Source organism: Micromonospora sp. U21 (assembly GCF_018070045.1).
Lineage (GTDB): Bacteria > Actinomycetota > Actinomycetes > Mycobacteriales > Micromonosporaceae > Micromonospora.
This window is the reverse complement of record NZ_JAGPYK010000009.1, coordinates 115,344-171,473: the sequence shown is the minus strand read 5'-3', so window position 1 is coordinate 171,473 and position 56,130 is coordinate 115,344. Positions and strand designations below refer to the sequence as shown.

At 73.8% G+C, this 56,130-nt stretch carries 57 protein-coding genes and 1 pseudogene (2 of these 58 running past the window's edge); 11 read left to right on the top strand and 47 right to left on the bottom strand.

The features are described from left to right. Positions 1-564: the 3' portion of an NUDIX hydrolase gene (locus KBX63_RS15075; protein WP_210911700.1), read on the top strand. Its footprint begins 84 nt before the window's first position; only the last 564 of its 648 coding nucleotides appear in the window; its start codon lies off the left edge, out of view; it ends in the stop codon at positions 562-564. Between the two features lie 684 nt (positions 565-1,248). Here KBX63_RS15075 and trpA read toward each other — a convergent pair. Genes trpA through trpC form a run of 3 tightly spaced genes read right to left on the bottom strand, consistent with a single transcriptional unit; the run spans position 1,249 to position 4,134 of the window. Further along, complete coding sequence (trpA, locus tag KBX63_RS15070; protein WP_210911699.1) at positions 1,249-2,052, bottom strand: tryptophan synthase subunit alpha; 804 nt, start codon at positions 2,050-2,052, stop codon at positions 1,249-1,251. A 1-nt stretch (position 2,053) separates the two neighbouring features. Next, on the bottom strand, positions 2,054-3,292 hold the full coding sequence (gene trpB / locus KBX63_RS15065) for a tryptophan synthase subunit beta (protein ID WP_074312951.1): 1,239 nt from the start codon (positions 3,290-3,292) through the stop codon (positions 2,054-2,056). Between the two features lie 38 nt (positions 3,293-3,330). After that, entirely contained in the window at positions 3,331-4,134 is an 804-nt protein-coding gene (trpC, locus tag KBX63_RS15060; RefSeq protein ID WP_210911904.1) for an indole-3-glycerol phosphate synthase TrpC, read from the bottom strand. A gap of 474 nt (positions 4,135-4,608) precedes the next feature. Here trpC and KBX63_RS15055 point away from each other — a divergent pair, with 474 nt between their 5' ends. Then, the gene (locus tag KBX63_RS15055) at positions 4,609-4,878 is read left to right on the top strand and encodes a hypothetical protein (protein ID WP_210911902.1); all 270 of its coding nucleotides are present in this window, start codon (positions 4,609-4,611) and stop codon (positions 4,876-4,878) included. Between the two features lie 44 nt (positions 4,879-4,922). On the opposite strand, the gene KBX63_RS15050 is transcribed toward KBX63_RS15055, so the two are convergent. From KBX63_RS15050 to KBX63_RS36420, 4 genes and pseudogenes are all read right to left on the bottom strand, one after another. Further along, complete coding sequence (locus KBX63_RS15050; RefSeq protein WP_210911698.1) at positions 4,923-5,516, bottom strand: Trp biosynthesis-associated membrane protein; 594 nt, start codon at positions 5,514-5,516, stop codon at positions 4,923-4,925. Further along, the gene (locus KBX63_RS15045) at positions 5,513-7,066 is read right to left on the bottom strand and encodes an anthranilate synthase component I (RefSeq protein ID WP_210911696.1); all 1,554 of its coding nucleotides are present in this window, start codon (positions 7,064-7,066) and stop codon (positions 5,513-5,515) included. Before KBX63_RS15045 ends, KBX63_RS15050 begins: the two co-directional genes overlap by 4 nt. Further along, positions 7,063-7,497, bottom strand: a complete 435-nt coding sequence (gene hisI, locus KBX63_RS35205; RefSeq protein ID WP_307871726.1) for a phosphoribosyl-AMP cyclohydrolase — start codon at positions 7,495-7,497, stop codon at positions 7,063-7,065. Before hisI ends, KBX63_RS15045 begins: the two co-directional genes overlap by 4 nt. A 180-nt stretch (positions 7,498-7,677) precedes the next feature. Beyond that, positions 7,678-8,001 (bottom strand): annotated as a pseudogene (locus KBX63_RS36420) (phosphoribosyl-AMP cyclohydrolase); the annotation flags it as partial. A gap of 548 nt (positions 8,002-8,549) precedes the next feature. Here KBX63_RS36420 and KBX63_RS15035 point away from each other — a divergent pair. Genes KBX63_RS15035 through KBX63_RS15025 form a run of 3 tightly spaced genes read left to right on the top strand, consistent with a single transcriptional unit; the run spans position 8,550 to position 10,731 of the window. Then, on the top strand, positions 8,550-9,299 hold the full coding sequence (locus tag KBX63_RS15035; RefSeq protein ID WP_210911687.1) for an ABC transporter ATP-binding protein: 750 nt from the start codon (positions 8,550-8,552) through the stop codon (positions 9,297-9,299). 55 nt (positions 9,300-9,354) lie between these two features. Beyond that, the gene (locus KBX63_RS15030; RefSeq protein ID WP_121655987.1) at positions 9,355-10,110 is read left to right on the top strand and encodes an ABC transporter permease; all 756 of its coding nucleotides are present in this window, start codon (positions 9,355-9,357) and stop codon (positions 10,108-10,110) included. Between the two features lie 24 nt (positions 10,111-10,134). Further along, a complete protein-coding gene (locus KBX63_RS15025) occupies positions 10,135-10,731 on the top strand; it encodes a TetR family transcriptional regulator (RefSeq protein ID WP_210911685.1) in 597 nt (198 codons plus the stop codon). A gap of 30 nt (positions 10,732-10,761) precedes the next feature. On the opposite strand, the gene KBX63_RS15020 is transcribed toward KBX63_RS15025, so the two are convergent. The 3 genes from KBX63_RS15020 to KBX63_RS15010 all read right to left on the bottom strand — a co-directional run bounded on the left by KBX63_RS15020 (position 10,762) and on the right by KBX63_RS15010 (position 15,271). Next, complete coding sequence (locus KBX63_RS15020; protein WP_210911683.1) at positions 10,762-11,511, bottom strand: DUF2470 domain-containing protein; 750 nt, start codon at positions 11,509-11,511, stop codon at positions 10,762-10,764. A gap of 98 nt (positions 11,512-11,609) precedes the next feature. After that, complete coding sequence (locus KBX63_RS15015; protein ID WP_210911682.1) at positions 11,610-13,391, bottom strand: ABC transporter ATP-binding protein; 1,782 nt, start codon at positions 13,389-13,391, stop codon at positions 11,610-11,612. Further along, positions 13,388-15,271: an ABC transporter ATP-binding protein gene (locus KBX63_RS15010; RefSeq protein ID WP_210911680.1), complete on the bottom strand. Its 1,884-nt coding sequence runs from the start codon at positions 15,269-15,271 to the stop codon at positions 13,388-13,390. The genes KBX63_RS15015 and KBX63_RS15010 overlap by 4 nt, the downstream gene beginning before the upstream one ends. A gap of 174 nt (positions 15,272-15,445) precedes the next feature. On the opposite strand from KBX63_RS15010, the gene KBX63_RS15005 reads away from it, so the two are divergent. From KBX63_RS15005 to KBX63_RS14995, 3 genes are all read left to right on the top strand, one after another. After that, on the top strand, positions 15,446-16,075 hold the full coding sequence (locus KBX63_RS15005; protein ID WP_210911678.1) for a TIGR03085 family metal-binding protein: 630 nt from the start codon (positions 15,446-15,448) through the stop codon (positions 16,073-16,075). A gap of 200 nt (positions 16,076-16,275) precedes the next feature. Further along, on the top strand, positions 16,276-17,151 hold the full coding sequence (locus tag KBX63_RS15000) for a terpene synthase (protein ID WP_307871721.1): 876 nt from the start codon (positions 16,276-16,278) through the stop codon (positions 17,149-17,151). A 137-nt stretch (positions 17,152-17,288) separates the two neighbouring features. Then, positions 17,289-19,115 carry a long-chain fatty acid--CoA ligase gene (locus tag KBX63_RS14995; RefSeq protein WP_210911674.1) on the top strand — a complete coding sequence of 609 codons (1,827 nt, stop codon included), beginning with the start codon at positions 17,289-17,291 and terminating at the stop codon, positions 19,113-19,115. Positions 19,116-19,186: 71 nt separating this feature from the next. On the opposite strand, the gene KBX63_RS14990 is transcribed toward KBX63_RS14995, so the two are convergent. Continuing rightward, entirely contained in the window at positions 19,187-20,644 is a 1,458-nt protein-coding gene (locus KBX63_RS14990; RefSeq protein WP_210911672.1) for a PLP-dependent aminotransferase family protein, read from the bottom strand. 59 nt (positions 20,645-20,703) lie between these two features. On the opposite strand from KBX63_RS14990, the gene KBX63_RS14985 reads away from it, so the two are divergent. Then, positions 20,704-21,429 carry a YitT family protein gene (locus KBX63_RS14985; protein ID WP_247662366.1) on the top strand — a complete coding sequence of 242 codons (726 nt, stop codon included), beginning with the start codon at positions 20,704-20,706 and terminating at the stop codon, positions 21,427-21,429. Between the two features lie 101 nt (positions 21,430-21,530). Next, a complete protein-coding gene (locus KBX63_RS14980; RefSeq protein WP_210911670.1) occupies positions 21,531-21,992 on the top strand; it encodes a hypothetical protein in 462 nt (153 codons plus the stop codon). 33 nt (positions 21,993-22,025) lie between these two features. Here KBX63_RS14980 and hisF read toward each other — a convergent pair whose 3' ends face one another. The 12 genes from hisF to hisD all read right to left on the bottom strand — a co-directional run bounded on the left by hisF (position 22,026) and on the right by hisD (position 30,320). Beyond that, complete coding sequence (hisF, locus tag KBX63_RS14975; protein ID WP_210911668.1) at positions 22,026-22,793, bottom strand: imidazole glycerol phosphate synthase subunit HisF; 768 nt, start codon at positions 22,791-22,793, stop codon at positions 22,026-22,028. A 138-nt stretch (positions 22,794-22,931) separates the two neighbouring features. Next, complete coding sequence (locus KBX63_RS14970; protein ID WP_210911666.1) at positions 22,932-23,930, bottom strand: NADP-dependent oxidoreductase; 999 nt, start codon at positions 23,928-23,930, stop codon at positions 22,932-22,934. A 46-nt stretch (positions 23,931-23,976) separates the two neighbouring features. Further along, the gene (locus KBX63_RS14965) at positions 23,977-24,408 is read right to left on the bottom strand and encodes an organic hydroperoxide resistance protein (RefSeq protein ID WP_247662427.1); all 432 of its coding nucleotides are present in this window, start codon (positions 24,406-24,408) and stop codon (positions 23,977-23,979) included. A gap of 5 nt (positions 24,409-24,413) precedes the next feature. After that, positions 24,414-24,860, bottom strand: a complete 447-nt coding sequence (locus KBX63_RS14960) for a MarR family transcriptional regulator (protein ID WP_210911662.1) — start codon at positions 24,858-24,860, stop codon at positions 24,414-24,416. Positions 24,861-24,970: 110 nt separating this feature from the next. Beyond that, entirely contained in the window at positions 24,971-25,360 is a 390-nt protein-coding gene (locus KBX63_RS14955; RefSeq protein ID WP_210911654.1) for a RidA family protein, read from the bottom strand. Beyond that, positions 25,357-26,082, bottom strand: a complete 726-nt coding sequence (priA, locus tag KBX63_RS14950; protein WP_210911652.1) for a bifunctional 1-(5-phosphoribosyl)-5-((5-phosphoribosylamino)methylideneamino)imidazole-4-carboxamide isomerase/phosphoribosylanthranilate isomerase PriA — start codon at positions 26,080-26,082, stop codon at positions 25,357-25,359. The genes KBX63_RS14955 and priA overlap by 4 nt, the downstream gene beginning before the upstream one ends. Positions 26,083-26,095: 13 nt before the next feature. Next, entirely contained in the window at positions 26,096-26,419 is a 324-nt protein-coding gene (locus KBX63_RS14945; protein WP_210911651.1) for a hypothetical protein, read from the bottom strand. A 39-nt stretch (positions 26,420-26,458) separates the two neighbouring features. Next, positions 26,459-27,091, bottom strand: a complete 633-nt coding sequence (gene hisH, locus KBX63_RS14940) for an imidazole glycerol phosphate synthase subunit HisH (RefSeq protein ID WP_210911649.1) — start codon at positions 27,089-27,091, stop codon at positions 26,459-26,461. After that, a complete protein-coding gene (locus tag KBX63_RS14935) occupies positions 27,088-27,261 on the bottom strand; it encodes a hypothetical protein (protein WP_199723348.1) in 174 nt (57 codons plus the stop codon). The genes hisH and KBX63_RS14935 overlap by 4 nt, the downstream gene beginning before the upstream one ends. 58 nt (positions 27,262-27,319) lie before the next feature. Then, entirely contained in the window at positions 27,320-27,931 is a 612-nt protein-coding gene (hisB, locus tag KBX63_RS14930; RefSeq protein ID WP_210911647.1) for an imidazoleglycerol-phosphate dehydratase HisB, read from the bottom strand. Further along, positions 27,931-29,001: a histidinol-phosphate transaminase gene (locus KBX63_RS14925; protein WP_210911645.1), complete on the bottom strand. Its 1,071-nt coding sequence runs from the start codon at positions 28,999-29,001 to the stop codon at positions 27,931-27,933. Before KBX63_RS14925 ends, hisB begins: the two co-directional genes overlap by 1 nt. Next, positions 28,998-30,320 (bottom strand): histidinol dehydrogenase, encoded by a 1,323-nt coding sequence (gene hisD, locus KBX63_RS14920; RefSeq protein WP_210911638.1) that lies wholly within the window; start codon positions 30,318-30,320, stop codon positions 28,998-29,000. Before hisD ends, KBX63_RS14925 begins: the two co-directional genes overlap by 4 nt. Before the next feature lie 105 nt (positions 30,321-30,425). Here hisD and KBX63_RS14915 point away from each other — a divergent pair, with 105 nt between their 5' ends. Continuing rightward, positions 30,426-31,136, top strand: a complete 711-nt coding sequence (locus KBX63_RS14915) for an LON peptidase substrate-binding domain-containing protein (RefSeq protein WP_210911636.1) — start codon at positions 30,426-30,428, stop codon at positions 31,134-31,136. On the opposite strand, the gene KBX63_RS14910 is transcribed toward KBX63_RS14915, so the two are convergent. The 24 genes from KBX63_RS14910 to rsmH all read right to left on the bottom strand — a co-directional run. Continuing rightward, positions 31,051-31,842, bottom strand: a complete 792-nt coding sequence (locus tag KBX63_RS14910) for a DUF2567 domain-containing protein (protein WP_210911634.1) — start codon at positions 31,840-31,842, stop codon at positions 31,051-31,053. The two genes, KBX63_RS14915 and KBX63_RS14910, sit on opposite strands and share 86 nt — an antisense overlap. A gap of 82 nt (positions 31,843-31,924) precedes the next feature. Beyond that, positions 31,925-33,532, bottom strand: a complete 1,608-nt coding sequence (locus KBX63_RS14905) for an AAA family ATPase (protein WP_210911632.1) — start codon at positions 33,530-33,532, stop codon at positions 31,925-31,927. A gap of 74 nt (positions 33,533-33,606) precedes the next feature. Beyond that, on the bottom strand, positions 33,607-34,635 hold the full coding sequence (locus KBX63_RS14900) for a hypothetical protein (RefSeq protein ID WP_210911630.1): 1,029 nt from the start codon (positions 34,633-34,635) through the stop codon (positions 33,607-33,609). Positions 34,636-34,677: 42 nt separating this feature from the next. Beyond that, positions 34,678-35,622, bottom strand: coding sequence for an RluA family pseudouridine synthase (locus tag KBX63_RS14895; RefSeq protein WP_210911628.1), 945 nt, complete (start codon positions 35,620-35,622; stop codon positions 34,678-34,680). Beyond that, the gene (lspA, locus tag KBX63_RS14890) at positions 35,619-36,233 is read right to left on the bottom strand and encodes a signal peptidase II (protein ID WP_210911626.1); all 615 of its coding nucleotides are present in this window, start codon (positions 36,231-36,233) and stop codon (positions 35,619-35,621) included. Before lspA ends, KBX63_RS14895 begins: the two co-directional genes overlap by 4 nt. A gap of 64 nt (positions 36,234-36,297) precedes the next feature. Beyond that, a complete protein-coding gene (locus KBX63_RS14885) occupies positions 36,298-36,717 on the bottom strand; it encodes a TraR/DksA C4-type zinc finger protein (RefSeq protein WP_074313014.1) in 420 nt (139 codons plus the stop codon). 225 nt (positions 36,718-36,942) lie between these two features. After that, the gene (locus KBX63_RS14880; RefSeq protein WP_210911625.1) at positions 36,943-38,442 is read right to left on the bottom strand and encodes a potassium/proton antiporter; all 1,500 of its coding nucleotides are present in this window, start codon (positions 38,440-38,442) and stop codon (positions 36,943-36,945) included. Positions 38,443-38,527: 85 nt separating this feature from the next. Continuing rightward, the gene (locus tag KBX63_RS14875; RefSeq protein ID WP_210911623.1) at positions 38,528-38,833 is read right to left on the bottom strand and encodes a DUF167 domain-containing protein; all 306 of its coding nucleotides are present in this window, start codon (positions 38,831-38,833) and stop codon (positions 38,528-38,530) included. A gap of 10 nt (positions 38,834-38,843) precedes the next feature. Then, positions 38,844-39,587, bottom strand: coding sequence for a hypothetical protein (locus KBX63_RS14870; RefSeq protein WP_210911621.1), 744 nt, complete (start codon positions 39,585-39,587; stop codon positions 38,844-38,846). Positions 39,588-39,669: 82 nt separating this feature from the next. Next, positions 39,670-40,473, bottom strand: a complete 804-nt coding sequence (locus KBX63_RS14865) for a DivIVA domain-containing protein (RefSeq protein ID WP_210911619.1) — start codon at positions 40,471-40,473, stop codon at positions 39,670-39,672. Positions 40,474-40,517: 44 nt separating this feature from the next. Continuing rightward, positions 40,518-40,823, bottom strand: coding sequence for a YggT family protein (locus tag KBX63_RS14860; protein ID WP_030334503.1), 306 nt, complete (start codon positions 40,821-40,823; stop codon positions 40,518-40,520). 28 nt (positions 40,824-40,851) lie between these two features. Then, positions 40,852-41,544 (bottom strand): cell division protein SepF, encoded by a 693-nt coding sequence (locus KBX63_RS14855; RefSeq protein ID WP_210911618.1) that lies wholly within the window; start codon positions 41,542-41,544, stop codon positions 40,852-40,854. Positions 41,545-41,735: 191 nt separating this feature from the next. Then, positions 41,736-42,479 carry a YggS family pyridoxal phosphate-dependent enzyme gene (locus tag KBX63_RS14850; protein WP_210911616.1) on the bottom strand — a complete coding sequence of 248 codons (744 nt, stop codon included), beginning with the start codon at positions 42,477-42,479 and terminating at the stop codon, positions 41,736-41,738. A gap of 9 nt (positions 42,480-42,488) precedes the next feature. Continuing rightward, positions 42,489-43,604, bottom strand: a complete 1,116-nt coding sequence (gene ftsZ / locus KBX63_RS14845) for a cell division protein FtsZ (protein WP_210911608.1) — start codon at positions 43,602-43,604, stop codon at positions 42,489-42,491. A gap of 255 nt (positions 43,605-43,859) precedes the next feature. Further along, a complete protein-coding gene (locus KBX63_RS14840) occupies positions 43,860-44,678 on the bottom strand; it encodes a cell division protein FtsQ/DivIB (RefSeq protein ID WP_210911606.1) in 819 nt (272 codons plus the stop codon). Further along, positions 44,675-46,237: a UDP-N-acetylmuramate--L-alanine ligase gene (gene murC, locus KBX63_RS14835; protein WP_210911605.1), complete on the bottom strand. Its 1,563-nt coding sequence runs from the start codon at positions 46,235-46,237 to the stop codon at positions 44,675-44,677. Before murC ends, KBX63_RS14840 begins: the two co-directional genes overlap by 4 nt. After that, positions 46,234-47,340, bottom strand: a complete 1,107-nt coding sequence (gene murG, locus KBX63_RS14830) for an undecaprenyldiphospho-muramoylpentapeptide beta-N-acetylglucosaminyltransferase (RefSeq protein ID WP_210911603.1) — start codon at positions 47,338-47,340, stop codon at positions 46,234-46,236. The genes murC and murG overlap by 4 nt, the downstream gene beginning before the upstream one ends. Further along, a complete protein-coding gene (locus tag KBX63_RS14825; RefSeq protein ID WP_374102222.1) occupies positions 47,340-48,752 on the bottom strand; it encodes an FtsW/RodA/SpoVE family cell cycle protein in 1,413 nt (470 codons plus the stop codon). The genes murG and KBX63_RS14825 overlap by 1 nt, the downstream gene beginning before the upstream one ends. A 375-nt stretch (positions 48,753-49,127) precedes the next feature. Next, positions 49,128-50,252, bottom strand: a complete 1,125-nt coding sequence (gene mraY / locus KBX63_RS14820; protein ID WP_210911601.1) for a phospho-N-acetylmuramoyl-pentapeptide-transferase — start codon at positions 50,250-50,252, stop codon at positions 49,128-49,130. Further along, complete coding sequence (gene murF, locus KBX63_RS14815; RefSeq protein WP_210911599.1) at positions 50,249-51,652, bottom strand: UDP-N-acetylmuramoyl-tripeptide--D-alanyl-D-alanine ligase; 1,404 nt, start codon at positions 51,650-51,652, stop codon at positions 50,249-50,251. The genes mraY and murF overlap by 4 nt, the downstream gene beginning before the upstream one ends. After that, positions 51,649-53,211: a UDP-N-acetylmuramoyl-L-alanyl-D-glutamate--2,6-diaminopimelate ligase gene (locus KBX63_RS14810; RefSeq protein WP_210911597.1), complete on the bottom strand. Its 1,563-nt coding sequence runs from the start codon at positions 53,209-53,211 to the stop codon at positions 51,649-51,651. Before KBX63_RS14810 ends, murF begins: the two co-directional genes overlap by 4 nt. A 52-nt stretch (positions 53,212-53,263) precedes the next feature. Next, positions 53,264-55,471: a penicillin-binding protein 2 gene (locus KBX63_RS14805; protein WP_210911596.1), complete on the bottom strand. Its 2,208-nt coding sequence runs from the start codon at positions 55,469-55,471 to the stop codon at positions 53,264-53,266. A 3-nt stretch (positions 55,472-55,474) separates the two neighbouring features. Next, entirely contained in the window at positions 55,475-56,086 is a 612-nt protein-coding gene (locus KBX63_RS14800) for a hypothetical protein (protein WP_210911594.1), read from the bottom strand. Further along, positions 56,076-56,130, bottom strand: the 3' end of a protein-coding gene (rsmH, locus tag KBX63_RS14795) for a 16S rRNA (cytosine(1402)-N(4))-methyltransferase RsmH (protein WP_210911899.1). The gene runs 1,058 nt beyond the window's last position; the window shows 55 of its 1,113 coding nt (coding positions 1,059-1,113); its start codon lies beyond the right edge, outside the window; the stop codon is at positions 56,076-56,078. Before rsmH ends, KBX63_RS14800 begins: the two co-directional genes overlap by 11 nt.

The following is a 56,130-nucleotide window of genomic DNA, read 5'->3' as shown; positions in this document are numbered from 1 at the left end:
CGCCGGTACGCGCTGCCCGGTGGGCGGCTGCGCCCGGCGGAGAGCCCGGTTCGGGCGGCCCTGCGGGACATTCGCGCGGAGACCGGCTGGGAGATCGAGCTGGTCGACCTGGTGGGCGTCTACCACCTGACCAGCCCCTCGGCGAGCACGCCGGCCGGTCGCGCCGGGCCGCTGCCGGACGTCCTGGTGCACGTGTTCCGGGCCCGCGCGGCCGAGGTCCGACCGGTCGCCGACCCGCCGCCGGGTTGCCGACTGTCCTGGCACGCCCCTGCCGCGCTGCCTGAGGCGGTCACCCCACTCACCCGGGCCGCCGTCACCGACGCGGCCGCCGGCCGCTCCGGCGTGCTGCGCGACGCCCGGTGGGCGCCGGGCACCGTCGACCTCCCAGCATGGCCGGTAGCTGGTCACGCCGACGGGGACGGCCAGCGGGAAACTGGCCACGACGGGCAGCCGGCGCCCGGCCGCGGTGGCCAGTCAGAGCCCGGCCACGACGGGCGGCCGGGTGTGGGGCAGCCACCGGAGCAACGTGGCGAAGCGACGACGGACCCGTCACTCCGGCCCTGACCGCGCCGGAACCGCCTGGGGGGCGCCCTCTGGAACCGGCGGGCCTCGCAACCGGCGGGCGGCAGCCCCTGGAACCGGCGGGCATTGGAACCGGCACGCCCTGCAACGGCGGGTGGCGGCCCCCGGAACCGGTGGGCAGCCGTCTGGCAGGCGACCCCCTGGAACCGGCGGGCTTCGCAACCGGCGGGCGGCGGATCCGGGACCAGCAGGCCGGCCGGGTGGGCCGGGGGCCAAATGACGCAGCCTCGCGGGAGTAAACCGCCCGGCGAGCATTACCGGCCCGGCGAGCATCATCGGCGGGGCGGATCGGCCGGCGGGCATCACCGGTCCGGCAGGTCCGCCGGCGGGCATCGGCCGCCGGGCAGGCATCACTCGATTGAGCGTTATACCTGTGAGTCATAAATATGACTCACAGGTATAACGCTCAAAGTAGAAGGACGCCCGGCGCAGCTCCACGCCGAATCGCCGAACCACACGCGCAGCGCGATAACCGGCCGCCCGCCGGTGGAGCGGTGGACAGGTGGACCGGGCGACCGCCGGACCGCCGGACCGGGCGACCGCCGGACCGTCGGACCAGGCGATCCGGCCAGACCCGGGCAGCCACGGGGGCGCAGTGGCCGTGGCGGCTGCCCGGCCAGGGGGTGTGCGACCCGGCCAGAGATCAGCAGCCGATCGTGCCAGCAGTCAGCGGGTGGGCGTGCGGACGCCCTCGGCGAGTTCGGCGCTCAGGGTGCGAAGGGCGGTCAACCCGTCGGCCTCGGAGGGCGCGTCGAGCAGGCAGCGGACCAGCGCGCTGCCGACGATGACCCCGTCGGCGTACCCGGCGACGGTGCCGGCCTGCGCGCCGGTGCCCACGCCCAGACCGACACCGACCGGCAGGTCGGTGACCGGGCGAACCCGGGAGACGAGCGTCGGGGCGGCGTCGGAGGTACGCGCCCGGGCCCCGGTCACGCCCATCACAGCGGTGGCGTAGACAAAGCCCCGGCAGTGCCCCACGGTCATCGCCAGCCGAGCGTCGGTGGACGACGGCGAGACCAGGAAGGTGCGGTCCAACCCGTGTGCGTCCGAGGCGGCCAGCCACTCTCCCGCCTCGTCGGGGATGAGGTCCGGGGTGATCAGGCCGGTCCCGCCGGCAGCGGCGAGATCGCGGGCGAACGCGTCCACGCCGTAGCGCTCGATCGGGTTCCAGTAGGTCATCGTGACCACCGGAGCGCCGGTTGCCGCGACCGCCTCGACGATGCGCAGCGTGTCCGCGGTGCGTACCCCGCCGGCCAGCGCGATGTCACTGGCCTTCTGGATGACCGGCCCGTCCATCACCGGGTCGGAGTACGGGATCTCCACCTCGATGACGTCGACGCCGGCCTCGACCATCGCGGTCATCGCCGCGATGCTGCCCTCGACGGACGGAAACCCGGCCGGCATGCAGCCGACCAGCAGCGCCCGCCCATCGGCTCGCGCCTTGTCGAAGGCCACACCGATCCGGCTCATCTCACCGCTCCTTGTCGAGGATGCCGAAGTAGTCGCCGGCGGTGTGCACGTCCTTGTCGCCCCGCCCGGAGAGGTTGACCACGATGGTGGGCTCCCGGCCCAGCTCGGCGGCGAGCTTCGGGGCCAGCGCGACGGTGCCGGCGAGGGCGTGTGCGCTCTCGATCGCCGGGATGATCCCCTCGGTGCGGCAGAGCAGCTCGAACGCGGCCATCGCCTCGTCGTCCGTGACCGGCTGGTAGCTGGCCCGGCCGGTGTCGTGCAACCAGGCGTGCTCGGGCCCGACGCCCGGGTAGTCCAGCCCGGCGGAGATCGAGTGCGACTCCAGCGTCTGCCCGTCGGCGTCCTGCAACACGTACGTGCGGGTGCCGTGCAGCACGCCGGCCGAGCCGCCGGTGATGCTGGCCGCGTGGCGACCGGTGGCCACGCCGTCGCCACCGGCCTCGAAGCCGTACAGCCGCACGTCCGGGTCGCCCACGAAGGCGTGGAAGATGCCCAGGGCGTTGGAGCCGCCGCCGACGCAGGCGGTGACCGCGTCCGGCAGCGCACCGGTGAGGTCCAGGCACTGCTGGCGGGCCTCGTCGCCGATGCCGCGGACGAAGTCACGGACCATCGCCGGGAACGGGTGCGGCCCGGCGGCGGTGCCGATCAGGTAGTGCGTCTCGTCGACGTTGGCCACCCAGTCGCGCATCGCCTCGTTCATCGCGTCCTTGAGGGTGCGCGAGCCGGTGGTGACCGGGACGACGGTGGCGCCGAGCATCCGCATCCGGGCCACGTTGAGCGCCTGCCGCTCGGTGTCGACCTGGCCCATGTAGACCACGCACTCCAGGTCGAAGAGGGCGGCGGCGGTCGCGGTGGCCACGCCGTGCTGGCCCGCGCCGGTCTCCGCGATCACCCGGGTCTTGCCCATCCGCTTGGTGAGCAGCGCCTGGCCGAGCACGTTGCGCACCTTGTGCGCCCCGGTGTGGTTGAGGTCCTCGCGCTTGAGCAGCACCCGCGCGCCGACCTTCGCGGAGAATCGCCGGGCCTCGTAGAGCAGCGACGGGGTACCGGCGTAGTCGCGCAGCAGCGCGCCGAACTCGGCCCGGAAGGACTCGTCCGCCATTGCCGTGCGCCACGCCCCGTCGAGCTCGTCCAGCGCGGCCACCAGGGCCTCGGGCACGAATCGACCGCCGAAGCGGCCGAAGTGGCCGGCGGAGTCGGGCTGCGTACCGGCCACCGGGGCCAGCGCGTCGGCGCTCATCGGAAATCCTCTCGGTGGGGCGTCGGACCGGCGCGAGGTCAGCGCACCGGCCGGGGCGTCGCCGGGTGGTTACCGGCGTTGACCAGCTCGGCCACCGCCTCCCGGGGGCTCTTCTGCGTGACCAGGCCCTCGCCGACGAGGACCGCGTCGGCCCCCGCGGAGGCGTACCGGATCAGGTCGTGCGGGCCGCGGACGCCAGATTCGGCGATCTTGACGACGCTGCTGGGCAGACCGGGCGCGATCCGCTCGAACACCGACCGGTCAACCTCCAGGGTACGCAGGTCACGGGCGTTGACCCCGATCACCTGCGCGCCGGCCTCCATGGCCCGGTCGGCCTCCTCCTCGTCGTGCACCTCGACCAGCGCCGTCATGCCCAGCGACTCGATCCGCTCCAGCAGGCCCATCAGCACGTTCTGCTCGAGCGCGGCGACGATCAGCAGGACCAGGTCGGCGCCGTGCGCACGCGCCTCGTGCACCTGGTAGCTGGAAACCACGAAGTCCTTGCGCAGCACCGGAACGGTGACCGCGGCCCGGACGGCCGCCAGGTCGTCCAGCGAACCGCCGAACCAGCGCCCCTCGGTGAGCACGCTGATCGCCCGCGCCCCGCCGGAGGCGTAGTCGACGGCGAGGTCGGCCGGATCGGCGATCTCGGCCAGGCGGCCCTTGGACGGCGAGGAGCGCTTGACCTCGGCGATCACCGCGACGCCGGGCTTGCGCAGCGCCGCGTACGCGTCCAGCGGCGGCGGCGCCGCCACTGCCAGTTCACGGATCCGCTCCAGCGGAACCTGTTCCTGGCGCCGGGCGACGTCCTCGCGTACGCCAGCCAGGATCTCGTCGAGCACGCTTACGGACGCCGCCTGAACGGCTTCGGCCCCCTCCGCGTGCGCATGCTCATCAGTCACCGTCGGACTCCCCTCTCCGGGTGTCATGGGCCGATGCTAGGGGCAGCCGACCGGAGCCGGGAGCCGGGGGTATGGCGCTGCTCACGAAAAGGGCTGCGGCATAATGGCCGACTTGCCGTGAACGGGATGTCACTCAGTGCCACCTCCGGCATCGCCAGCGTCGTACGACGAGAGCCTGGCGGCCCGATCGCGCCGGGCCGATCCACCGATCATGCCACCCGGCGCACGATGGCAGTGAAACTTGTCGATGCTGTGAGCAAGCTCAAGGCCGAACGGCCGGTGCCTGGTCGCGGCCGGGGCGGGACAGTTGACCGGGCGGTCACCCCGGCGAAACGTCAGCCGGCCAGCATCGTCCTCGGGCAGACTCGATGGCGCGCCTGCCCGACCGTCGCCAACTCCTCGTGCGAGGTGACCATGAGCATTTCCGAGCCGACCCCCAGCATCGGGCTGACCACCCTCTCGCGGACGGTGGCGTCTCTCGCCGTGGGGGTGGTGCACACACTCGAGCGGGCCGTGGTCGGCGAGGGGCGGATGCGGACCGCGCGCGGCAACGCCTGGGAGGCGGTCTGCGCCGACCGGGCCCGCGCCGACCAGCGCGCCGAACTGGACCGCCTGGTGGCCGAGTTGACGGCCGCCCGCGCCGCCGCCCGCCGCCAGCAGCGGGAGCGTCAACCGGTCGGCTGACCACCCGCCGGCCGCAGCGGCCGGCGGGTCGGCCGGTGGTCGGGTCAGCCGGTCGTCGGGTCCTCGCCCCGGTCCAGCGCGTCCCACGCCTCGGTGGTCCGCCGCCCGGCCATCGGTCCGGCCGGTCCGGCCTCCGGCGGTGCGCTCGGCGGGCTGGTCAGCGCCGGCCGCTCGTACCGGGCGCCCATCGCCGGCCAGCCGCCGCCACGCAGCGCGGTCCACCCGCCGCCCGCCGCGGCCAGCAGGCCGCCGAGCAGGCAGAGCGCCGGCCACTGCCGGCTCACCACCCCGTCGATATCGGTGACCAGCCCGTACCCGCCGCCGGCCGCCACGGCCAGACCGAGCAGGCCGAGCAGAACGCCCAGCAGCCGCCGCAGCCGGCCGCGGGTGGCCAGCACCGCGCCGCCGCCAGCCAGCGTGACCAGGGCCAGCGCCGGCAGCCACGGCAGCAGGGCGGCACCGCTGCGCGCGTCGCGCACCGGCGGCAGCGGCGCCGGGCGCACGGTCAGCTCGACCGACCAGCTCCGGGTCGACGCCCACAGCGCCAGGCCCGCGCCGGCGAGACAGAGCAGCACGGCGTACGTCAGCCGACGCCGGCCCGCCGCGGGCCGGTCGGGTGGTTGCGTCGGGCCGGTCACCGGGCCGGCCGCAACGTCTCGGCGGCCGCGATCGCGGCCAGCACGGCGGCGGCCTTGTTGCGGGTCTCCTGATCCTCGGCGGCCGGGTCCGAGTCGGCGACCACCCCCGCGCCGGCCTGCACGTAGGCGCGGCCGTCACGGATCAGCGCGGTCCGGATGGCGATCGCCATGTCCAGGTCGCCGCCGAAGCCGAAGTAGCCGACCGTGCCGCCGTAGAGGCCGCGGCGGACCGGCTCCAGTTCCTCGATGATCTCCATGGCCCGCACCTTCGGCGCACCGGAGAGTGTGCCGGCCGGGAACGTCGCGGCGAGCGCGTCGAACGCGGTGCGATCGTCACGCAGCGTGCCGGTCACGGTGGAGACGATGTGCATCACGTGGCTGTACCGCTCGATGGTGGCGAACTCGGGCACCTCCACGCTGCCCGGCTGGCAGACCCGGCCCAGGTCGTTGCGGCCCAGGTCGACCAGCATCACGTGCTCGGCCCGTTCCTTCGGGTCGGCGAGCAGCTCGGCGGCGAGCCCGGCGTCGGCGGCCGGTGTGCCCCCGCGCGGCCGGGTGCCGGCGATCGGGTGCAGCAGGGCCCGGCGACGCCCGTCCGCACCGCCGGAGACCTTCAGGTGCGCCTCCGGGGACGAGCCGACGATGTCGAACCCGTCGAAGCGCAGCAGGTACATGTACGGGCTGGGGTTGCTGGTGCGCAGCACCCGGTACACGTCCAGCGGGTCGGCGTGCGTCGACCGCTCGAAGCGCTGGGAGAGGACGATCTGGAAGCACTCGCCGGCCCGGATCGCCTCCTTGGCCGCCTCCACCGCCTTCGGGTAACCCCCGTCGGGCGTACGGCAGAGCACCTCACCGGCCGGCGGACGCTCGACGGTGGAGATCATCGGCGGGATGGGCCGGGACAGCGCGGTCGTCATCGCGTCCAGCCGGCCCACCGCGTGGTGGTACGCGGCGGCGACCTGCGCGGCGCGGTCCGGGGCGTCCAGCGGCGGCAGCACCGCGTTGGCGACCAGGAGGGCCGAACCGTCGTAGTGGTCGAGCACCACCAGGTCGGTGGCGAGCATCATGCCCAGCTCCGGCACGCCCAGGTCGTCCTCGGTCAGCTGGGGCAGCCGCTCGAAGCGACGGACGAGGTCGTAGCCGAGGTAGCCGACCATGCCCCCTGTCAGCGGCGGCAGCCCGCTGGACGGGTCCCCGGTCGGGCCGGCCAGCGCCGCGACGGTCTCCCGCAGCACCCGCACCGGGTCGCCGTCGGTGGGCAGCCCGGCCGGCGGTTGGCCGAGCCAGGTCGCCACGCCGTCCCGCTCGACCAGCGTGGCGCTGCTGCGTACCCCGATGAACGAGTACCGCGACCAGGCCATGCCGGCCGAGCCGACGCCCTGCTCGGCTGACTCGAGCAGGAACGTGCCGGGCCCCCCGGCCAGCTTGCGGTAGACCCCGACCGGGGTCTCCGCGTCGGCCAGCAGCCGCCGGGTGACCGGTACGACCCGCCAGTGGGCGGCCAGCTCGGTGAAGGTGGCCAGGTCGGGGCTCACCGCGCCGTCGGTCATGGGCGGGCCTCCGGGCCGGTGACGGGCAGCTCGGTGAAGAAGCACGTCCGGTGACCGGTGTGGCAGGCGGCACCGACCTGGTCGACGCTGACCAGCAGCGCGTCCCCGTCGCAGTCCAGTGCGACCGAGCGGACGTACTGGTGGTGCCCGGAGGTGGCGCCCTTGACCCAGTATTCGCGCCGGCTGCGCGACCAGTAGGTGGCCCGGCCGGTGGTGAGGGTGCGGTGCAGCGCCTCGTCGTCCATCCAGGCGACCATCAGCACCTCGCCGCTGTCGTGCGCGCGGACCACGACGGCGACCAGGCCGTCGGCGGTGCGGCGTAGGCGGGCCGCGATGGCCGGGTCGAGCTGGGACGGGCGGGCCGGCGCGGGCGCCGTCGGGCCGGTCGGATCGCTGGGGACGCCGGTCACCGGCGCGTCAGGTACGGGCACAGTGACCCATTGTCCCGCACGCGGCGCGGGTACCGGCGACGGCTCCCGCCGGGGCCGCGGCGGGTGGTCGGCGGGCCGGGCCAGCTGAGCGACGTAGCGGTCGAGCCGGCCGTCTACCAGGGCGTCCGCCAGGTCGCCGCCGGCCGCTTCGGCGATCTCCTCGGCGTACGGGCGGATCAGCGGCAGCGTTCCGGCGACCAGCCGCACGGCGCCCGCCCAGAGCTGCCCGGTGGAGCCCGGGCGCAGCCCGAGGCAGAGCAGCATGTCCTCCCGGTAGCGGGGCGGGGCGACCGGCAGCTCCAGGGCCGCCGCGAAGGCCGCCCGGCGGGAGAACACCCGCACCGACGGGTTGGCCGGGCGCAGCACCGACGGGCAGAGCCGCGCCAGGTCGGCCACCGCCAGCCGTACGCCGAGGCGGTCGTCGGCGGCCCGGGCGGCGGCGGCCTTACCCAGCGTGGCGATCAGCTCCTCCAGCCGGGGCGGTTCGGCGGGCTGGCAGAGCACCGGCAGGTCGATGCGGGGCCGCCAGTGCGGGTCGGCCCAGAGCAGCCGCGCCGGTGCGGTGACCGGCAGCCCGAAGGCCCAGTCGGCCGGCTCGCCGAGCCGGTGCACCCAGGAGCGGACGTCCCGGGCGGCCACCGAGACGTGGGTGAGGCGGCCGGCGGACTCGGCCAGGTACGCCCGGCGTGCCTGGTACGGGGCGCCACCGACCAGCACGTCGAGGTCGACGTCGCTGTGGGTGGTGGCGGCCTGCCGGGCGTGACTGCCGCGCAGCAGGATGCCGACGACGGGTCGCTCGGCCGCCTGCCGCAACCGCGCGGCCCAGTCTTCGAGAAACCCGCTGTCCGGTAACGGAGCGTGACCCACGGCGCCATCGTGCCGTACGCCCCATCGGTGCGCAATGCCCGTTGGCGGACCTGGTGTCCGGTCCGGAGGGTACTGCCCGTTCTCATGATCGGCGTAGCGACGGGCGGAGATCGAGCGTTGCGCAGGGGTCGGTATCTCATCTAGCGTTAAGTTCAACACATGATGAGTTTCCCCGGAGGTGCGTGATGGACGACGCGATAGCGGTCCACGACCTGCTCGTGGACCGGGGCGGGCGGCGGGTGCTGGACGGCATCAGCTGCACCGTCCCGCGCGGTGCCGTGACCGGGCTGCTCGGCCCCAGCGGCAGCGGCAAGACGACGTTCATGCGCGCGGTCGTCGGGGTGCAGGTGGTCACCGGCGGGACGGTCACCGTGCTGGGCCTGCCGGCCGGCTCCCCCGCGCTGCGGCACCAGGTGGGCTATCTGACCCAGGCGCCGAGCGTCTACGCCGACCTGACCGTGCGGGAGAACGCCCGGTACTTCGCGGCCCTGCACGGGCGGGGTCGCGCCGAGGCCGACCAGGCGATCAGCGACGTCGGGCTGGCCCGGGCGGCCGGTCAGCTGGTCGGCACCCTGTCCGGCGGCCAGCGCAGCCGGGCATCGCTGGCCTGCGCCCTCGTCGGTGAGCCGGAGCTGGTCATCCTCGACGAGCCGACCGTCGGTCAGGACCCGGTGCTGCGGGCCGACCTGTGGGCCCGGTTCCACGCGATGGCCGCCGCCGGCACCACCCTGCTGGTGTCCAGCCACGTGATGGACGAGGCGGCCCGCTGCGACCGCCTGCTGCTGATCCGGGAGGGACGGCTGATCGCGGATGACAGCCCGGCCGCGATCCGCGCCGCCGCTGGCGTGGACGACCTCGACGAGGCGTTCCTGCGGCTGATCCGGGCCGGCGAGTCGGGCCCCACCGCTGCGACGGCCGGACGGGAGGCATCGTGAGCGCGAGGAGTGAGCCGGGCCTGCGAGCCCCGCGTTCACGAACTGGAGACATGTCATGAACCCGCGGATCCTGGCGGCCACCACGGGCCGCATCCTGCGCCAGCTCCGGCACGACCGGCGCACCATCGCGCTGCTCGTGGTGGTGCCGTCCGCCCTGCTCACCCTGGTCTACTTCATGTACGCCGACCAGCCGACCCCGCCCGGCCAGCCGTCGGCGTTCGACCGGATCGCGCTGGTGATGCTCGGCATCTTCCCGTTCGTGATCATGTTCCTGGTGACCAGCATCGCCATGCTCCGCGAGCGCACGTCCGGCACCCTGGAGCGGCTGCTCACCACTCCGCTGGGCAAGCTCGACCTGCTCTTCGGCTACGGCATCGCCTTCGGGCTGGCCGCCGCCGTGCAGGCCGCGGTCGCCGCCGGTGTGGCGTACTGGATCTTCGACCTGGACACCGCCGGCAGCAGCGGGCTGGTGATCGGGATCGCCGTGATCGACGCGGTGCTCGGCGTCGCCCTCGGGCTGTTCTGCAGCGCCTTCGCCCGCACCGAGTTCCAGGCAGTACAGTTCCTGCCGGTCGTGGTGGTCCCCCAGCTGCTGCTCTGCGGGCTGTTCGTGGCCCGCGACCAGATGGCCGGCTGGCTCCAGGCGCTGAGCGACGCCTTCCCGCTGTCGTACGCCATCGAGGCGTTGCAGGAGGTCGGCGCCAACGCCGAGCCGACCGGCACGATGTGGCGGGACGTGGTGGTGGTGCTCGGTGCGGTGGTGCTGGCTCTGGTGCTCGCGGCGGCCACCCTGCGCCGGCGGAGCGGCTGACCGGCGGGCGAACGAAGGGCGGCGATGGCGCGGCGGACCGGCCGGCGACCCGGCAACCAGGGCACCCGGGAGGCGATCCTCGACGCGGCACGGGCGGCGTTCGCCGAGCGTGGCTTCGACGCGGCCTCGATCCGCGCCATCGCCGGCACCGCCGGGGTGGACCCGGCGCTGGTGCACCACTACTTCGGCAGCAAGGACCAGCTCTTCCTGGCCGCGATGAACTTTCCCGTCGACCCGGGGGAGGTGGTGCCGAGGGTGCTCGCGGGCGGTCAGGACGGGATCGGCGAGCGGCTGGTCCGCACCTTCCTCGGCGTCTGGGACTCGCCGGTCGGCAGCGCCGGGGTGGCCCTGCTGCGCTCTGCGGTGAGCAACGAGTGGACGGCGCGGTTGCTGCGCGAGTTCATCACCACGCAGGTGCTGCGCCGGGTGCTCGACCAGCTCGATGTCGACCCTGCCGAGCTGCCGCTGCGCGGCTCGCTGGTCGCCACCCAGCTGATCGGGTTGGGCATGATGCGGCACGTGATCCGACTGGAGCCGGTGGCGTCCGCCGACCCGGAGACGCTGGTCGCGGCCATCGGCCCGACCGTGCAGCGGTACCTGACCGGGTCGCTGCCGGCGTAGCGCCCGCACCCGCCGGGGGCCGGCGAGCGGTCAGCCCGGCGGACGGGCCTCGGCACGGCGGCGCAGCGGCGGAAGCAGCCGGACCAGGTCGTCCGGGTCGGCCACCGGGCACGGGAAGGCGAGCCGGACCCGCCGCCGGGCGCCGGGACGGCCGAGGGCGACCACCAGCCCGTAGCGGTCGATGCGCACCACCCGCGGCGGCCCGTCCGGGGTCTGCTCGGTCAACCCGAGCTGCCGACGCAGGTACTCGGTCACCTGGCCGGCGTCGCGCTCCGTGAGGTCGGCCAGCAGCCGCGCCTCGACCGGATGCACCGGGTCCGGCTCTGCCTCGGCGTACTCCCCCGGGTCGATCCGCTGCACGGCGCCGGCCCGCTCCCAGCGGACCTCGACCACCTCGAAGCGGAACAGCCGGAACCGGACGCCCAGGTCGAGCAGATCGCCGGTCGGCTCCACCACGGCGAAGTCGACCGCCGCGCGGCGGGCCTCGGCGCCGTGCAGCTCGGCGGCCCATCCGGAGACCCAGGCCCGCCCGAGCCCCGGGGCGCCGGCCGCGGGTGGCAGGTCGAGCACGTCGAGCACCACCGCGACGTCGGCGCCCCCGGCGGCCGGCCGCAGTGCGGCGGCCAGGTGGCTGGCCACCGGGACCAGCAGCAGCACCCGACCGTCCGGGTCGGTCACGTGCCGGGCGTGGTGCGGGCCCGGCCGGTGGGCCAGGTGGACGAGACCGGGCAGCCGGCCGGCGACGAGGGTACGAACGATCTCGGCGGGGCTGGGCCGCATGGCGCGACCTCCTTCAGAGGTTAGGCTTACCTAACTCGGAGCGTAGAGCACTCGGCCGGCGGCGTCCAGCCATCCCGGTGCAGGTGGACGCCGGTCCGTTACCGGGTCTGCTCCAGCCAGGAGGCGTAGAGCAGACCGTAGGTCGAGTCGGCGTCGCGGACCAGCTCGTCGTGCGGGCCACGCTGCACGATCCGCCCCCGATCGACCACGATCACCTCGTCGGCGGCCTGCGCCGTGGAGAGCCGGTGCGCGATGGCCAGGGTGGTGCGACCTCGGGTGACCGCGTCCAGGGTGCGTTGCAGGCGCACCTCGGTCGCCGGGTCCACCGCGCTGGTCGCCTCGTCCAGCACCAGCAGGTCCGGGTCGGCCACGTACGCCCGCGCCAGCGCGACCAGCTGCCGCTCCCCGACGCTGAGCGCCTCACCGCGCTCGCCGACCGGAGTGTCCAGGCCGGCCGGCAGGCCGTCCAGCCAGTCCGCCAGGCCCAGCTCGGTGAAGGCGGCGCTGAGCTGCTCGTCGGTCAGCTCCGGCCGGGCGAACCGGACGTTGTCCCCCACCGTCGCGTCGAAGAGGAACCCGTCCTGCGGGACCATCACCACACGGGAGCGCAGCGAGTCGAACCGGACCTCCGCCAGCGGCACCCCGGACAGCAGCACGGCACCCTCCGACGGATCCATCAACCGGGTGAGCAGCTTCGCGAAGGTGGTCTTGCCGCTGCCGGTCTCGCCGACCACCGCCACCCGGCTCTTCGCCGGGATCTCCAGGTCGATGTCGTGCAGCACCGGAGGGCCGGCCGGATAGGCGAACCGCACCCCGGCGAACCGGATGTCCAGTGGCCCGCCCGGCAGCTCCCGCCCCTGCTCCCCCGGGTCGGCCACGTCGGGGGCGACGTCCAGCACGTCGAGCACCCGGCGCCAGCCCGCGATCGCGTTCTGCGCCTCGTTGAGCACCTCGGTGGCGATCTGCACCGGCTGGATGAAGAGCGTCACCAGGAAGAGGAACGCGGTCAGCTGGCCGATCGACAGCGTGCCGTCCACCCCCAGCGTCACCCCGAGCACCACCACGCCGGCCAGCGCCACCCCGGCGGCCAGCTCGCCGACCGAGCTGCCCACGATGCTGATCCGGATCGCCCGCTGCTGCGCCAGGCGCTGGCTGTCGATGGCCTCGTCCAGCCGCCGCGCGGTGCGCCCCGCGATCCCGTACGCCCGGATCACCGGCGCGCCCACCACGCTCTCACCGATCGCGCCGAGCAGCGTGCCGGTGCGCTGACGCACCGTCGCGTACGCCGCGCCGAGGCGACGTTGCAGCTGCCGGATGATGAACACCGCCGGCAGGAACGCCACCAGCACCACCAGGGTCAACTGCCAGGAGTACGCGAGCATGACGATCGTGGTGACCACCAGCTGGCCGAGGTTGACCAGCAGGATCACCCCACCCCACTGGAGGAACTGGGTGATCTGGTCGACGTCGCTGGTCACCCGGGAGACCAGCGACCCGCGCCGCTCCGACTGCTGGTGCAGCATCGACAGGTCGTGCACGTGCCGGAACGCCCTCGTCCGCACGTTGGCCAGCGCCGTCTCGCTGACGGTGAACAACCGGCGCATCATCAGGTAGCCGCAGAGCGTGGTGACCATGAGGATCGCGGCGGTGATCACCACCACCGACCAGACCACGTTCAGGTTCAGACCACCGACGATGCCGCGGTCGATGCCCTGCTGCACGGCGACCGGCACGGCGACCCGGCCGACCATGTAGACCAGCGCCAGGGCCAGGGTGCCCGCCAGCCCGGTCCGCAGCTCCGGCGAGAGCGACAACCCCCGCCGCAGGGTCTGCCAGGTCGTCTCGGCCCGCTCGTCCCGCTCATCCGTCTTCGCGCTCACCGGTCCACCTCGATTTCCAGGCCCGAGGGCAGCGGCGCGACCTCGTCCTCGTACGGACGCTCCTGCGCGCGCTCGACCTCCGCCTGCTCGTAGGCGGTGACCAGGTCGACGTAGCCGGGCACGGTGGCCAACAGCTCGGTGTGCGTGCCCCGGGCGATCACCCGCCCCTGCTCCACGTAGATGACCTCGTCGGCCAGCGCGATGGTGGCCCGGCGGTACGCCACGACCAGGATCGACGCGGCCGGCACCCCCGGCTCACCCGCCGACGAGCGCAGACCGGCCAGGATGGCCGCCTCCACCCGGGGGTCCACCGCGCTCGTCGCGTCGTCGAGCACCAGCAGGCGCGGCCGGCCGGCCAGCGCGCGGGCCAGGGTGAGCCGCTGCCGCTGCCCGCCGGAGAGCGAGGTGCCCCGCTCGCCGACCATCGTGTCCAGACCGTCGGGCAGCGCCGCGACGAACCCGTCCGCCTCGGCCAGCCGCAGCGCCGCCCAGACGTCCTCGTCGTCGATGCCCGGCCGGTCGAGGGCGATGTTGGCGCGAACCGTGTCGTCGAAGACGAACGGCACCTGGGCGACTAGGGCGACCGTGCCGGCCAGCGACGCGGCAGTCAGCTCGCGCGTGTCCAGCCCGTCCAGCCGGACGATGCCGGTGTCCGGGTCGACCAGGCGCACCGCCAGCGAGGCGATGGTGGACTTCCCGGCGCCGGTCGGCCCCACCAGGGCCACCGTCCGCCCGGCGGGCACCGTGAAGCCGACCTCACCGAGCACCTGCGCGCCGGGCTCGTGCGCCTCGGCCGGCGGGTAGGAGAAGTGCACGTCGGTGAAGGTGAGGGTGGCCGGGCCCGCGGTGGCCGGGTCGAGCACCCGCCGCCCGTACGGCATCTCGCCGGTGGCGTCGAGCACCCGGCGGACCCGGTCCCAGCCGGCGACGCTGCGCGGCAGTTCGGCCAGCACCCAGCCGATGGCCCGCACCGGAAAGGCCAGCACGGTGAAGAGGAACGCCACGCTGACCAGTTCGGTGACGCTGATCGCGCCCTGGCGCAGCCGGAACGCCCCGACGACCAGCACCGCCAGGGTGCCGAGGCTGGGCAGCGTCTCCAGCAGCGGATCGAAGACGCCGCGCAGCCGACCGACCGCGATCAGCGCGTCGCGCAGCTCGCCGGCCCGGCCGGCGAACCGGGCGGTCTCCTGCGCCTCACGGCCCATCGTCTTGACCACCATGGCGCCGTCGAAGCTCTCGTGGGCGATCCCGCTGACCTCGGCGCGCAGCCGCTGCGCCCGGGCCTGCCGGGGCGCCATGCGGCGGGAGTAGACCACGTTGAGCGCGAACAGCGCGGGAAAGACCGCGAGGCCGACCAGGGCCAGCGCCCAGTCGGTGGCGAACAGCGAGACGATCGCGCCGACCAGCATCACCAGGGTGCCGACCGCGAAGGGCAGCGGCGCGATCGGGTACCACGCCGCCTCGACGTCCGAGTTGGCGTTGGAGAGCAGGGTGCCGGTGGCGTTGCGGTGGTGCCAGGACAGCGGCAGGTCCAGGTAGCGGCGGGTGACCCGGCGGCGGTAGGCGGCCTGGAGGCGGTACTGCATGTAGCCGGCACCGAGCCGGCGGCCGAAGATGCCCACCACCCGCAGCACGCTGATGCCGAACAGGGCGATCGCGGCCAGCGCCAGGCTGCCGGTGGCCACCTCGCCCCGCGCGATGGCCGGCACCACCACGTCGCCGACGACCCCGCCGACCACGTACGCGCTGACGATGACCATCGAGCCGAACAGCACGCTGCCGACCACCGCCACCGCGAAGATCCGTGGCTGCTCCCGGATCGCCTGCCGGAGGACCCCCAGCCCCCGGCCGAGCACATCCCGACTTGTCTTGCTCGCCACGCTCTCCCCCGCCGTAAGCCACAAGTATCTCCCTCATCCTTACCGGTCCGGACCACCCCCGCCGACCCGGACCGCATATGTCGACCATCACGTACCGGAGGGCGACGAGACGTGCCATGCCGAGCGCGTGTCCGCCGGCGGGCGCGGGCAGGCCCGCGGGCCTACGATCGGGCCATGCCGCGGTACGCCCGAGCCGAGCGCGAGGCGCTGGCCGATCTCCTGCTGGCCCTCGGGCCGAACGCGCCGACGATCAACGAGGGCTGGGCGACCCGTGACCTCGCCGCGCATCTGGTGCTGCGGGAGCGCCGCCCGGACGCGGCCAGCGGAATCATGCTGGCCCCGCTGCGCGGGTACGCCGAACGGGTCCGTCGCCGTCTTGCCGCCCGGCCCTACGCCGACCTGGTGGCGCAGGTGCGCCGGCCGCCGGTGTGGAGCCCGGTCAGCAACCCGGTGACCGACGAACTGGTCAACACGCTGGAGTTCTTCATCCACCACGAGGACGTGCGGCGCGCCGGGTCCGGGTGGTTGCCGCGCGATCTGTCACCCGGCCTGCAGGCCGCGCTCTGGAAGCGGGCCGCCCCGCTGGCCCGACTGGTCCTGCGCCGCTTTCCGGCGGACCTGTACGTGCAGGCGCCGGGGTACGGCGAGATCTCCACCGGCCGCGGCGGCGAGCGGCTGCGGGTGGTTGGCGCCCCGGCCGAGTTGGCCCTGTTCCTCTCCGGCCGGCAACGGGTGGCCCGCGTCCAGCTGGACGGCCCGGCGGCGTCCGCGCGACTGCTCCGCAACGCCAGCCTGGGCATGTGACTGTCTGTACTTAAACGGTCACGCTCTCTCCATGGGAAAGCGTCGCGCCCAGCGACGCGGAACGATCCCTTCTCCCGTACGCTTCACCGCGCCGTTCCGCGCCGGTGCGGCACGAGTGGGGGCGTACTATGCGGACTTTCGCGATCTCGGCGCTGCGGGAGCCCCCGTTTCCCGCGGGGCGCCATGAAGCCACGGATCGGGTGGCGGGCGAGAGCGTCGAGTGGGCGCGCGCGTTCGGGCTGATCGATTCCAGCCATCGGGTCCATCGACTGCAGCGTGCCGACGCCGCCGGCCTCGCCGGGCGGGCCTGCCCCGACGGGTCGGCGGACGGGCTGCGGCTGCTCACCGACCTGATCTCCTGGCTCTTCGTGATGGACGACGCCTGCGACGAGGACGGCCTCGGCGCCGACCCGGGCCGGCTCGCCCCGGCGATCGGCACCCTCCTCGACGTGCTGGACCGCTGCGGCGACCCGGACGTCGTACCGCCCGCCGCGGGGCCGCTGGGTGACGCGCTGCACGACCTGTGCCGCCGGACCCGGCTGCACGACCGCCCGGCGCTGCTGCTGCGGTTCGTCAGCCAGGTACGGGAGTACCTGCTGGCGCTGCTCTGGGAGGCGGCCAACCGGGAGCGCCGGCGGGTGCCCGAGGTGGCGGAGTACGTCCAACTGCGCCGACACATCGGCGGCGCGCGCCCCTGCCTCACCCTGACCGAACTGGCGTCCGGTGAGCCACCCGAGCCGGGACGGCACGCCGACCCGGCGCTGGCCGCCCTGGACCTGCTGGCGGTGGACCTGGTCTGCTGGTGCAACGACCTCTTCTCCTACGGCAAGGAGAGCCGGGCCGACCCGGACGCGCACAACCTGGTGACGGTGATCGCCCAGGAGACCGACACGGACGAGCCGGGTGCGCTGCGGGCGGCGGCGGCCCGGTTCAACCAGGGGCTGGCGGCGTACCTGACCGCGGAGGACGCACTGCTGACCAGTGGGGACGAGGGGTTGCGCTCGGCGCTCGCCGCCCGGCGCAACTGGATCCGGGCAACCTACGACTGGTCACTGGTGGCCGCCCGTTACGCCTGATCCGGCCGTACCGGTTGGCGGGACGGGACTCCGGACGATCACCAGGGCTAGCCGATGCCCGGTGACAGGCAATACCCTTCGGTAACCACTATGACGTGACGACCGTCACGCCACCACCCCCGAAGGCGGCTACAGCGATGGCTCTCGATGTCCCGTACCGCTCCATCCCGGACATGTTCCTCAAGCGTGTGGCGGCCACCCCCGACCGGCACGCGTTCGCTTCCCCGGCCCCGGACGACTCGGGCCCCGTCTGGCTGACCTGGCATCAGGTCGGTCAGCGCGCCAAGGCGGTCGCAGCCGGCCTGCACGGCCTGGGCGTCGGCCAGGAGGATCCGGTCGCGATCCTCGCCAACACCCGCCTGGACTGGGTGATCGCCGACCTCGGCATCATGTGCGCCGGCGGGGCGACCACCACCGTCTATCCCACCACCGAGCCGGCGGACGCGACCTACATCATCGCCGACTCCGGTTCGAAGGTGCTGTTCGCGGAGAACCCGGGCCAGGCCGCCAAGATCGCCGGTGCCGACCTCCCCGCGCTGACCCACGTGGTGCTCCTCGACGGCGCCGCCGACGAGACCGCCGCGGTCCCCCAGCTCACGCTCGCCGACCTGGAGGAGCGGGGCACCCGCGCGCTGGCCGCCGAGCCGGACCTGATCGACATGCTCGTGGCCGGCATCGGTCCGGACCACCTGGCCACCCTGATCTACACCTCCGGCACCACCGGCCGGCCCAAGGGCGTCGAGCTGCTGCACGGCGGCTGGTGCTGGGAGGCCGTGGCGCAGGCCGAGGTCGGGCTGCTCCGCGACGACGACCTGCAGTACCTGTGGCTGCCGCTGGCCCACTCGTTCGGCAAGACCCTGCTCTGCGGCGCCATCCACGTCGGCCTCCCCACCTACGTCGACGGGCGGGTGGACAAGCTGGTCGACCTGCTCTCGGTGATCCGGCCGACGCTGATGTGCGGCGCCCCCCGGGTGTTCGAGAAGGTCTACAACAAGGCGGTGACCACCGCGCAGGGCGCCGGCGGCGCGAAGGCGAAGATCTTCGCCTGGGGCGTCCGGGTCGGCAAGGAGAAGGTGGCCCTGGAGCAGGCCGGCAAGCCGGTGCCGGCAGGGCTGAAGCTGCGCTACGGACTGGCGGAGAAGCTCGTGTTCAGCAAGCTCCAGGCCCGCCTGGGCGGCCGGATGCGGGTGCTGGTGTCCGGCGCCGCCCCGCTCAGCCCGGAGATCGCCACCTTCTTCGCCGCCGCGAACCTGCCGATCTCCGAGGGCTACGGCCTGACCGAGACGAGCGCCGGCAACTTCGTCAACCCGCCCTCCGGGCTGCGGATCGGCACGGTGGGCAAGGCGATGGGCGACCTGGAGTGCCGGATCGACACCGACGGGGAGATCCTGGTCCGCGGTCGGCCGGTGATGCGTGGCTACCACAACCTGCCGGAGGAGACCGCCGCCGCGTTCACCGAGGACGGCTTCTTCCGTACCGGCGACATCGGCAGCCTGGACGAGCAGGGCTACCTGCGGATCACCGACCGGAAGAAGGACCTGGTCAAGACCTCGGGCGGCAAGTACATCGCGCCCTCGCACATCGAGGGGATGTTCAAGGCGATCTGCCCGTACACCTCGCAGGCGGTCGTCGTCGGGCAGGCCCGCAACTTCTGCACGATGCTGGTCACGCTGGACCCGGACGCGATTCGGGGGTGGGTGGCCGGCGGCCCGCTGGAGGGCCGTGACTACTCGGCCATCGTCGCCTCGCCGGAGGCCAAGGCGATGGTCGAGGAGTACGTCGCCCAGCTCAACGCCAAGCTCAACCGCTGGGAGACGATCAAGAAGGTGGCGATCCTGCCGCGCGACCTGACCATCGAGGACGGCGAGATCACGCCGTCGTTGAAGATCAAGCGGCGCGGTGTGGAGAGCAACTTCGCCGCCGAGATCGACAAGATGTACGCCGGCACCCTCGCAGAGCTCTGACCGCACCGCCGGTGGTCCCGCACCCGTTCGGTGTGGGGCCACCGGCGTTTCACCCGGCGGCCCGGCCGGGCTCAGGCGATGACGGCGGGCTCCCGCCACCGCTGCCGGCCGGTCCGGTCCAGGTCGTAGCGGACCGCGGCGATCCGCCCGACGGCCTCGACCAGATCCGCGGCGGGCAGGGTGAACGGCAGCCGCAGGAAGCGCTCCAGGGTGCCGTCCAGGCCGAACCGGGGCCCGGGTGCCAGCCGGACACCGACCTCCTCGGCCGCCCGGGCCAGCGCGCTGGAGACCGGGCCGTCCAGTTCGGCCCAGAGCGTCACGCCGCCGCGCGGCACGGTGACCCGCCAGTCCGGCAGCCGGTGCGCCAGCGCGCCGAGCAGCGCGTCCCGTTGGGCGGCGAGCTGGGTGCGGCGGTCCGCGACGATGGCCTTCGCGTCGGCGAGCAGGTGCACGGCGACCAGTTGGTCCAGCACCGGGCTCGCCATGTCCACACCGACCCGGACGGCGGCCAGCCGCTGCACCTGCGGCGCGGAGGCGCGTACCCAACCGATCCGCAGGCCACCCCAGTACGGCTTGCTCATACCGCCGATGCTGACCACCCGGCTGTGTCGGTCGAAGGTGGCCGTCGGCGGGGGCAGCTCGGTGCCGTCCAGCGGCAGGTCCACGAAGGACTCGTCGATGATCAGATCGGTGCCGACGGCGTGGGCGGCGGCCACCACCCGCTCGCGCAGCGACGCCGGCATCAGGTGCCCGGTCGGATTCTGGAACTCCGGGATCAGGTAGGCCAGCTTGGGGCGGGTCTGCCGGAGGCTGCCCAGTAGCAGGTCGGACTCCCAGCCGCCGCCATCGGCGGCCAGGCCGTGAGTGGTGATGCGAGCGCGCCGACCGGCCAGCGCGGCCAGCGCGTTGGGATAGGTCGGGGACTCGACCAGCACGCTGCCGCCCGGGGCCAGGGCGAGTCGCAGCACCAGGTCCAGCGCGTGCTGGGTGCCGCTGGTGACCATGATCTGGTCGGCCGAGGTGGGCAGGCCCCGGGCGGTGTACCCGTCGGCCACCGCCTCGCGCAGCTCGATGATTCCGGTCGGGTGGTAGCCGGCCCCGCCCAGGTAGCGGGGTAGATCCTCGGCGGCCGCGCGGGCGGCGGTCAGCAGTTGCTGCGGGGCGGCCAGCGCGGCCACGCCGAGGTCGATCATCTCCCGGTCGTCCAGGGGGGTCCACAGCCCGGTGCTGGCCACCCGGTGGTTGCCGGGCAGCATGGTCCAGCTGCCGGCGCCCCGGCGGCTGGCCAGGTGCCCGGTCTCGCGCAGCTGCCGGTACGCGGCGGTGACCGTGGTCCGGCTGATCCGCAGCGCCTCGGCCAGCTCCCGTTCCGCCGGCAGTCGGACGCCCAGCGGCAGCCGGCCGTCGGCGAGCAGCCCGCGTACCGCGCCGGCCAGGGCGGCGTAGTCGGGGCTGCGGCGACGACCCGGCAGGGCGTGCCACTGCCCGAGCAGACGGGCCAATTGGACGCCGCGTACCTGACCTGTCATGGCCACTCCTCGGATATTGGCTTCTTCCTCCGGGAGGATTGGCACCTAGGGTGGCATGCATGGCACTGATTGGCAATCTGCGGCACCGGCCGGTGCGACGGCTGACCCAGCTCTACGCCGGGCTGACCCTGTACGGGATGAGCATGGCTCTGATGGTCCGCTCCGACCTGGGCCTCGACCCGTGGGACGTGTTCCACCAGGGGTTGTCCGAGCTGACCGAACTCTCCATCGGCACGGTCACCATCGGGGTCGGCGCGCTGGTGCTGCTGCTCTGGATCCCCCTGCGGCAACGCCCCGGGCTCGGCACGGTCAGCAACGTGGTGGTGATCGGCCTGGTGGTGGACGCCACACTGGCCCTGCTGCCGACCGGCGGCCCGCTGGGCGTCCGGATCGCGCTCCTGACCACCGGGATCGTCGCCAACGGCGCCGCGACCGGCCTCTACCTCGGCGCCCGGCTTGGCCCCGGCCCCCGCGACGGGCTGATGACCGGTTTCGTGGCCCGCCGACCCGGCTGGTCGATCCGGCTGGTACGCACGATCATCGAGGTCGCCGTGCTGGCGCTGGGCTGGCTGCTCGGCGGCACGGTCGGCCTGGGCACCGTCGCGTACGCGCTGGCCATCGGTCCGCTGGCGCAGCTCTTCATCCCGCTGTTCGCGGTGCCCGAAGCGCCCACCGCCACACCCGGACCGCACACCGCCGTACCCGATGCGCCGGCCGCCGCGCCGAACCCGCCGGCCGCCCCGCCCGCGCCGGGGACGGTCGCGCCGGTGATCCCGGCCGGCTGAGCGTTCACCGACGGTCACGGACCGGCACGCGGCGGTGGTGGAGGCGGGCCGGATGGCGGGTGGGTGTTCCCTTCCGCGACGCTCGCCGTCATCATCTCTGCATGGGGGAGAACGGTTGGCGCTGGACCGACGCCTGGATCTTCGTGTCGCTGGTGATCGCGAGCGGGGCCGGGCGGCACCGCCGGTCCGCGACCAGTCGCCGGCCGGAGGGCGTCCGCCTGACCGACGTGCTCTCCACCGCCGACCACCTCAACCACGCGATCCCGCAGCGCCACGAGGTGGAGGCGGCGGTCCGCCGGCTGGTCGGCGCCGGGCTGGTCAGCGTCGCCGACGGCTGGTTCCGGATCACCGCCGAGGGCGAGCAGCTCTGGCGCTCCCGGCCGCGCGCCGGCGTGGCGACCATGGTGGACACCGTGCAGGGCGTGCTGAGCCGCCGGCACGCGCCGGGCAGCGCCGAGTGGAGCCTGGACGAGGCCGACCACGCGGCGGCCGTCCAGGAGTACGCGGTCCGCTCGATTCCCACACCCCGGCGTTCACCGGAGGGTCACTCCGGCGGCCACTGATCGGCCGCGCTCGTCTGGTCGGCCAGGTGAGGCTCAGCGCACCGGATGGCCGCTGCGGCGCAGCGCGTCCTTGACCTCGGCCACGGTCAGCTCGCCGAAGTGGAACACGCTGGCGGCGAGCACCGCGTCCGCACCGGCCCCGATCGCGGGCGCGAAGTGGGCCACCTCGCCGGCGCCGCCGCTGGCCACGACCGGCACGTCCACCACCGCCCGCACCGCGCCGATCAGCTCCAGGTCGAAGCCCGCCTTGGTGCCGTCGGCGTCCATCGAGTTGAGCAGGATCTCCCCCGCGCCCAGCTCGGCCCCCCGCTGCGCCCAGTGCACCGCGTCGATCCCGGTGCCGCGCCGACCGCCGTGCGTGGTGACCTCGAAGCCGCTGGGCGTGCTGCCGGCCGGCGCCCGTCGCACGTCGAGGGAGAGCACCAGCACCTGCCGGCCGAACCGGTCGGCGATCTCGGCGATCAGCTCCGGCCGGGCGATGGCGGCGGTGTTCACGCCCACCTTGTCCGCGCCGGCGCGGAGCAGGGTGTCCACGTCGGCGACCTGGCGGACGCCGCCGCCGACGGTCAGCGGAATGAACACGGACTCGGCGGTGCGGCGCACCACGTCGAGCATGGTGCCCCGGTCGCTGGAGGACGCGGTGACGTCGAGGAAGGTCAACTCGTCCGCGCCGGCCCGGTCGTAGGCGGCGGCCAGCTCCACCGGATCACCGGCGTCCCGCAGGTCGAGGAAGTTGACCCCCTTGACCACCCGCCCGGCGTCCACGTCCAGACAGGGGATCACCCGCACCGCCACCGTCATGCCGCCAGCCTATCCCTCCGTGACACGACGGTGGCCGGCCTGTGTGGCCGGCCACCGTGGGTGCCGTGCGCCCTCGCACACCATGCGTGTTAGGAAGGGGCCCTTCCTATACCGCAGGCGTTAACAGGGGGCCCTTCCTTACACGCGGACGAGCATCTTGCCCAGGTTGTCGCCGCGTAGCAGACCGAGGAACGCCGCCGGGGCGTTCTCGATGCCGTCCACGACCGTCTCGTCGTAGGAGAGCCGGCCCTCGCGCAGCCAGCCGGCGACGTCGCGGACGAACGCCTCGCGCACGTTGCCGTGGTCGCCGACCAGGAAGCCGCGCAGGGTGAGCCGCTTGCCGATGACCAGCGCCAGGTTGCGGGGCGCGGCCGGTGGCTCGGTGTCGTTGTACTGCGCGATCATGCCGCAGATCGCGGCCCGGCCGTGCAGGTTCATCACCGAGATCGCCGCCTCCAGGTGATCGCCGCCGACGTTGTCGAAGTAGACGTCGACGCCGTCCGGGGCGGCCGCCTTCAGCGAGTCGCGGACCGACCCGTCGTGGTAGTCGAAGGCGGCATCGAATCCCAGCGCCCGCAGCCGCTCGACCTTGGCCGGCGAGCCGGCGCTGCCGACCACCCGGCCGGCGCCCCTGAGCTTGGCGATCTGGCCGACCAGGCTGCCGACCGCGCCGGCCGCGGCGGAGACGAAGGCCGTCTCGCCGGGCTTCATCGCGGCCACCTCCAGCAGCCCGGCGTACGCGGTCAGACCCGTCATGCCCAGCACGCTGAGGTACGCGCTGACCGGGGCAAGGCCCGGGTCGACCTTGCGGGCGGCGTTGGCGTCGAGCAGCGCGTACTCACGCCAGCCCAGCCCGTGCAGCACGGTGTCGCCGACGGCGACGTCCGTTGCCTCGCTGGCCACCACCTCGCCGATCGCGCCGCCGTCGAGCGGCGCGTCGAGCGCGAACGGCGGCACGTACGACTTCACGTCGTTCATCCGGCCGCGCATGTACGGGTCGACCGACAGGTACTGGTTGCGGACCACGATCTGGCCCGGGCCGGGCGTCGGGACGCCGGTCTCGACGAGCCGGAAGTTCTCCTCGGTGGGCCAGCCCTGGGGGCGGCTGGCCAGGTGGATCTCACGGTTGCTGGTCACGGGGTGGTCGTCCTCTCGTCCGCGGTCGGGGCCTGGGTCCGCGGCGTCACGCGGCCAGGGACTCGCGGACGGCCAGCGCGACCTCGATGTTGCCGCGGGTGGCGTTGGAGTACGGGCAGACCTGGTGGGCCTGCTCGACCAGCTGCTCGGCGGCGTCCCGGGGAACGGCGGGCAGGTCGACGACGAGCTGCACGGTGAGCCCGAACCCGCCGCTGCCGTTCGGGCCGATGCCCACCTCTGCGGCGACGACCGAGCCGGTCACGTCGGCCTTGGCCCGGCGGGCGACCAGCCGCAGCGCGCCGTGGAAGCAGGCCGCGTAGCCGGCGGCGAAGAGCTGCTCGGGGTTCGCGGCGCCACCGGCGCCACCCATCTCCTTCGGCACGGCCAGGTCGAGCGTGAACGTGCCGTCGGAGGTCTCGACGTGGCCGTCCCGGCCGTCGCCGCTGGCCGTGGCGGATGCGGTGTAGAGCACCTGCATGATGGTCACTGCTCCTTCTGTCGATGGATGGTGCCGGTGACCTGGGTGAGGGTGTCGCGCAGCGCGACCAGCTCGGCGATGTCGAGCCCGGTGGCCCGGGCGATCTGCAGCGGGACCTCGTCCACCTGCTGCCGCAGTGCCCGGCCCTGCTCGGTGAGGCCCACCTCGACCCGCCGCTCGTCGCGCGCCGACCGCCGCCGCACCACCAGGCCCGCTCCCTCCAGCCGCTTGAGCAGCGGCGAGAGCGTGCCGGAGTCCAGCCGCAGCTCGGCGCCCAGCTCGGAGACCGTGGGGGCGTCGTCGGGACGCTCCCAGAGCACCAGCAGCACCAGGTACTGCGGGTAGGTCAGCCCGAACCGGTCGAGGATCGGCCGGTAGACGTCGGTCAGGGCGCGCGACGCGGCGTAGAGCGCGAAGCACACCTGCCGGCGCAGCACCAGGTCATCGGTCACCGTTGGACCGTAGCCCACAATTAAATTGTGCACAACAGATCTGGCCGGAAAGCGGCCATGACGACGGTCACCGCCGGTCCGCGTGCACCGCGAGGAAGGCCGAGCACGCCTCAGCGGTCGGCGAGGTACGCCTCCAGCTCCACCTCGACCAGGTGCTCCGGATCCAGCAGGCCGGCCACCACCACCAGCGTCGCCGCCGGCCGGACCGCGCCGAAGACCGCGTTGTGCGCCCGGCCCACCTCGTCGGCGTGCAGCCGATCGGTCACGTACATCCGGGTCCGGATCACGTCACCCGGCTCCGCACCGACCTCGGCGAGCGCGGCCAGCCCGATCCGCAGCGCCTGCGCGGTCTGCGCGGCCGGGTCCCCCACGTGCACCACCCGGCCGTCCACGGTGGCCGTGCAGCCGGCCGTCCACGCCAGGTCGCCGGCCCGGACCACCCGGGAGTAGCCGTACCGCTGCTCCCACGGACCGCCCGAGCCGAGCCGCGTGAGAGTCACGCCTCGGCCAGCGTCCGCAGCGCCTCGGTCACCGTGAAGGCGCCCGCGTAGAGCGCCTTGCCGGCGATCACACCCTCCACCCCGAGCGGCTCCAGGGTGGACAGCGCCCGCAGGTCGTCCAGCGTGGACACGCCGCCGGAGGCGATCACCGGGGCGTCCGTGTGGCCGCACACCTCGCGCAGCAGGTCCAGGTTCGGCCCGCGCATGGTGCCGTCCTTGGTGATGTCGGTGACCACGTACCGGCTGGCACCCGCCTTGTCCAGCCGCTCCAGCACCTCGTACAGGTCACCGCCGTCACGGGTCCAGCCACGCGCGGAGAGGGTACGGCCACGCACGTCCAGCCCGATGGCGACCCGGTCGCCGTACTCCCCGACCACCCGGTCGCACCAGACCGGGTCCTCCAGAGCCGCGGTGCCGATGTTCACCCGGGCCGCCCCGGTGCCCAGCGCCGCGCGCAGCGACTCGTCGTCCCGGATGCCGCCGGAGAGCTCCACCTTCACATCGAGCTGGCGCACCACCTCGGCGAGCAGGTGCGCGTTGGTGCCCCGCCCGAACGCCGCGTCCAGGTCGACCAGGTGGATCCACTCGGCGCCGTCGCGCTGCCAGGCCAGTGCGGCGTCCAGCGGGTCGCCGTAGATGCTCTCGCTACCGACGGCGCCCTGCACGAGCCGGACGGCCCGGCCGTCGGCGACATCCACGGCGGGTAACAGGGTGAGGCTCACGTCTTCTCCTCGATCAGGTACGACGGTCCAGGGCGATCACCACGATCGCCGGCAGTACGAGCAGCAACAGCACGATCAGCGCGATACGCAACGCCAGATCGTCGACGAACGTCCAGATCAGGATCAGCGCCGCCCCGGTGAGCAGCACGATCGCGGCACGCTCGCGCCGGGTGTGCCGGGCCAGCCGACCGGACCGGCCCCGCCGCAACTGCGGCGTCAACCGGCGGACCACCGCCCGGCGGCGCTGCCGGCGGGCCACCCGGCGCTGCCGGACCGCCCGCTCCCGGGCCTGCTCGGCCTCGCGTTCGGCCCGGCGACGCGCCCGCTCCCGGCTCACCGCGACCCCCGCCGGGCGGGCGCCGGGCGGCGACGACGCTCAGCCACCGCTGGGCAGTGTGGCGAGCCAGTTGCGCAGCAGCGCGGCACCGGTGTCGGCGGACTTCTCCGGATGGAACTGGGCCGCCGAGAGCGGACCGCGCTCCACCGCGGCGACGAAGTCGGTGTCATGGTGGGCCGTGGTCACCGTGGCGCCGGCGGCGGCCAGCGCCGCCGGGTCACCCATCGCATACGAGTGCACGAAGTAGAACCTGCTCTGCGCCGGCATGCCGGCGAAGAGCACCGAATCCCGGGGCGACCGGACCGTGTTCCAGCCCATGTGCGGCAGCCGGGTGGCGGCCAGTCGGGTCACCCCGCCGGGCAGCAGCCCGAGCCCCTTGGTCACCACACCGTGCTCGTCCCCGTGCTCGAAGAGCACCTGCATGCCCACGCAGATGCCGAGCACCGGTCGGCCTGCGGCCACCCGTTCGGCGATCACCGGGCCGGCGCCGAGCGCCTCGATCCCGGCCATGCACGCCGCGAAGGCACCCACCCCCGGCACCACCAGACCGTCGGCGGCGGCCGCGGCGGCGAGGTCGTCGGTCACCCGTACGTCCGCGCCGGCGGCGGCCAGCGCCCGCTCCGCGGAACGCAGGTTGCCCGAGCCGTAGTCGAGCACCACGACGCCGGTCATGAGCCCGACTCCGGCAGCAGCCAGAGCACCCCGCCGACGGTGGCCAACACGGCCAGGAGCGCGGTGACCACCACCGCGCTCTTCGGCGCGCCCTGCCGGTACAGCGACCAGACGCCGCCCACCAGCACCCCGGCCAGGATCAGCAACAGCGTCGGCAACGCCGCACCCATCAGTGCCACCTTCCATTCGCGACTGCGGGGCTCCGCTGCGCTGCACTCCTCGCGCTCATCAGAGGGCTCCCTTCGTGCTCGGGATCGCGCCCGCCGCCCGCGGGTCGATCGCGGTGGCCTCGCGCAGCGCCCGGGAGACCGCCTTGAACTGCGCCTCCGCCACGTGGTGCGCGTCCGGGTTACCGCCCGGCCGGGCCGCCCGCAGCACGTCGACGTGCAGGGTGATCCGGGCCGCCTGGCCGAAGGACTCCCAGATGTGGCGGGTCATGCTGGTCGGGTACACCGGGCCGATGTACGGCGCCAGCGCCGGCTCGTCGTGCACCACGTACGGTCGGCCGGACAGGTCCACGGCGGCCCGGACCAACACCTCGTCCATCGGGACGGTCGCCGAGCCGTACCGCCGGATGCCGGCCTTGTCGCCGAGCGCCTGGTCGAACGCGGCGCCCAGAGCGAGCGCGGTGTCCTCCATGGTGTGGTGGGCGTCGATCTCCAGGTCGCCGACGGTGCGCACGGTCAGGTCGTAGCCGCCGTGCCGGGCGATCTGGTGCAGCATGTGGTCGTAGAAACCGACACCGGTGCTGATCTCGGCCGTGCCGGTGCCGTCGAGGTCGATCTCGACGAGGACCTTGGTCTCCTTGGTGATCCGCTCCACCCGGGCGGTCCGACTCATCAGAATGTCTCCATCGCAGAAAGGAACGCGTCGGTCTCGGCGGGGGTGCCGGCGGTGACCCGCAGCCAGCCGGGCAGGCCGACGTCGCGGACGAGCACACCGTGCGCGAGCAGTGCGCGCCAGGCGGTGGCCTGGTCGCCGCCCACCTCGAAGAGCACGAAGTTGGCGTCGCTGTCGGCCACCCGCAGCCCGCGACCACGCAACGTCGCCACGATCCGGTCCCGCTGCGCCATGATCGCGCTCACCGTACCGAGCAGGGCGTCGCGGTGGGCCAGTGCCGCGCGGGCGGCCGCCTGGGTCAACGCGGAGAGGTGGTACGGCAGCCGGACCAGTTGCACCGCCTGCACCACCGCCGCGTCGGCAGCCAGGTAGCCCAGTCGCCCGCCGGCGAAGCCGAACGCCTTGCTCATCGTCCGGGTCACCACCAGCCGCGGGTGCCCGGGCAGCACGGCGAGGGCGCTGACCGTGCCGGGCCGGGCGAACTCGGCGTACGCCTCGTCGACCACCACCATGCCGGGCGCGGCGTCGAGGACCGCGGCGACCACCGCCGGGGCCAGCACGGTGCCGGTGGGGTTGTTCGGCGAGCAGAGGAAGACCACGTCGGGCCGGTGCTCGCGGACCTGGGCCACCGCCTCGTCGGCGGTCAGCCCGAAGTCGACGCCGCGCCGGGCCGGCACCCACCGGGTGCCGGTGCCGAGCGCCAGCAGTGGGTGCATCGAGTACGCCGGCACGAAGCCGAGCGCACTGCGGCCTGGACCACCGAACGCCTGGAGCAGCTGCTGCTGGATCTCGTTGGAGCCGTTGGCCGCCCACACCTGCTCGACGGTGAGCCCGTGCCCGAGGTACCCGGCCAGGTCGGCGCGGAGCGCCACCGCGTCCCGGTCCGGGTAGCGGTTCAGCTCGCGCAGCTCGGCTGCGAGCGCCTTGCCGATCGCGTCGGCCACCGGCTCCGGCACCGGGTAGGAGTTCTCGTTCGTGTTCAACCGCACCGGCACGTCCAGCTGCGGCGCGCCGTACGGCGACAGCCCGCGCAGGTCGTCGCGGATCGGCAGGTCGTCGAGCGAGGTCACGCCGATCCCCCCGGGAAGCGGGCCCGGACGGCCTGGCCGTGCGCGGGCAGGTCCTCCACGGTGGCCAGGGTGACCACGTGCGGGGCCACCTCGCGCAGCGCGGCCCGGGAGTACTCGATCAGGTGGACGCCGCGCAGGAAGGACTGCACGGACAGCCCGGAGGAGTGCCGGGCGCAGCCGCCGGTGGGCAGCACGTGGTTGGAGCCGGCGCAGTAGTCGCCGAGCGACACCGGCGACCAGGCGCCCACGAAGATCGCCCCGGCGTTGCGCACCCGCAGCGCCCACTCACGGGCGTCGACGGTCTGGATCTCCAGGTGCTCGGCCGCGTACGCGTCGACCACCCGCAGCCCGGCCTCGAGGTCGTCGACCAGCACCACGCCGCTCTGCTCGCCGGTCAGCGCGGTGGTCACCCGCTCGGTGTGCTTGGTCGCCGGCACCTGCCGGGCCAGCTCCCGCTCGACCGCCTCGACCAGCGCCAACGACGGGGTGACCAGCACGCTCGCGGCGAGCGGATCGTGCTCGGCCTGGCTGATCAGGTCGGCGGCGACGTGCGCCGGGTCGGCGGTGTCGTCGGCCAGGATGGCGATCTCGGTGGGCCCGGCCTCGGCGTCGATGCCGACGACACCCCGCAGCAGCCGCTTGGCGGCGGTCACCCAGATGTTGCCCGGGCCGGTGACCAGGTCGACCGGCTCGCAGCGCGCCTCACCCGCCGGATCCACCGCCGCGCCGTACGCCAGCATCGCCACCGCCTGAGCGCCGCCCACGGCGTAGACCTCGTCGACGCCGAGCAGCGCGCACGCGGCGAGCACCCGGGGGTCGGGCAGGCCGCCGTTGTCCTTCTGTGGCGGGCTGACCACCACCAGCGAGCGCACCCCGGCCGCCTGGGCCGGCACCACGTTCATCACCACCGTCGACGGGTACATGGCCAGGCCACCGGGAACGTAGAGACCGACCCGGTCGACCGGCAGCCACCGCTCGGTGACCGTGCCGCCAGGCACCACCTGGGTGGTGTGCTCGGCACGCCGCTGGTCGGCGTGCACCCGGCGGGCGCGGGTGATCGACTCCAGCAGCGCCGCGCGCACGTCCGGGTCGAGCACCCCCTCGGCCTCGGCGATCGCCTCGACCGGCACCCGCAACACCTCCGGGGAGACGCCGTCGAACCGCTCACTGGCCTCCCGGATCGCCGGGTACCCATGCTCCCGGACCGCCTCAACGAGCGGCCGGATCCGCTCGACGGCGACCGACACGTCGAGCTGGGCACGGGGCAGCAGGCGGCGCGGGTCACCGAGACCATTGCGCAGGTCGATCCGATTCAGCACCCTTGCGAGTCTAGGCGGCCGAGCCGGAGCGCACCCGGGCCGCCCGTCCGCCGGGACGGTGAGCCGGGCCACGCCGACGTGGGCGAGATTGGCTAGGCTCCACCTGTGACCGCACGGCTGCCGGTGTTCCCGCTCGCAACGGTGCTCTTTCCCGGGTTGGTGCTGCCGCTGCACATCTTCGAGGAGCGCTACCGGGCGCTGGTCCGGCACCTGGTCGACCTGCCCGAGGGCGCCTCGCGCGAGTTCGGGGTGGTCGCCATCCAGGCCGGCTGGGAGGTCGCGCCGGCCGGTCCCGGCGCCCGGCCCACGCCCGCCGGCGGCAGCGGCGAGGTCACCCTGCACGAGGTGGGCTGCACCGCCGAGCTGCGCCAGGTGACCGAGCTGGCCGACGGGGGCTTCGACATCGTCACGGTCGGCCGACGCCGGTTCCGGATCGCCGAGGTCGACGAGAGTTCCGCGCCGTACCTGACCGCGGAGGTCGAGTGGCTGCCCGAGCCGGCCGGGCCGGACGAGGTGGCCGACCTGCTGGCCGCCCGGGTGATCGCGGTTTTCCGGCAGTACCTCGGCCTGGTCCGGTCCGACCCGGAGGAGATCTCCGAGCAGCTCCCGGAGGACCCGACGGTGCTCTCCCACCTGGTGGCGGCGACCGCGGCGCTGACCGTCGACGACCGGCAGCGGCTGCTGGCGATCGACGACACCGCCGCCCGGCTCCGCGCCGAGCTGCGGCTGCTCAACCGCGAGGCGGCTCTGCTGCGTCAGGTGCGGGCGGTTCCGGTGCCGCTGGCGGAGCTGGCGTCCCCGCCGACACCCAACTGAACGCGGTCGGGTCGGGCTCCGGCTCCGGGCGCAGCGACGGCCAGCGCGACCAGCCGGCCAGCAGGGTGTACGTGACCGCGGCGCCGAACGCCGGCAGCAGCAGGTTGCCGTGCGGCACCGGCAGCACGCCGAGCAGCCAGTCGACGCCGCCGGCCCGCAGGTCGGCCGGTTTGGTGAAGGTCTGGCCGGGCGGGGCGCCGTCCAGCAGCCGGTCGAAGGTGGCCAGGCCGACCCGCCGCCCCACCTGCCAGGCCACCGGCGCGGCGGCGAGCGCGCCCAGCACTGCGGCGAGCAGCCCGACGGGGCCGCGCCGCCGGCGCAGCACGAACCACAGGGCGAGCGCCGCGAGCACCCCGAAGGCGAGCCCGAGCAGGCTGAACCAGCCGTCCGCGGCGATCGGCTGCTCCGGCTGCGGCTCGGCGTAGATCGCGCCCTCGGCGGTCTTGAGCACCGGGGTGTCGGGCGCGAGCGCGGCCCAGAGCAGCCCGAGCGGCGCACCCAGCACGGCCAGCGCGAGAACGACGCCGGCCACCGTCGCCCCGGTCCGCGCCGGCCTGCGCGGCGGATCGGCCGGGCCGGAGTCAGCGACCACATCCGGCGGCCCCCCGCCCGGACTCTGGTCCGTGACCGGGTCGGCCGATGCCGGTGCGGACGGCTCGTCGCCGGGCGGCGTGGGCCGGTCGGATTCGGGGCTGTCGGGGTTCACCCGATGATCCTCTCAGCTCGCCGGCCGGGCCGTGCACGGTCATCCGCGCTCCCGCCCGATGACGTGACCGCACCGCCTCCGGTCACCGGGCGAACGGCTCCACCATGGCCGAGGCGGCGCGTAGCCACGCCTGCCGGGTCTCCGGCTGGAGCTGGTGATACTCGATCGACGACCCGGTCTCGAGCGCCGGGTCGTAGGGCACCACGGCCACCGCGCGGGTACGGGTGGCGAAGTGCCGCTCCAGGTCGTCCTGCAGCACCGAGCGGCCCGGCGTGGGGCAGGAGATGAGGGTGATCGCGTTGTCGGCCAGCTCCCCCATGCCCTCCTCGTGCAGCAGGTCGAGCATCCAGTCGGCGCTGAACGCCGCGTCCTCGCGCGGCACGGTGGTCACCACCAGCTGGTCGGCGGCCTGCATCACCGTGCGCCAGTTGGCGCTCTCCACGTTGTTGCCCGTGTCCACGCAGACCACGTCGTGGGTACGCCGCAGCAGCTCCAGCACCCGCCGGACGGTGAACTGGTCCAGCCGTTGGGCGAAGCGGGGGCTCTCCTCGCCGGCGAGCACGTCGTACGAGCCGTCGGAGGCGTGCCGCAGGAAGTCGTCCAGCCGCTCCAGCAGGGTGGAGCCCTCCAGGATCTCGATCTGGGCCAGCTCGCCGATCAGGTGGCGGATGGTCCGGGCGTGCCGGGCGCTGCCGGCGCGCAGCCCGAGGGTGCCGCGCAGCTCGTTGTCGTCCCAGGCCAGCACGCCCCGCCCGCGCACGCTGCCGACCGTGGCCGCGGCGAGCACGGTGGCGGTGGTCTTGTGCACCCCACCCTTGGGGTTGGCGAACGCGAACACCCGCGGAGTGCCGAGGTCGCGGCGGAGCACCCCGGTGGCCCGCTCCAACTCCTGGTCGACGCCCTGCGGACGCCACTCGATGCGCGGCGGGTAGCCGCGCTCGGCGATGGCGGAGCTGACCGGTGGAACGGGTGGCGGCGCGACCGGCGGGGCGGGCGGCGGCGTCACCCGCGGGGCGGGCGGCGGCGCGACCCGCGGGGCAGGGGGCGGCGCGACCCGCGGGGCAGGCGGCGGCGCGACCCGCGGGGCAGGGGGCGGCGGGTAGCCGGTCTCCGGCTGGTAACCCGTCTCCAGCAGCGCGTACCGGGACTCCACCGGCGGGCTGCCGTGCCGGTAGCCGTTGTCCAGCAGCGCGTAGCGCGACTCGACCGGCTCGGCCCGGCGGGACGGCGGCTCCGGCTCGGGCTCGGCGCGGTACGCCGGCTCGGCGCGGTAGTCCGGCTCGGCGCGGTACGCCGGCTCGGCCCGGTAATCCGGCTCGGCGCGGTACGCGGGCTCCGCCCGGTAACCCGGCTCGCCCCGGTAGTCCGGCTCCGGCCGGTACGCCGGCTCGGCCCGGTAGGCGGGGTCGACCCGGTAGGTCGCCTCGGCCCGGTAACCCGGCTCCGCGCCGTACGACAGCTCGGCCGGGTGCCCGATGGCCGACGCCCGCCCGGCGTTGCCGTTGGGTGCCGCGCGCCGTGGCAGCGGATCCGGCGGCGGTTCCTCGGCTCGCCGGTCGGGTTCGGCCTGCTCGGGGGCGCGGGCGCCGTGCCGGGCGCGGTCCAGCAGCGCCCGCCACCTCGGCGCTGGTTCGGCCGGCCGGCCCCAGCCGGTCTCACTGCCCTCCACGGCCCGCCCTCCCAGCCCCATCGATCTCCGTCTGACAGGCTACGAAGGAAACCCTATTCGGACCACACCACGGCACGCACACCACCCGGCGCAGATCACGACGGGGAGGGCGCCGGCGGCCCGGTGTCGGTGGCGTCCGGCGAGGTCGTGACGCTCGGCGTGGCCAGCTCGGTGGGCTCGGCCGCCGACGGCTCGGGTAGTGGGATCGTCACGACCGGTGCGGGTTCCGACGATTCGCCCACCGATGCCGTGGGCGCCGGCGCGACCGGCGTCGACTCGACCGGCACCTCCGGGGTCGGCTCCGCGCTCGGGCCGGTGTCGGCCGGTGGGCGGACCACGTCGTGCTGCTCGGGCAGTGGCGGCGTGAAGACCGTGCGGTCCAGCCGGTACACCTCGGGGGCGGGGTCGACCGCCCGCACGTCCGGCCGGGTCGCCACGCCGCGCAGCGCCACCGGCGCCGCCCGCACCACCGCCGCATACACGCAGGCGCAGCCGGTGCGGTACGCGGCCGCCTCGGCCGCCGCCACGTCCGCACCGCTGGCGTACCGCTCGCGCAGCTCCCGCTCGTCCGCACCGTCGCCGCTCACGGCGGCGGCCCTCGCCCGGTAGTCCGCGGCTTCGGTGTCCTTGCGGACGGCCACCTGCGCCATTCCGGCGACCACGTCGTCCGGCACCCGCAGCGCGGGAAACTTGACGATCTCGGTCTGTCGGCCGGGCAGCGGCACCCGTCCGAAAACCGTCGAGACCGACACGTCGCCGAGCACCGCCGCCAGTCGCTGTGGCGGCAGGTACGCATCCAGCGTGACCAGGGCGTAGGTCTCCTCCCCGGTCACCGGAGCCGCCGTGGGCAGCGCGGCCAGGTCGGCCGCGGCGGACCGCAGGTAGCCGGGGACGGAGTCGCCGTCGACCACCCCGACCCGGGTCACCTCGCCCACCGTCCGGTCGCCGACCGGTGCGTCGTCGGCGGCCCAGACCGCGGTGCCCAGCACCGCCGCCGAGGAGAGCAACGCGGCCCAGGTGAGCACCCCCGACCGCGCCGACCGGTCGCCCAGCCGGGCCACGGCCCGGGTCAGCGGCGGCAGCAGCCGTTGGTCCAGCTGCCGCAGCAGGTCGCCGGCGCGCACGGGCGGGATCCCCTCGTCGGGTGGGTGTCGGGCGGTCGCCGCTCAGTCACGCAGGATCTGGAGCGCGCGTTCCAGGTCGTCAGGGTAGTCGCTGACGAACCGGACCTCGTCCCCCGTTCGGGGGTGCAGGAAGCTCAACTCGCGGGCGTGCAGCCACTGTCGGGCCAGCCCGAGCCGGGCCGACAGGGTGGGGTCGGCGCCGTAGGTGAGGTCGCCCACACAGGGGTGCCGCAGGGTCGAGAAGTGCACCCGGATCTGGTGGGTCCGGCCGGTCTCCAGGCGGACGTCGACCAGGCTGGCCGCCGGGAACGCCTCCAGCGTGTCGTAGTGGGTGATGCTCGGTTTGCCGCCCGAGACCACCGCCCAGCGGTAGTCGTGGGTGGGGTGCCGGTCGATCGGCGCGTCGACGGTGCCCCGCAGCGGGTCCAGGTGCCCCTGCACCACCGCGTGGTAGCCCTTGTCCACCTCGCGGTACTTGAAGGCCCGCTTCAGCGCGGTGTACGCCTGCTCGCTCTTGGCCACCGCCATGATCCCGGTGGTGCCCACGTCGAGCCGGTGCACCACGCCCTGCCGCTCGGCGGCGCCGCTGGTGGAGATGCGGTGCCCGATCGCGGCGAGGGCGCCGATCACCGTCGGGCCGGTCCAGCCCGGGCTCGGGTGCGCGGCCACGCCGACCGGCTTGTCCACCACCACGATGTCGTCGTCGGCGTACACGACTCGCAGACCCGGCACCGCCTGCGGCACCACGGTCGGCGGGGCGACCGGCGCGGGGAGCGTGACGTCCAGCCAGGAGCCGGCCTTGACCTTGTGCGAGTTGGGCCGAGCGGCGCCGTCGACCAGCGCGTCACCGGCATCGACCAGGGCCGCGGCGGCGGTGCGGGAGAGACCGAACAGCCGGGACACCGCCTGGTCCAGACGCATCCCGTCGAGCCCGTCCGGCACGGGCAGTGAGCGGTGGTCGCCGCCAGCGGCGAACGCGGAGGTCACGCCCGCTCCCGCTGGTCGGCGCCCTGGGTGGCGCTCGCGTCGGCCGGGTCGCCGTCGCGGCCGACCCGCCGGCCGTCACGCTGGCGGCCGGTCAGCTCCAGCAGCACGGCCAGCAGCACGCCGCAGACCAGCGAGCTGTCGGCCAGGTTGAACACCGGCCAGACCTGGCCGTACGGGTCGAAGAGGCTGATCATGTCGACCACGTGCCCGTGGAACGGGGAGGGCGCCCGGAAGATCCGGTCGACGAGGTTGCCCAGCGCGCCGCCGAGCACCAGGCCGAGCGAGATCGCCCAGGGCAGCGAACGCAGCCGCAGCGCCATCCAGACGATCCAACCGACCACCCCGATGGTGATCAGCGGGAAGATCCAGGTGTGGTCCGCGCCGATGCTCCACGCCGCACCGCTGTTGCGGGTGAGACTCAGGTAGACCAGCCCGCCGAGCAGCCGAACCGGCTCCCGGTCGGTCAGCGTGGCCAGCGCGAGGTGCTTGGTGACCAGGTCGGCCAGCAGGGCCACCAGGGCGACCCCGGCGAGGATCGCGACGGCCCTCGGCCGGGGTTTGTCGCCGCCCGGGTCGGTGCGGCCGGGTTCGGCGGACGGTGCTGCGGTCATGCGCTCCCCATCGACAGTCTCGGCGGTGATCGCTCACCGTCTCATCGCCGCCGGGGAGCGGACCTCAGCGCCGCTCCTCCAGCTGCTTGCACGTCACGCACAGGGTGGCCGACGGGAAAGCGGCGAGGCGCTCGACCGGAATCGGGTTGCCGCACCGCTCGCACCAGCCGTAACCACCCTCGTCGAGGCGCTCCAGGGCGCGCTCGACCTGCGTGATCCGTTCCAGGATGCTGTTGGCGAGAGAGATCTCCTGCTCCCGCTCGAGCGTCTTGGTGCCGGTGTCGGCCTGGTCGTCCCCGGCCGAGTCGGTCAGCCGATCGCGCTGCAGCTCGGTGATCTCACTCAGCGTCTGATCGTACTCGGCGCGAAGCTCGTCCCGCCGCGCCGCCAACGCCGCCCGGATCTTCTCGGTCTCCGCCGCGCTGCGGGTGGCCTTGGCCACCGGCTTGCGGCCGGCGGTCCTGGTGTCGGCTGGCTTCGCCATGGGTCGCTCCCTCGGCCGCGGAACCGCGTGGTCCGCGGCGCCTGGTCAGGGGGCGCCAACCAGGGCGTCCCCTATGTACGAAAAGGGGCGCACGGCGACGATGGCCGCGCACTCCGGAGGTTGGCAAGAATACGGAACGTACAGGCGTCCGACAACGTGCCGCACCGCCGCACCGCTTAACAGCCCCAAGCCTTGCCTAACTGGGGCAAAAGGAACGCTAGCAGATCAAAGGTCGGGCTCATCCCCGTACTCACCAAACCACCGGGCCAGGCGACCCCGCCGGCTGACCGCCCGCAGCCGGCGCTCGGTGGCGTCGCGCACCCCGCCGGTGGCCACGATCAACAGGCTGTCGCCGGTCTTCAGCCGGGTGTCCGGACCGGGTACGAAGCCCACCCCGTCCCGCAGCACCAGGGTGACCGAGGCGCCCGGCGGCAGCCGCAGCTCGTCGACGTGCACGCCGGCCAACCGCGAGCCCGGTGGCACCTCCAGCTGGAGCAGGTCGGCCCGCATCCGCTCCAGCGGCGCGGTCTCCACGTGAATCTCGGTGGCCTCGGCCGGCGCGGCGATCCGTAGCCGGCGGGAGAGCGGCCCGAGCGTCCCGGTCTGCACCAGCGTGAAGATCACGACCAGCACGAAGACCGCGTCGAAGAGGCGCTCCGCGCCGGGCACCCGCTCGGAGAGCGGAATGGTGGCCAGCACGATCGGCACCGCCCCGCGCAGCCCCGCCCAGGACAGGAACGCCTGCTCGCGCAGGCCGACCCGGAACGGCAGCGCCGACACGACCACCGACAGCGGCCGGGCCAGGAGCACCAGCGCCAGCCCGGCGACCACCGCCGGCAGCACCGCCGCGTCCAGCCGGCCCGGCGAGGCCAGCAGCCCGAGCAGCACGAACAGACCGATCTGGGCGAGCCAGGCCAGCCCGTCGGCGAAGCCGAGGATCGCCTGCCGGTGTGGCAGCCGGGCGTTGCCCAGCAGCACCCCGGCGACGTAGACGGCGAGGAACCCCGAGGCGTGCAGCACCGCCCCCGCGGCGTACGCCAGCACGGTGATCCCCACCGCGGCGATCGGGTACAGCCCCGCCGAGGGCAGCGCCGCCCGACGCAGCGCCCAGGTGCCGGCGACGCCGGCGCCCACGCCCACCGCGGCCCCGACACCCAGCTCGTAGATGACCAGGCCGGTCTCGTACCACCACGGGTGCGACCAGCCGTGGTGGGACAGGAGCACCACCAGCAGCACCACCGGGGCGTCGTTCATGCCCGACTCGGCCTCCAGCGCGGCCACCAGCCGGGGTGGCAGGCGCAGCCGGCGCAGGGTCGCGAAGACGGCGGCCGCGTCGGTGGAGGAGAGCACCGCGCCGTAGAGCAGCGCCAGCCGCCAGTCCAGTCCCAGCAGCAGGTGCAGGGCGACGCCGACCAGCACGATGCTGACCACCACGCCCACTGTGGACAGCGCGACGGCCAGACCGAGCACCGGCCGCAACGTGCTCCACCGGGCGGTCAGACCACCCTCCGCGATGATCACGATCAGCGCGCAGAAACCGAGGGTCCGCGTCAGCTCGACGTCGTCGAAGCGGATGCCCAGCCCGGACTCGCCGATCGCAACGCCGAGCGCCAGGTAGACCAGGAGGCTGGGCACCCCGAGTCGGGTGGAGAGGCGGACCGCGCCGACCGCCACCAGCAGCACCCCCGCGCCGAGCAGCAGCGCGATGTCCAGCCCGGGGGTCACGGTTGCCGAGGGCCCGCGTCGAAGTCGCCGGGGCCCGCCGCAGGCCGGCCGGGGATTTCGACACAGGCCCTGACCCGGGCGTTCCTCACCCGGCGGATCCGTCGCGCAGCCGGCACAGCACCTCGGACAGCTCCGGGCCGGGACGGTCGACGAGGAAGAGCTTGTCGCGGCTGGCCGCGCCGGTACGAAGCGACACCGCGGCCGGCCGGACGCCCAACGCGCCGGCCAACGCCCGGCGGGCGGCCTCGGTGGCCCGACCGTCCACGGCCGGGGCGTGCACCGCGATCACCAGGGCCGGGCCGTGCGGGCCGTCGAACCGGCCACCGACCCGGTCCCGGGAGGCGCCGGGTTTCACCCGTACCGCCACGGTGAGCGTGTCCTGCGCGGGCACCGGCGCCGCTTCAGATCGGCCGGGCGTCGGCGAGCAGGGCGGTGGCCGGCGCACAGTGCGCGCACGGGGTGAAGCCGAGCTCGACGGCCTCGGCGACCGGCAGCGTCTCTGACGCCCGGCCGACGAGGTGCGGGCAACTGGCGAGGTGGTAGCGGGGTCGACCGTCCACCACCTGGACGGGATCGGGCAGCCGGGCCACCCGGGCCGCCTCGGCGGGGGTGACCGGCTGCGGGGCCGGCTCCTCGTCCGCCGCGACATCGGCCGCTGGCGCGCCAACGCCCGACGCCTCGTCCGCCGGCGTCGCGAAGGGCGACGCCTGACCGGCGGACGAGGCGCGGGTGGAAGCGTGATCGGCCGGGGTCGCGAACGGCGACTCCTGGTCAACCGGCACGTCGAACGGCGACCCCTGGTCGGCCGGCGGGTCGGGTGGTTGCCGCCACCCGGTGCTGCCGGTACCGACCGTCGTGGGCACGTGCTGGACCGGCACTTCCGGCTCGACCAGCGGCGGCCCGTACGCGACACCCGGTCCGGCCTGGTTGGCCGTGCGGGGCGCTCCGAAGCTCCGCCGGCCGGTCCGGCCGGGCTCCGCCGCGGCGCGGTTGGCGGCTGCCTGGCGGGCGCCCACCACCAACGCCACGGCGGCCAGCAGACTGGCCGCGATGGAGATGGTCAACATGATGCTGGAGCCACCGGCCAGGCCGAGCACCAGTAGCACCACTGCGACGAGGATGAGCAGGAGACTCGCGACTATCACGGCTCACCCCCGCCGCGTCGTACCGTCCAGACTGGGCCGGCGACCGTCACCATCTGCGGACAGCGATCGCCGGCCGGTGTGCTCAGCGTCCGGCTTCGAGGGCGCCGGAGCGCCCGCCGCCGTACGAACCGGCGAGACCCGCGGCGGCCAGCCCGTTGCCACCGGCGACCCGGCCTGCCTCGGAGCGGGTCATCTCGGCTTCGAGGCCCTGGCCGCGCCCGTCGAGGTCACGCAGCTGGCTCTCCAGGTACGCCTTGAGCCGGGTGCGGTACTCGCGCTCGAACTGCTTGAGCTCCTCGATGTGCTTCTGCAGGGCCGTGCGCTTGGCGTCCAGGCCGCCCATGGCCTCCTGGTGCCGCTGGCGGGCGTCCCGCTCCAGGGCGTCGGCCTTCGCGCGAGCCTCGCGGGTCACCTCCTCGGCCTTGCCGCGGGCCTCGGACAGGAGCTGGTCGGCCTCGCGGCGCGCGTCGGACACGTGGTCGTCGGCGGTGCGCTGGGCCATCATCAGCACCCGCAGGGCCTGCTGCTCACCGTCACCGGTGACCGCTCCCGGGCCCCCGGTCGCGCGGACCTGCTCCAGCTCGGACTGCATGGCGCGGGCGGCCTGCTCGGCCGCCGCCTTGTCGCGCTGCACCCGGTCCAGTTGTGCCTTGACGTCGTTGAGCTCCGCCGCGAGTCGGGCGTCGCCGCCGGGGCCGGCGGGGGCACCGCCACGGCCGCCGCGCTCCACCTGGGCGCGCAGCTCGTTGTTCTCCTCGATGAGACGGGCGAGCTCGCGCTCAACCTCGTCCAGGAAGGCGTCGACCTCCTCCTCGTCATACCCCCGCTTGCCGATCGGCGGCTTTTTGAAGGCGACGTTGTGTACGTCGGCCGGGGTCAGCGGCATCGAAACTCCTCGGGTCAGTTGCGGCCGCGAAAGCGCGTCGGTCATCAGGCAGATGCCCTGATCGACGGCCCTAACACGAACTCCATCAGCACGAACAGGATAACCAGGAGCACAAGGGAGGCCAGGTCGATGCTCACGGTACCAATTCGCAGCGGAGGGATCACACGCCTCAACGCGTTGAGAGGGGGATCAGTGACGCTCCACACGGATTCCAGTCCCGCCGATGCTCCACGCCCCGGCTGCCACCGGCGGCCGTACTGCAGGACGGCGCTCAGCACAAACCGGGACAGAAGAAGGAGCAGGAAGACATAAAGGATCAGGTACAACACTTGCAGCAAGATCGACAACACGGTCAGCGACGTCCCTCGGGTCGGGCGATCAACTCAGACTGAAAAAGCCGCCCTCAGCGATCTTGGCCTTGTCCTCCGCGGTGACCTGGACATTGGCCGGTGAGAGCAGGAACACCCGATTGGTCACGCGCTCGATCGTACCGCGCAGCCCGAACGCCAGACCGGCGGCGAAGTCAACCAGACGGCGGGCATCGGCCTCATCCATCTCGGTGAGATTGATGATCACCGGAACACCGTCGCGGAAGTGCTCACCGATGGTGCGCGCCTCCCGGTACGTGGTCGGGTGCAGCGTAGTGATCTGGTAACGCTGCTCCTCCTCGGGCACCGCCCGTTCCCGTGCCGTGACCTGCGGCGCGAGGGCCAGGTTGTCCCTGGTGTGGTAGGTCAGCGCGCCGGAGGTCTCGCCGGCCGACGACCGGGTGATCGACCGGACGCTGGACCGCTCGACCCGCTCCGGACGCTCGCCGTCGCCCCGGTCGGACTCACCGGCCCGCCCGTTCGAGCGCTCGGAGAGCCGACCCCGCTCGCTGGCCCGCGGCCGGGGAGCCGGCGGCTCCTCGGTGTCCTCGTCGTCCTCGTCGGCGAACTCCTCGGCGTACCGGCTCTGCCGGTAACGCGAGTCGCGGTAGCCACCCTTGTCGTAGCCACCGTCGTCGTAGGCCCGCTCATCGTCCTCTTCGACCAGACCGAGCCAGACCCCCGCCTTGCGCAGTGCACCCATCCCGCGCCCTTCCGTCCGCCGTGCGGCACGCGCCCCCGTGCCATGTCGCCCGTCGCGAGTGGACAACCATGCCCATCGGACCGGAACGGCAATCCCCCTGGCACGCGATTCGCGCCGCGCGTCACGACCCCCGACTAGGAGACGCCGTTCCTGAAACAACACTGATGTAATTTGCTTCTATCGCAGTCAGGCTACCGCAGCGTGGAGCGCATTCCGAGCAACGCGCTACCGACGCGGACATGTGTCGCGCCGTATTGGATCGCGATTTCCAGGTCGCCGCTCATTCCGGCGGACAACGCGACCGCTCCCGGATGGACCAAGCGAAACGCCTCGGCCACCTCGGCCAGCCGGGCGAAGGCCCGCTCCGGCGCCCAACCCAGTGGCGCCACCGCCATCAGACCGGCCAGCCGCAGCGTCGGCGAGCCGGCCACCGCCTCGGCCACCGGCTCCAACCCGACACCCGGGTCGGCCGAACCCGGCAACGCGCCACCCCGGGCCGGATCGCCGTCGATGCTCACCTGGACCAGGGCGGCGAGCGGTCGCTCCCGGTCGGCCGCCGCGGTGGCCAGCGCCCGGGCCAGCCGGACACTGTCGACGGAGTGCACAACGTCGGCGTACCGGACCACCGAGCGGGCCTTGTTGCGCTGCAACTGGCCGATGAAGTGCCAGCGCGGGCTCACCCCGGCCCCGGTGACCTCGGCGGCCTTGCCGGCCGCCTCCTGGTCGCGGTTCTCCCCCACGTCGGTCACCCCGAGCCCGGCCAGTGCCAGCACGTCGCTGGCCGGGTAGGTCTTGGTCACCGCGATCATCGTGACCTCGGCACGATCCCGGGCGGCGGCGGCGCAGGCGTCGGCGATCCGGGCCCGAACCTGGGCCAGGCCGGCCGCGAGTTCGGCGCGCCGGTCCGGTCGTACCGTGGCTGAGCTGTCGGTCATCGGCGGTGTTCAGGACCCGTTCTTGAGGAAGTCGGGCACGTCCACGTCGTCGAAGAGCACCCGACGCGGCGACTGGGTCGGCGCCGGCATGGTGGCCGGCGCCTGGACCGGGGCGCTCTGCGCCGCCGGCTGGTTGGTGTTGGTCTTACGGGTCGGCTCGGCGGCCTTGTACGCCGGCGCGCCCCCGTCGAAGCCCGCCGCGATGACCGTCACCCGCACCTCGTCGCCGAGCGCGTCGTCGATCACGGCGCCGAAGATGATGTTGGCGTCCGGGTGGGCCGCGTCGGTGACCAGCTGGGCCGCGTCGTTGATCTCGAACAGGCCCAGGTCGGAGCCGCCGGCGATGGAGAGCAGCACGCCGCGTGCGCCGTCCATGCTCTGCTCGAGCAGCGGGCTGGAGATGGCCGCCTCGGCCGCCTCGACCGCGCGGTTCTCGCCCCGGGCGCTGCCGATGCCCATCAGCGCGCTGCCGGCACCGCTCATCACGCTCTTGACGTCGGCGAAGTCCAGGTTGATCAGACCCGGGGTGGTGATCAGGTCGGTGATGCCCTGCACACCGGAGAGCAGCACCTGGTCGGCGGTGCGGAACGCGTCCATCATGCTGATGCCGCGGTCGCCCAGCGCCAGCAGCCGGTCGTTCGGGATGACGATCAGGGTGTCGCACTGGTTGCGCAGTTCGTCTATTCCGGACTCGGCCTGCACCTGGCGGCGCTTGCCCTCGAAGGAGAACGGCCGGGTCACCACGCCGATGGTCAGCGCGCCGAGCTTGCGGGCGATGTTCGCCACCACGGGCGCGCCACCGGTGCCGGTGCCGCCGCCCTCACCGCAGGTCACGAAGACCATGTCGGCGCCCTTGAGCACCTCCTCGATCTCGTCCCGGTGGTCCTCGGCGGCGTTCTTACCGACGTCCGGGTTGGCGCCGGCGCCCAGCCCACGGGTCAGCTCCCGGCCGACGTCGAGCTTGACGTCGGCGTCACTCATCAGCAGCGCCTGGGCATCCGTGTTGATCGCGATGAACTCGACGCCCTTGAGCCCAACCTCGATCATCCGGTTGACGGCGTTGACGCCGCCGCCCCCGATGCCGACGACCTTGATGACCGCCAGGTAGTTGTGCGGAGGTGTCATCTCCGGTCCTTCCCTTCGAGATTGGCTTCGGCCGACCGGGTACGGCGTGGCCAGACCAGCGGCCGACGACAGCTGTCACCAGCGAGGATCAGAGCTGAACCCTCACCCTCTACTAGAGGCTTACAGTTATGTCAACCACTGATCCTCTTCGGGGCAACGTAAGCGCCGCCGCGCGATGAGCCAAGGACCCGACCGGCGTGTCGCCGCCCGGAGCGCAACGAGTCACCTTTCCGCACCTCGCGGCGCGCCCATCGGTCAGCGGAAGGTCACCACATCCGGGGCGCTCACGTCGATCCGGTCGGTGTCCTCGCCGAGCAGCGCGGTGGCCACCCGGGCCTTGTCCGTGCTCCGGGTCGCGTCGCCCCAGACCACCGTCCGGTCACCGCGCAACCGCAGGCTGATCCGGGCCAACCCCTCCACGCTCACGTCCACCAGCTCGGCACGCAGTTGCGGGGTCAGCGCGACGAGCACCTCGAGCGCGGCCCGGGTGCCCGGATCGTCGACGGCCGGCCGAGCCACCTTCACCGACGGCAGCTCGGCGGGGCGTCGGGCGACCGTCCGGAACGCCACGCCGGTCCGGTCGATCAGGGCGAACGCCTCCCCCTGCGGCACCGCCGCCACCGGAGTCCGCTCGGTCACCCGGACCACCAGCGCGCCCGGCCAGTCCCGGGACACCGTGGCCCGCTCCACCGGCGCCAACGCACCGACCCGCCGGGCGGCGGCGGCCAGGTCCACCCGGGCCAGCGGCACCCCGTCCGGCACCCCGACCGCATCACGCACCTGCACGGGGGTGACCAGGTCAGCACCGTCCACCTTCACCTCGCGGACCCCGAACAGCCCGGTGCCGAGCACCGTCCAGGCGACCAGCCCGACCAGCGCGAGCACCCCGGCGGCCACCGCCCACGGCAGCGCCGCGCGCATCCGGCGCTGGCGTGCCCGGGCCATGAACCGGCGGGTCGACGGCGGCACCGCGTCGCGGCCGGCCCGGACCAGCTGCCAACGCCGGACCGGACCGCGCCGCGGGGCGCCACCGTCGGCGGCGCTGGTCCGCCCTCGGGCCGGGCCGGGGCTCATCCGGCCGTGGGCGCCGCGCCGTCCGGTGCGGCGGTGCCACCGAGGGCCGCTCCGTCGCCACCGGCGGTGGCCCCGCCGGGCACCGGGCCGCCGATCGCCGGGGTGGTGGCCACCGGCTCGACGGTCGCGGTCGGCGCGGAGCCGGCGCGCGCGAGCAGGCCGGCCAGCAGCTCGTCACCCATCAGCGAGATCGGCGGGGCGCCCATGGTCACCACCACGTCCCCCGGGCGGGCCCGCCGGACCACCTCGACCGGCGCCTCCTCCCAGGAGTCGACGAAGACCTTGCGGTCGGCGGGCAGCGCCACCGCCTCGATCAGCGCCGCCGAGCCCTCACCGGGCTGGCGCAGCTCACCCGGCCCGAAGACCTCCAGCAGCACCAGTTCGTCGGCGATGGCCAGCGCCTCGGCGATCTCCGCCTGGGAGTCGCGGGTGCGGTACAGCCGGTACGGCTGGAAGACCACGATCAGCCGCCCCTCCCCCGCCACCTCGCGCAGCGTCTGCAACGCCAGCGTCATCGAGGTCGGGTGGTAGGCGTACTCGTCGTAGACCAGCACGCCGTCCGCGACACCCTTGCGCTCGAAGCGCCGCCGCACGCCGGGGAAGACCGCCAGCGCGGCCTCCGCCGCCGGCAGCGGCAGATCCAGCAGGTACGCGGCCAGCACCGCGGAGGCGCTGTTCAGCCCCATGTGCCGCCCCGGCACCGGCAACCGGAACTCGCCCAGCGACCGGCCGTCGATCGCGGCCAGGTAGCGCACCCCGCGCGCGGACGAGACGATCTCGGTCAGCCGCAGGTCGGCGTCGGCCGCCTCGCCGTACGTGTGCACCCGCCGCCCCTCGGCGCGCAGGGTCTCCGCCAGCCGCCGACCGCCCGGGTCGTCCGCGCAGGTGATGATGAAACCGTCCGGATCGGTGAGCCGGGCGAACTCGACGAACGCGGCCTCCAGCGTCGCGTAGTCGCCGTACGTGTTCAGGTGGTCCGCCTCGACGTTGGTGATGATCGAGACGTACGGGCGGTAGATGAGAAACGAGCGGTCGCTCTCGTCCGCCTCGACCACGAAGTACTCACCGGTGCCGTGGTGGGCGCCCGAGCCGACCTCGGAGATCTCCCCGCCGATCACGAAGGACGGGTCCACCCCGGCCTGCTGGAGCACCATGGTCGCCATCGACGTGGTGGTGGTCTTGCCGTGGGTGCCCGCGACGGCCACCGCCCGGCGGCCGGTCATCGCCGCGGCGAGCGCCTCCGAGCGGTGCAGCACCCGCAGGCCGCGCTGGCGCGCCTCGACCATCTCCAGATGGTCCTGCGGAATGGCCGAGGAGTAGACGACCGTGTCAACGCCGTCGAGGTTGGTCGCCTCGTGGCTCATGTGGATCGTCCCGCCCAGCGCCCGCAGGCCGGCCAGCGACGGCCACTCGCGCAGCTCGCTGCCGGAGACCGGGATGCCCCGGGTGAGGAAGAGCCGGGCCAGCCCGCTCATGCCGACCCCGCCCACCCCGATCAGGTGGATGGTGCCCAGGTCCTCGGCGGTGAGCGTGCCGGCCGGGGTGAACTGCGCGGTCATCGGGCCACCGCCTCGATGACGAACGAGCGCAGCGCCTCGTCCCCGTCGCGCCGCCCGTACGCGGACGCCGCAGCGCCCATCGCGTACAGCCGCTGCGGGTCACGGATGAGCGGGATCACGGTGCGCTCCAGCCAGTCGGGGGTCAGCTCCGCGTCGTCGACCAGCAGCCCGCCGCCGGCCTCCACCACGGGCAGCGCGTTGCGCCTCTGCTCCTGGTTGCTGTGCGGGTACGGCACGTAGATCGTGGGCAACCCGATGGCGGCCACCTCGGCGCAGGTCATCGCCCCGCCCCGGCCCAGCATCAGGTCGGCGGCTGCGTAGCCCAGCTCCATCTCCGACAGGTACGGCAGCGTCACGTACGGCACCGGCAGGTCGCTGGGGATCGGCACCGGCTCGTTGCGGGCGCCCATCACGTGCAGCACCTGCACACCGTTGCGGGCGAGTTCCTTGGCCGCCCCGGAGACCGCCAGGTTGATCGAGCGGGCGCCCGACGAGCCGCCCGCGACGAAGAGCACCGGCAGGTCCGGGCGGAGCCCGAAGTGCGCGCGGGCAGCGTTGCGCAGCGCGTACCGGTCCAGCCCGGCGATGCTGCGGCGCAGGGGCACTCCGACCACGGTGGCGTCGCGCAGCGACTCGGCCTGGCTCGGCTGGTGCGGGAACCCGACGGCGACGTTCTTGGTGAACTTCATGCCCAGCCGGTTGGCCACCCCCGGCGGCACGTTCACCTCGTGGATCACCATCGGCAGCTCCCGGCGCCAGGCTGCGAGGTAGGCCGGCACCGAGACGTACCCGCCGAAGCCGACCACCACGTCGGCGCGCACCTCGTCGATCACCTTGCCCGCCGCGCGGGCCGCGGTCCACATCCGGCCCGGGGTGCGGACCAGGTTCATGTTGACCGACCGGGGCAGCTGGTACGCCGGGATCTGCCGCAGGTCGTAGCCGTGCGGCGGGATCAGCTCGTTCTCCATACCGCGTGGTGTGCCGAGGCAGGTGATCCGGACGCCCGGGTCGTGTCGGCGCAGGCAGTCGGCGAAGGCGAGCAGCGGGTAGACGTGCCCCCCGGTGCCACCTCCCGCGAGCACCACCGAACGCAGCGGACCCATCAGCGTCTCCTCTCGCTCGCCGTACCGCTGCGAGTCCGGTCCTGCCGGACCCCGCGCGGTGCGGCCTGGTCGTCCTGGCGCCGCTTGCGGGACCGGGGCACGGACCCTCGGCCAGCCGGCGGCGTCGCCGATCGGCGACGCCGGCCGGGAAGCGGCGGCAACGGGGCCCAGAGTAGTCGGACCCACCGGGCCGGCGGACGGGCATGCAGTGCTCTGGCCGCATCGGGTTCGGCGCGCGCGAAGGACGCCAGCATGCCGATCGCGGCCAATGTCACGACCAGGGCACTTCCGCCGTCGGAGATGAACGGCAGCGGCAGGCCGGTGATCGGCAGCAGCCCGACCACCCCACCGATATTGATCACGGCCTGGCTGACCAGCCAGGTGGTCACCGCCGCGGCGGCGAGCCGCCGGAACGGGTCGTCGACCCGCCGGGCGACCCGCAGCCCGGTGTACGCGAGCACCGCGAAGAGCGCGAGCACCACCACGCAGCCGATCACGCCCAGCTCCTCGGCGATGATCGCGAAGATGAAGTCGTTGTGCGCCTCGGGCAGCCAGTCCCACTTGAGGCTGCTCTTGCCCAGCCCGACACCGAACCAGCCGCCGTGCTCGATGGCCAGTCGGCCCTGATAGAACTGGAGGCAGTCGCCGAGCTTGCACGTCTCCGGGTCCGGCGGGTTGAAGAACATGGTTAGCCGGGCGAACCGGTAGTTGTCCGCGCCCTGCTCGCCAGAGCCGGCGCCCAGCGACGCCACCGCGATGAGCAGGCCGACGCCGAGCAGTCCGACCACCGTCAGCGCGCCGAAGACCCGCATCCGCACCCCGGCGGCCCAGAGCAGGCCGACCACCAGGGCCAGCAGGCACAGCATGGTGCCCACGTCGTTGTAGCCGACCAGCACGAAGAGCAGACCCATCACCGGGAAGAGCGGTGTGGCCAGCTCCCGCCACCAGCCCAGCGCGGCGCCCTTGCGGGCGATCAGGTGCGCGCCCCACAGCACCAGCGCGAACTTGGCCAGCTCGGAGGGCTGCAGCTGGATCCCGCCGATGAACAGCCAGAGCAGCCGCGCCTCGATCGGGCCGATCCGGGCCGAGTCCTGGTCGGTCAGCCGGGCGTAGGCGAGCAGCAGGTTGAGCACCAGCAACAGCGCCACGGCGGTGAACAGCAGCGGCCGGCCCAACGACCGGTAGGTGCTGGCGGGCAGCCGCTGGCAGGCCCAGAACACCCCGATCCCGATCACCGCGAAGATGGCCTGCTTGGTCACCGAGGCCGAAGCGTTGCCGTCCTCGGCGTAGTCGCGCACGCTGGTCGCCGAGAAGACCATGGTCAGCCCGATCAGCAGCAGCAGGCCGGCGCTGGACAGCAGCAGGTAGTAGGAGGCCAGCGGCCGGTCCAGCAGGCCGCGCAGCGCCGCCAGCCCGCCGGCCGCGTCCAGCCCACGTACGGCGATCAAGCCGCCGGCCGTGGGCTCCTGCGGCGGTGGTGCTTCGGATCCGAGCTGGGCCGATCCGCTGGGCCGTGGTGTGGCCTTGGCTCCCGCCTCCGGATGACGCACCGATCGTGTCCCGCCGGCCGCGTTGGTGTGTTCCTCCCCCATCCGCTCATCATCACCGCTCTGCCCGGATGCGCCCGCCGCAACACCGTTCTCGGCGTGTCGCCGCACGCGCGCCCGTCCTGAGCCGCGCCGATCTAGGGAGAATCGCTGCTAGCTGATCTTCAGCCACTGCAATCCGCCCTAGATCGGCGCGATCGGGGGGATCGGCGCGATCGGCGCGATCGGGGGGATCGGGGATCAGGTCATGTTGGCGAGGAACTCGCTGTAGAACAGGCCCAGCGCGATGGCCACCCCGATACCGGCGATGATCCAGAACCGGACCACGATGTTGACCTCACTCCAGCCGGCCAACTCGAAGTGGTGCTGCAACGGCGACATCCGGAACACACGTTTGCCGGTGGTTCGGAAGGAGATGATCTGGATCACCACGGACATCGTGATGATCACGAAGAGCCCGCCGATGATCGGGAGCAGCAGGATGGTCCGGGTGGACATCGCCATACCGGCGATGAGGCCGCCCAGCCCCAGCGCCCCGGTGTCACCCATGAAGATCCGCGCCGGGGACGTGTTCCACCACAGGAAGCCGACACAGGCCCCCGCCGCCGCCCCGGCTATCAGCGCGATCTCCAACGGGTCGCGGACGGCGTAGCAGTAGTCCTGGGTGTAGCTCGGGTCGGCGCACCAGTGTCGGTACTGCCAGAACGCGATCAGGGCGTACGCGGCGAGCACCATCACCGAGGCGCCGGTGGCCAGACCGTCCAGGCCGTCGGTGAGGTTCACCCCGTTCGTCGCGCCCATCACCACGAAGATGAAGATGATCACCGCACCGATCTTGCTGACCTCCAGGGCGTCGATGTCCCGGATGAAGCTCAGCGTGGTGCTGCCCACCGTCTCGGTGTTGGTCACCGCGCCCGTCGCGTCGGTCATCGTGCTCGGGAAGTACAGCGCCACCACGCCGAAGACCGCGCCGACCAGGATCTGGCCGAGCAGCTTGCCGCGCTTGTTGAGCCCGGCGCTGTTGCGCTTGCGCACCTTGAGGAAGTCGTCGAGGAAGCCCACCGCACCGGAGAACACCATCAGCCCCAGCAGCACCAGCGCGGTGATGGTCGGCTCCACCTGGGCGATCTGCGCGTCCGGCAGGGTGGTCAGGGCCAGGTGGCCGGCCACGTACGCGATGACCGTGGCCAGGATGAAGACCACGCCGCCCATCGTGGGCGTGCCCTTCTTGGTCTGGTGCATGGCCGGGCCCTCGGCCCGGATCGGCTGGCCGGCCTTGAGCCGGGTGAACACCTTGATCGCGATCGGGGTGCAGAAGAGCGAGACGAGGAAGGCCACCCCGACGGCGACGATGACCGCCCTCACGCGGTAGCTCCATTCCCGGAGGTGGCGTCGGCGCGCAGGGCGTCGGCCACCTCCCACGTCCGGTACCGGGAGCCCTTGACCAGGACGACATCGCCCGGTCGTAGCTCGCCCCGCAGCACCTCGACGGCCGCCGCCTGATCGGTGAGCAGCACCGACTCTCCTCCCCAGTTCCCTACCGCTGTCGCGCCCTCATGGATCGACGCAGCCGGCTCACCCACCACGAGCAGCCGGTCGACACCCAGCTCGGCCGCGAGTTGGCCGACCTCAGCGTGGCCGTCCCGCTCGAACGGGCCCAGCTCGGCCATGTAGCCGAGCACCGCGACGGTACGCCGACCCTGACCGAGGCTGGCGAGCGCCTTCAGCGCCGCCGACATCGAGGCCGGGTTGGCGTTGTACGAGTCGTCGATCACGGTCACCCCGTCGGGGCGGTCGAAGACGTCCATCCGTCGGGTGGACACCAACCCCAGCTCGCCGAGCGCCGTTGCCAGCTCGGCCAGCGGCATGCCCAGCTCCCGGGCGACCGCCGCCGCGGCGAGGGTGTTGGAGACCTGGTGACGGCCGGTCAGCCCGAGCCGCACCGGCGCGCTCCCCTCCGGGGTGACCAGGGTGTACGACCCACGCCCCCGGTCGTCCAGCGTGACGTCCTCGGCCCGCACGTCGGCGTCCGGCGCCTCGCCGTAGCGGACCACCCGGGCCCGGGTGCGGCTCGCCATCGCGTCCACCCGCGGGTCGTCGGCGTTGAGCACCGCCAACCCGTCCGGCGGCAGCGCCTCGACCAGCTCCCCCTTGGCCACGGCGATGGTCTCCTGCGAGCCGAACTCACCGATGTGCGACGTCCCGACGTTGAGCACCACGGAGATCCGCGGCGGCACGATCTCGCACAGGTAGCGCACATGCCCCACCCCGCGCGAGCCCTTCTCCAGCACCAGGTAGCGGGTGTCCGGCCCGGCCCGCAACGCGGTGTGCGGGTGCCCCAGCTCGTTGTTGAACGAGCCGGGCGGCGCCACCGTGGGCCCGAGCCGGGCGGTGAGCTGGCCGATCAGGTCCTTGGTGGTGGTCTTGCCGGAGGAGCCGGTCAGGCCGATCACGGTCAGCCCGGGCAGCCGGTCCACCACCGCGCGGGCCAGCCGGCCCATCGCGGTCAACGCGTCGGTGACCAGCACCATCGGTACTCCGGGCACCTCGCGGGTGCCGAGCACGGCCACCGCGCCGGCCGACATCGCCGCCGACGCGTAGTCGTGCCCGTCGACCTTCTCCCCCGGGAAGGCCACGAAGAGCGACCCCGGCCCCACCTTGCGCGAGTCGAACTCGACGGGGCCGGTGACGGTGGCGGCCGGGTCGGCGGCGACCAGCCGCCCGTCGACCGCCGCGGCCACCTCGGCCAGGCTCAGCGCGATCACCGCTGACCCGCCAGATCCCCGAAGCGGGCCCGCAGCGCGTCGGCCAGCTCGATGCTGTCGTCGAACGGGAACACCTCGCCCGCCACCTCCTGGCCCCGCTCGTGACCCTTGCCGAGCAGCGCGATCACGTCGCCCGGCGCGGCCAGCCGGACGGCCTCGCCGATCGCGGCCCGGCGGCCGGCCACCTCGATGATCCGGGCGGCCGTGCCGGCCCGGTACGCCCCGGCGAGCACCTCGGCGCGGATCTCCGCCGGGTCCTCGGTGCGCGGATTGTCGTCGGTCACCAGCACCACGTCGGCCCCCTCCGCCGCGGCGGAGCCCATCACCGGCCGCTTGCCCCGGTCCCGGTCCCCGCCGGCACCGATCACGCAGATCAACCGGCCGGCGCTCAGCTCACGCAGCGCGGCCAGCGCGGCCACGATCGCGTCCGACTTGTGCGCGTAGTCGACCACCCCGCGCACCGGCGCGGCGACGTCGACCAGCTCCAGCCGGCCGGGCACGCCGCCGCAGGCGGCCACCCCGGCGGCCGCGGTCGCCGGGTCCACCCCGGCGCCCACCAGCGCGGCGATGGCCAGCAGCGCGTTGGCGACGTTGTGCCGCCCGGGCAGCGCCACCCCGGCGGGCAGGACCACGCCGTCCGGGCCGTGCGCGGTGAACCGCTGGGCGTACCCCTCGCCGTCCACGCCGTCGGCCCACCAGGTCGCGGCCGGGTCGCCGGCCGCCGAGTAGCTGACCGTCGCCGGCCGGTACAGCGGCTTCAGCGCCGGGTCGTCGTGGTTGAGCACCTCGACCGCGCACCGGCCGTCGAAGAGCTGTGCCTTGGCGGCGAAGTAGTCGGCGCTGTCGGCGTGGAAGTCCAGGTGGTCGGAGCCGAAGTTGGTGTAACCGCCGACGGCGAACCGGACACCGCCCACCCGGCCCATGGCCAGCGCGTGGCTGGAGACCTCCATGACCACCGCGGTGACCCCCCGCTCGCGGGCGACGGCCAGCATGGCGTGCAGGTCGGTCGCCTCGGGGGTGGTGCGAACGCTGTCGACCACCAGGTCACCGAGCCGGGTCTCCACGGTGCCGATCAACCCGGTGGTGTGCCCGGCGGCGCGCAGCCCCGACTCGATCAGGTAGGCGGTGGACGTCTTTCCGGCGGTGCCGGTCACGCCGATCACGGTCAGCTCGGCGGTCGGGTCGCCGTGGACGGCCGAGGCCAGCTCGCCGAGCACCGCGCGGGGGTCGGGCACCACCAGGGCGGGCAGGCCGGTCCCCGCCGCCAGCTCGGCGCCGGCCGGGTCGGTCAGCAGGGCCACCGCACCGGCCTCGGCGGCGCCGGCGGCGAACTCCGCGCCGTGCCGCCGGGCGCCGGGCAGCGCCGCGTACAGGTCGCCGGGGCGGACCTCCTGGCTGGCGTGGGTCGCCCCGGTGACGACCACTCCGGCGTCGTCCGCCGGGAGGTCGACGGCGAGCCGGACGGCGAGGTCACCGAGCCGGACTCCGGTCACGGTACGTGGACGTGGATTGCCGGGCACGGCGTCAGACCCTACCCGGTCGTCCGGTTCCGGCCGCACAGCCGCCCCGGTGGTTCTTCGGCACTCACCGATGATGTCCCGCCGTCGCTGCTCAGCGCGGATAGACCACGAACTTGGGCGCCGAACCGCCGGTGGACGGCGGTACGCGGTAGTGACGCAGCGTGAACTGCATCATGTCGCGGAACGCCGGCACCGCGATCGCCGCACCTCCGCCGTCGGGCGCGTACACGAAGACCGCGATCACGTACCGGGGCTTCTCGGCGGGAGCCATGCCGATGAAGGAGGACACCTCGCCGCGCTGCTTCTTGCCGTCCACCAGCCGCCAGCCGGTGCCGGTCTTGCCGGCGATCCGGTAGCCGGGGACCGCCGCGCCCACGCCGGTGGCGCCGTCGACCGTGGTGACCGCCTCCAGCATGGTGCGCAGCGCCGCCGCGTTCTGCGGGCTGAGCACCGACCGGGTGATCGGCGCGGGCGTCGGGGTGCGCTTGCCGTCCGGGCCGATCGTCTCCTTGACCAGGTGTGGCTGCACGTACGTGCCGTCGTTGGCGATGGCGGCGTACGCGGCGGCCATCTGCAGCGGCGTGGCGTCGACGCTGTGCCCGATCGGCACCGATCCGTACGACGACCCGCTCCACTCGTCGGCCGGCAGCAGCCGACCGCTGGCCTCGCCGGGCACTCCCTCACCGGTGGGCTGGCCGAGCCCGAACCGCTTCTGGTAGTCGATCAACCGGTCCCGGCCGAGCTTGTCGGCGATGGTGATGGTGCCGACGTTCGACGAGTAGGCGAGCATCCCGGGCATGCTCATCCGCCGGCCGTTGGCATGGTGGGTGTCGGAGAACCAGGTGTCGCCCATCTTGATGCTGTTCGCGATGGGCAGCGTGGTGTCCGGGGTGATCACCCCCTCCTGCAACGCCGCGCCGAACGTGATCGCCTTGTGCACCGAGCCGGGGTCGACCACGAAGCTGGTCGCCGCGTCCTCCCGGGCGACCGGGTCGCTCGGGATCGGCTTCGCCGCGTTGTAGGTGGGGTGGCTGGCCTGGGACAGCACCTCGCCGGTGGGCACGTCGATGATCACCGCCGCGGCCGTGCCGCCGTGCTGCCGCGCCATCCCCGCGCTGAGGATCTGCTGCGTGCGGAACTGCAGGTCGCGGTCGGTCGTGAGGGCGATCGAGCTGCCCGGCTTGGCCGGGGTGGTCTTGCTGTAGCCGCCCGGGATCGGCGCGGCGAGGTCACCGAGGCCGGCCTCGTACACCCGCCTGCCGTCCTGCCCGGCGAGCAGATCGTTGTAGCGGGCCTCCAGCCCCTCCAGCCCGACCATGTCCTGGCTGGTGAAGCCGATCAGGTTGGCCGCCAGGTCGTCGCCGGGCACCTCGCGGCGCTCGTCGCGGTGCACCCCGATGCCGGGCAGCTCGAGCGCCACCACCTGCTTGGCGGTCGGGATCTCCACCCCCCGGGCGAGGTACTCGAACCGGGACGGGTTGCCGTTCTCCAGCTTGCGGGGCTTCATCAGCTCGGTCAGCTTCGACACCGGCATGCCGAGCAGCGGGGAGAGGGCCTTCGCGGTGGCGGCCGAGTCCTCGATCTCGGTCGGGTCGGCGAACACGTACCGCGCCTCGACGCTGTGTGCCAGCGGCTCGCCGGTGCGGTCGTAGATCGCGCCGCGCGGCGCGGGCAGCTCGACCGTGCGGGTCCGGTCGGCGACGCCGCCACCGGCGTACGCCGGGGTGTCCACCGCCTGGAGGAAGATCAGCCGGATCCCGATGGCGGCGAACAGCGCCAGGGTCAGGGCGGTGCCCAGCCGCAGCCGCAGCCGCGGGTCGGCCAGCTTCGGCGGTCGCGGCGGCTTGCGGGACGGCCGGCGGGCCGCCGGGCGGTCGGCACGGCGCGGCGCGCGCGGCGTGGTCCGCCGGCGCGGGGGCGGCTCGTCGCCGGCCGGGCCGCGCGGGGTACGGGGCGCGACGGTGCGCACGACCCCGCCGCGTCCCGCCGCCGGGGCGTCCCGCCGGCCGGATCGGGCGGCGGCCCGGCCGCCGTCGAGCACCTGCAACGCCGGCCGGAACGGATCGCCGGACCGGGTGCTGCGCGGGGTACGCCGCTGCTCGGCACCCCCGCTGCGCGGCGGCGTGCCGCGCTCCTCGCGGATGGTCCGACCCCGAGGGGTGTACGCCCGGGCGCCGGAGATCCCTCCCATGCCCGGCTCGCCGGCGCGCGACTCCCCGTCCGTGGCGCCGGCGTCAGGTGAAGAGCCGCGCCGGGACCCCTTGGGATCCCGGCGCGGCTCGTCAGACCTCGGTGGCACCGGTCAGCCTCCAGAGCCCTGCTGGCTGGTCACCGACGGCTCGCCGGTCGCCGGCTTCGGCACGCCGAGAGGCAGCTTGCCGTCCGGCAGCCGGACGTATCCCGGTTCGCCGGCGTCCACCAGGCCCAGCCGTCGCGCCTGGGCGGTCAGGTTGCCCGGCGCCTCGGCATCGGCGATCTGCTTGTCCAGCTGCTGCTTCTCCAGGTCCAGTTGGGCCTGCTGCTGCTGCAGCTTCTCCAGCCGGAACGCGTTCTCATTGATCTTGGTGTTGACCGCCAGGATGCCCAGCACCCCGCCGACGACCAGCACCACGATCAGCGCCGCGAACGGCGCGCGCGGCACCGACACCGGCGGCGGCGGCGCCACCCGCAGCCGGGGCGGGCGGGCACTGGCGGCGACGGCGGCCTTCTCGGCCGGCCGCAGCGCGGCGGTGCCCTGGGTCGGGAACTCGCGCGCCCCCCGGGCGCGAGCCTCCCCCTGCCGGTTCACTCGATCGATGCGTGGCGTACCGTTGCCCACGCGCGGAGCCCGCTCCGCCGCGGTCCGGCCCCCCGACCGCGGTGTGCGCTGCCCGACGCCGGTGACGTCCCGACGGTCGCGCTTGTCAATGTTCATGTCCCTCCCCCTCTACATCCGTCCCTCTGTCGTCCCCCGGCGTC

What these genes read in the sequence shown, in the direction of transcription:
- trpA (WP_210911699.1), bottom strand. Translation starts at nt 2,052, where the DNA reads ATGAGCCGGATCGGTGTGGCCTTCGACAAGGCGCGAGCCGATGGGCGG.
- trpB (WP_074312951.1), bottom strand. Translation starts at nt 3,292, where the DNA reads ATGAGCGCCGACGCGCTGGCCCCGGTGGCCGGTACGCAGCCCGACTCC.
- KBX63_RS15055 (WP_210911902.1), top strand. Translation starts at nt 4,609, where the DNA reads ATGAGCATTTCCGAGCCGACCCCCAGCATCGGGCTGACCACCCTCTCG.
- KBX63_RS15045 (WP_210911696.1), bottom strand. Translation starts at nt 7,066, where the DNA reads ATGACCGACGGCGCGGTGAGCCCCGACCTGGCCACCTTCACCGAGCTG.
- KBX63_RS15035 (WP_210911687.1), top strand. Translation starts at nt 8,550, where the DNA reads ATGGACGACGCGATAGCGGTCCACGACCTGCTCGTGGACCGGGGCGGG.
- KBX63_RS15030 (WP_121655987.1), top strand. Translation starts at nt 9,355, where the DNA reads ATGAACCCGCGGATCCTGGCGGCCACCACGGGCCGCATCCTGCGCCAG.
- KBX63_RS15025 (WP_210911685.1), top strand. Translation starts at nt 10,135, where the DNA reads ATGGCGCGGCGGACCGGCCGGCGACCCGGCAACCAGGGCACCCGGGAG.
- KBX63_RS15020 (WP_210911683.1), bottom strand. Translation starts at nt 11,511, where the DNA reads ATGCGGCCCAGCCCCGCCGAGATCGTTCGTACCCTCGTCGCCGGCCGG.
- KBX63_RS15005 (WP_210911678.1), top strand. Translation starts at nt 15,446, where the DNA reads ATGCCGCGGTACGCCCGAGCCGAGCGCGAGGCGCTGGCCGATCTCCTG.
- KBX63_RS14995 (WP_210911674.1), top strand. Translation starts at nt 17,289, where the DNA reads ATGGCTCTCGATGTCCCGTACCGCTCCATCCCGGACATGTTCCTCAAG.
- KBX63_RS14990 (WP_210911672.1), bottom strand. Translation starts at nt 20,644, where the DNA reads ATGACAGGTCAGGTACGCGGCGTCCAATTGGCCCGTCTGCTCGGGCAG.
- KBX63_RS14985 (WP_247662366.1), top strand. Translation starts at nt 20,704, where the DNA reads ATGGCACTGATTGGCAATCTGCGGCACCGGCCGGTGCGACGGCTGACC.
- KBX63_RS14980 (WP_210911670.1), top strand. Translation starts at nt 21,531, where the DNA reads ATGGGGGAGAACGGTTGGCGCTGGACCGACGCCTGGATCTTCGTGTCG.
- hisF (WP_210911668.1), bottom strand. Translation starts at nt 22,793, where the DNA reads ATGACGGTGGCGGTGCGGGTGATCCCCTGTCTGGACGTGGACGCCGGG.
- KBX63_RS14965 (WP_247662427.1), bottom strand. Translation starts at nt 24,408, where the DNA reads ATGCAGGTGCTCTACACCGCATCCGCCACGGCCAGCGGCGACGGCCGG.
- hisH (WP_210911649.1), bottom strand. Translation starts at nt 27,091, where the DNA reads ATGACCGGCGTCGTGGTGCTCGACTACGGCTCGGGCAACCTGCGTTCC.
- KBX63_RS14935 (WP_199723348.1), bottom strand. Translation starts at nt 27,261, where the DNA reads ATGGGTGCGGCGTTGCCGACGCTGTTGCTGATCCTGGCCGGGGTGCTG.
- hisB (WP_210911647.1), bottom strand. Translation starts at nt 27,931, where the DNA reads ATGAGTCGGACCGCCCGGGTGGAGCGGATCACCAAGGAGACCAAGGTC.
- KBX63_RS14905 (WP_210911632.1), bottom strand. Translation starts at nt 33,532, where the DNA reads ATGGGGCTGGGAGGGCGGGCCGTGGAGGGCAGTGAGACCGGCTGGGGC.
- lspA (WP_210911626.1), bottom strand. Translation starts at nt 36,233, where the DNA reads ATGACCGCAGCACCGTCCGCCGAACCCGGCCGCACCGACCCGGGCGGC.
- KBX63_RS14885 (WP_074313014.1), bottom strand. Translation starts at nt 36,717, where the DNA reads ATGGCGAAGCCAGCCGACACCAGGACCGCCGGCCGCAAGCCGGTGGCC.
- KBX63_RS14865 (WP_210911619.1), bottom strand. Translation starts at nt 40,473, where the DNA reads ATGCCGCTGACCCCGGCCGACGTACACAACGTCGCCTTCAAAAAGCCG.
- KBX63_RS14855 (WP_210911618.1), bottom strand. Translation starts at nt 41,544, where the DNA reads ATGGGTGCACTGCGCAAGGCGGGGGTCTGGCTCGGTCTGGTCGAAGAG.
- KBX63_RS14850 (WP_210911616.1), bottom strand. Translation starts at nt 42,479, where the DNA reads ATGACCGACAGCTCAGCCACGGTACGACCGGACCGGCGCGCCGAACTC.
- ftsZ (WP_210911608.1), bottom strand. Translation starts at nt 43,604, where the DNA reads ATGACACCTCCGCACAACTACCTGGCGGTCATCAAGGTCGTCGGCATC.
- KBX63_RS14840 (WP_210911606.1), bottom strand. Translation starts at nt 44,678, where the DNA reads ATGAGCCCCGGCCCGGCCCGAGGGCGGACCAGCGCCGCCGACGGTGGC.
- murC (WP_210911605.1), bottom strand. Translation starts at nt 46,237, where the DNA reads ATGACCGCGCAGTTCACCCCGGCCGGCACGCTCACCGCCGAGGACCTG.
- murG (WP_210911603.1), bottom strand. Translation starts at nt 47,340, where the DNA reads ATGGGTCCGCTGCGTTCGGTGGTGCTCGCGGGAGGTGGCACCGGGGGG.
- KBX63_RS14800 (WP_210911594.1), bottom strand. Translation starts at nt 56,086, where the DNA reads ATGAACATTGACAAGCGCGACCGTCGGGACGTCACCGGCGTCGGGCAG.